The sequence below is a fragment of the Mesorhizobium sp. M8A.F.Ca.ET.207.01.1.1 genome (genome assembly GCF_004794715.1).
Taxonomy (GTDB): domain Bacteria; phylum Pseudomonadota; class Alphaproteobacteria; order Rhizobiales; family Rhizobiaceae; genus Mesorhizobium.
In genome coordinates this window covers 451623-506459 of record NZ_SRUS01000003.1, presented here as the reverse complement: position 1 = coordinate 506459, position 54837 = coordinate 451623, and the positions used below count along the sequence as shown (strand labels likewise).

The window sequence follows — 54837 nt, the reverse complement described above, 5'->3', positions numbered from 1 at the left end:
GTGCGCGAGGAAGTGGCGACCATCGCCAAGGTGGAAGCCGAGCCGAAGCTCGAAGGCCGCCAGATGATGATGGTGCTGGCGCCGCGCTAAGCAGACTCCGGTCGCTTCGCAACGCGTCGTCTGCATAGTTTCCATGGTTGTCGCGGATTCTCACCGCAAAACCGTGGACACTTTTGCGGAACCCGCTTGGATCACGATGACGTCAGGCCTCGTCATCGCGCCAAAATCCGCCTGAATTGTGCTACAGAGGCGTCCCGGCGATCGGCGGGACGCCATTCCTGGCTAGAGCTGCGATCGCCGGCCAGGCTCCTCGACGATCGGATCCCAATCTTGGACACAGAATACAAACACGGGCTGGGCAACTACCAGCAGATGCGCCGGCTGGTGCTTGCCGTGCTCGTGGTGGTGCTGTTTCTGGCATTGCTTTTCGGCCAGTCGACCTTCCCGCCGGACACGCCGGTCCATGAATCGATCGAGATGTTCGGCGTGCTCTTGATTTTCCTCGGCATCGTCGGGCGCCTGTGGGCGACGCTCTATATAGGCGGACGCAAGTCGTCCGAGGTAGTGACCGGCGGCCCCTACTCGATCACCCGTAATCCGCTCTACGTGTTCTCGACCGTCGCCGCCGCCGGCGTCGGCGCGCAGATCGGCTCGTTCTCCGGCATCATCCTTTTCGCGGTTCTGTGCGCCGGTGCCTTCCATATCGTCATCCTGCGCGAGGAGAAATTCCTCAAGGAGGCGCTCGGCGCACCCTATGCGGACTATCTGGCGCGCGTGCCGCGCTTCTTCCCCAAGCTTTCGCTCTACCAGGAAGGCGACACCGGCAGCTTCAAGCCGCGCCTGCTTTTGACCACACTGCTCGACGGGCTGGTGTTTCTCATTGCGCTGCCGGCTTTCGAACTGATCGACGGCGCGCAACTGTCGGGCGTGCTGCCGGTGTGGTTCAGGCTGCCCTGAGAGGGGACAGTGCGTCGCACGGCCTGAGGTGTTGCGCCCGCGCCATCTTTGATCTATAGCACCGCCGTTCCAAGAAAACCGCCCGGCAGGGCATGCCGTGGCGGTTTCATTTGCTTTTCGGGCTTTGGTCGGCCCGAAGCGAACAAGAAGCGCGATCGTGCGCCAACAATACGGAGTAGCAAAATGCCCAAGATGAAGACCAAATCGGCCGCCAAGAAGCGGTTCAAGATCACAGGTACGGGTAAAGTGCTGTCGGCTGCTGCCGGCAAGCGTCACGGCATGATCAAGCGTTCCAACAAGTTCATTCGAAATGCCCGCGGCACGATGGTTCTGGCTGAACCGGATGGCAAGAAGGTCATCAAGAATTTTCTTCCGAACGGCCTTTAAGTTTTAAGGAGATCATGACATGGCACGCGTAAAAAGAGGCGTCACCTCGCACGCCAAGCACAAGAAGGTCCTGAAAGCCGCGAAAGGCTTCTACGGACGTCGCAAGAACACCATCCGCATCGCCAAGCAGGCGGTGGAAAAGTCGCTGCAGTACGCTTATCGCGACCGCAAGAACCGCAAGCGCTCGTTCCGCGCGCTGTGGATCCAGCGCATCAACGCCGCGACCCACGAGCACGGCCTGACCTATGGCCGTTTCATCGACGGTTTGAACAAGGCCGGCATCGAGATCGATCGCAAGATCCTGTCCGACATGGCCATCCACGAGCCGCAGGCTTTCGCCGCCCTGGTCGCCAAGGCCAAGGTCGCGCTCGAATACCTGAAGAACACCACGCCGAACGCTTTTGAAAGCGCTGTCGCCTAGAGCATGATGCCAAAAAGTTTCTGACTTTTTGGACAACATCATGCTCCAGGGAAATTAGCGAGGAGCGCGATCTTTTCCGAAAAGTCTGCAACTTTTCGGGATCGGGCTCCGAGCCCAGCGCTTCCCAAGCATTCGCAATTCTGATTTGGGGAACCCGCGCTGGCACGGCTGGCGCGGGTTCTTTTGTCTCTGATGCCTGAACTTTCAACTTAGAAGTGACTTTCACTTTAAAGCTGACTTCCAACGTAGCGAGTTTGACCGTGAACGACGCAACTACCGGCTTGGATACGCTCGAAAATTCCCTGATGGCTGAGATCGCGTCGGCCGCCGATGAGCCGGCCATCGAGGCCGTGCGCATCGCTGCCTTCGGCAAGAAGGGCACCGTGTCCGAGATGCTGAAAACCCTTGGCGCCATGACCGCCGAGGAGCGCCAAGTCAAGGGCCCCGCCATCAACGGCCTCAAGAACCGCGTCACCGAGGCGCTGACGGCCCGCAAGGCTGATCTGAAGGATGTGGCGATCGCCGCCCGGCTGGCCGCCGAAAAGGTCGACGTGACGCTGCCGGTGCGGCAGTCGCCGGCCGAGCGCGGCCGCATCCATCCGATCAGCCAGGTCATCGACGAGATCGCGGCGATCTTCGGCGATCTCGGCTTCGCCATCGCCGAAGGTCCCGATATCGAGACCGACTACTATAATTTCACCGCGCTGAATTTCCCGGAAGGCCATCCGGCGCGCGAGATGCATGACACCTTCTTCTTCCAGCCGGACGAGAACGGCGAACGCAAGCTGTTGCGCACCCACACCTCGCCGGTGCAGATCCGCACCATGGAGAAGCAGAAGCCGCCGATCCGCATCGTCATTCCCGGCAAGACCTACCGCCAGGATTCCGACGCCACCCATTCGCCGATGTTCCATCAGGTCGAGGGGCTGGTGATCGACAAGTCGGCCAACGTCGCCAACATGAAGTGGGTGCTGGAAGAATTCTGCAAGGCCTTCTTCGAAGTGCCGCAGGTCAAGATGCGCTTCCGGCCGTCCTTCTTCCCGTTCACCGAGCCGAGCCTCGAGGTCGACATCCAGTGCGACCGCTCGCGGCCGGGCGAAGTGCGCTTCGGTGAAGGCACCGACTGGATGGAGATTCTCGGCTGCGGCATGGTGCATCCCAATGTGCTCAGGGCCGGCGGGCTCGACCCCGACGAATACCAGGGCTTTGCCTGGGGCATGGGCATCGACCGCATCGCCATGCTGAAATACGGCATGCCGGACCTGCGCGCCTTCTTCGACGCGGATGTGCGCTGGCTGTCGCATTACGGCTTCCGGCCGCTGGACATGCCGACGCTGTTCGGAGGCTTGAGCGCGTGACACCCCTGAAGACTCCTGCCGCCAGCCATTACGGAACAGCCCAATGAAATTCACCCTCTCCTGGCTCAAGGATCATCTTGAGACCGACGCCACGCTGGCCGAGATCGTCGAGCGGCTGACCTCGATCGGCCTCGAGGTTGAGCATGTCGACGACAAGGCAGGCCTGAAACCCTTCGTCATTGCCAAGGTGTTGACGGCAGTGCAGCATCCCGACGCCGACCGGCTGCGGGTGCTGACCGTCGATACTGGTGACGGCAAGCCGCCGGTGCAGGTCGTCTGTGGCGCGCCCAACGCTCGCGCCGGCCTGATCGGCGCCTTCGCCGCGCCCGGCACCTATGTGCCCGGCATCGACGTCACTTTGGCGGTCGGCAAGATCAGGGGCGTCGAAAGCCACGGCATGATGTGTTCCGAGCGCGAGCTGGAACTGTCCGACGAACATAATGGCATTATCGACCTCCCCGCGGATGCGCCGGTCGGTACCAGCTTTGCGTCCTATGCCCATCTCGACGATCCGGTCATCGAGATCAATCTGACGCCGAACCGGCCCGATGCCACCAGCGTCTTTGGCATCGCCCGGGATTTGGCGGCGAGCGGCCTCGGCCGCCTCGTCGGCGGCGCGATCATGCCGCATGTCGGCAGCGGCATGTGCCCGGTGAAGGTGACGATCGAGGCGCCGGAGCTTTGCCCGGGCTTCGCGCTCAGGCTGGTCAGGGGCGTCAAGAACGGGCCGTCGCCGAAATGGCTGCAGCAGCGGCTGATCGCCATCGGGCTGAGGCCGATCAGCGCGCTGGTCGACATCACCAATTACGTCACCTTCGACCGCGGCCGGCCGCTGCACGTCTTCGACGCCGCCAAGGTCGCCGGCAATCTGGTCGTGCGCCGCGCCAGGGATGGCGAAAAGGTCCAGGCGCTCGATGGGCGCGAGTACACGCTGACGCCGGAAATGTGCGTGATCGCCGACGATAATGGCGTCGAATCCATTGCCGGCATCATGGGCGGCGAGCATTCCGGCTGCGACGAGAACACGACGGACGTGCTGATCGAATCCGCTCTCTGGGACCCGATCACCACGGCCCGCACCGGCCGGACGCTCGGCATCATCACCGATGCACGCTATCGCTTCGAGCGCGGCGTCGACCCTGAATTCATGGTGCCGGGCGTCGAACTGGCGACCAAGCTGGTGATCGACTTCTGCGGCGGCACGCCCACGGAGACGGAGGTGGCCGGCTATGCCGGGCATCAGCCGAAGATCGTTTCCCTTCCGCTGTCGGAAGTGAAGCGGCTGACCGGCATCGAAGTGCCAAAGGCGGAGAGCCTCGACATCCTGTCGCGTCTCGGCTTCCACGCGCAGGGATCGGGCGACGTCGTCGACGTGACCGTGCCTTCCTGGCGCCCCGATGTCGACGGCAAGGCCGACCTGGTCGAGGAGGTGATGCGCATCCATGGCGTCGACAACATCGCGCCGCAGCCGCTCGGCGCGCATGACATGGTCAACGGCAAGATCCTGACGACGCTGCAGATCCGCACCCGTGCCGCCAAGCGTTCGCTTGCCGTGCGCGGCATGATGGAGGCCGTTACCTGGTCGTTCATTCCGGCCAGGCACGCCGAACTGTTCGGCGGCGGCCAGACGGCGCTGAAACTCGCCAACCCGATCGCCGCCGACATGTCCGACATGCGGCCCTCGCTGCTGCCGGGGCTGATTTCGGCTGCGCAGCGCAATGCCGACAAGGGCATCGGCGACGTGGCGCTGTTCGAGGTCTCGGGCACCTATGAGGGCGATGGCGCCGACCAGCAGCGGCGCGTCGCCGCCGGCGTGCGCCGCGGCACGGCCAAGCTCGACGGCTCAGGCCGCAACTGGGCCGGCAATTCCGGTCCGGTCGGGGTGTTCGACGCCAAGGCCGACGCGGTCGCCGCACTCGAAGCCTGCGGCGCGCCGGTCGAACGGCTGCAGATCGAGGCCGGCGGACCGGCCTGGTATCATCCCGGCCGTTCCGGCACCATCAAGCTCGGTCCGAAGACCGTGCTCGGCACGTTCGGTGAGTTCCATCCGAAGACGCTGGAAGGGCTCGATGTCTCCGGGCCGCTATGCGGCTTCGAAGTGTTCGTCGACGCCGTGCCCGAGCCGAAGGCAAAGCCGACCAAGACCAAGCCGAAGCTGGAACTCTCCGCCTTCCAGGGGGTGAAGCGCGATTTTGCTTTCGTCGTCGACAAGGTGGTCGAGGCGGGCACGCTTGTTCGTGCCGCACTGGCCGCCGACAAGAAGCTGATCACTGGCGTCTCGGTCTTCGATATCTTCGAGGGTGCGTCGCTCGGAGCCGACAAAAAATCGATTGCCGTCGAAGTGTCTATCCAGCCGGTCGAGAAGACACTGACCGACGAGGATTTCGAGGCGCTGGCCAAGCGCATCGTCGAGAATGTCGGCAAGCAAACGGGTGGCGTGCTGCGGGGATAAAGGATTGCGGGTAGATGGCGAATCGCCCTCCAAAGGGCGATGGACCATTTGCGTTATTCCGGGCTCCCGTTTGAGAAACAACGAAGTGCGTTTCTCGGCATCGTCGAGGCTGATCCGCTGCTTGTCGAAACGCTGGCACGAGTGCGCGCGTTTGCCTTGCCGGATTGGCTGGTGGTTTCCGGCGCGCTCTACAACAGCGTCTGGAACCATCTGACCGGCAAGTCGTCGGGCTACGGCATCAGGGATGTCGACCTCTTCTATTTCGACGACTCCGACCTGTCCTATGAGGCAGAGGACGCGGTGATCCGCCGGGCGGCTCGGTATTTCGAGGGACTGTCGCTACCGGTCGAAGTGCGCAACCAGGCCCGCGTGCATCTGTGGTATCCGCAGAAGTTCGGACAGCCCTGCCCGCGTTATACGAGTTCCAGTGAGTCCGTCAGCTATTTCGCCTCAAAGACACATGCGGTCGGGGTGCGCTACGGCGCCGATGGGCAATTGGAGCTGGTGGCGCCGTTCGAGCTCGACGATCTCTTCTCGTTTCGCATCACGCCGAACCGGGTGATGGACAACCAGCGGACGCATGAAGTGAAGGGCGCGCGGGCAAAGGAGAACTGGCCGGAGATTACGGTGGTGCCTTGGTGAGCGGCAGAAATTTGGATGTCGGTGCGAGGCGCCCCCCTCTGGCCTGCCGGCTATCTCCCCCACTTGGGGGGAGATCGGCAGTTTCAGGGCTCCGCCCTTCCTTCAACGTTGGCGATTTGCGAGAGCGCCGGTGACAGCCAAGTCCCCCCTGGTGGGGGAGATGTCCGGCAGGACAGAGGGGGGCGCCTCGCGCCAATGTTTCAAAGCTAGCCTATGCTGAAGGTCTATCCATTCACCAGCGCCAGCAGCTCCTCCGTATACCGCTTGCCCATCACCTTGTCCGGCGACAGCGCGTCCCCAATCGCCGCCACTTCCGCCACACTCAGCTCAATCCCAGCCGCCGCCGTGTTCTGCTCCAGGTGCCGGATTTTCCGCGCGCCGGGGATCGGCACGATGAAATCGCCCTGGTGCAGCACCCAGGCCAGCGCCAGCTGCGCCGAGGTCACGCCCTTCTCGGCGGCCATCTTCTCCAGCGTGGCGACAACCTTGGCATTGGCGGCCATGGCATCGGCCTGGAAGCGCGGCAGGACACGGCGCCAGTCATCGTCGCTCAAGGTCTCCGGCTTGGCGATGGTGCCGGTGAGCAGGCCGCGGCCGAGCGGGCTGTAGGGCACGAAGCCGATGCCCAACTCGCGGCAGACAGCGAAGACATCGTCTTCAGGGTCGCGGCTCCACAGCGAATATTCGCTCTGCACGGCCGCGATCGGGTGTACGGCGTGTGCCCGGCGGATGGTGGCGGCGCTCGCCTCCGACAGGCCCAGCGCCCGCACCTTGCCCTCACGCACCAGCTCTGCCATGGCGCCGACCGTATCCTCGATCGGCACGTTCGGATCCACACGGTGCTGGTAGTAGAGGTCGATGACATCGGTGCCAAGCCGCTTCAGCGACGCCTCGGCAACAGCCTTGACGTGCTCGGGACGGCTGTCGACACCGGCCATGCGATCCATGCCGGTGCCTTCCTCCAGGATCTTGAAGCCGAATTTGGTCGCGATCGTCACCTTGCCGCGAACCGATTTCAGCGCCTTGCCGAGCAGGATCTCGTTCTCGAAGGGGCCGTAGACCTCCGCCGTGTCGAAGAAGGTGACACCGATCTCGACGGCGCGGTGCAGAGTGGCGATCGCCTCGGCTTCCGGCTGGCCGCCATAGGCAAAGCTCATGCCCATGCAACCAAGGCCGACCGGGAAGACTTCGAGTTCAGTACCGAGTTTGCGGGTTTTCATCACGCGTCTCCTTGTTGTGATGCGGCAGAAATAATGCCTTGCGGTCCGTTCGATAATCGGCTCTTCTTAGTACGGGTCGTTCCAAGAAATAGATCAATGAACCGAGCGCATCTCTCACAGCTTGCGGTGCTGGCAACCGTTGCCCAATGCGGCAGTTTTCGCGGCGCGGCCAGGGAACTGGCGATCGCGCCTTCGGCGGTCAGCCACGCAGTCTCCAGCCTGGAAGCACGGCTTGGCGTGCGCCTTTTGGCGCGCAGCACGCGCAGCGTCGCTCCGACCGAGGAAGGCGCACGGCTGCTTGAACGTTTGCGGCCGGCGCTGTCCGAGATCGACCTGGCGCTGGAAACGGCCGTCGAGGCGCGCGACCGGCCTGCCGGCAATCTGAGGCTGACCGTCCCGCGCACGGCTGCGCATCTGACGCTGACGCCGCGGCTCGGCGCCTTTGCCGCCGCCTATCCCGAGATCGTGCTGGAGATCGTCATCGAGGACCGCTTCACCGACGTGGTCGAAGGCGGTTTCGACGCCGGCGTGCGGCTCGGCGAAAGCCTGCAGCGCGACATGATCGCGGTGCGCATCGGCCCCGATCTTCGCGGCGCCGTCGTCGGCGCGCCGTCCTATTTCGCGACGATGCCGAAACCTCGCCATCCGCGCGAGCTGGCGGACCATCGTTGCATCCGCTTCCGTTTCTCCAGCGGCGTCCTCTACCGCTGGGAATTCGAGAAGGACGCCGAGGAGATCGAAATTGCCGCGCAAGGACCGCTGATCCTCGACGAGGACCATCTGATCGCCCAGGCGGCGGTCGACGGCGCCGGGCTCGCCTTCGTCTTCGAGGACTATGTCCGCGCGCCGCTCGCCGACGGCCGGCTGATCCGCGTGCTGGAGGACTGGTGCCCGCCCTTTGAGGGATTCTTCGTCTATTACCCCAGCCGCCGTCAGATGCGGCCGGCGCTGAGGGCTTTCGTCGATTTCTTCAGGGTGAGCGGGTAGGCAACTCTGCCCCTTGGCGGCAAGGGGAAGAAAGCTGACCGCGCCAACGTTCGCCTCCCATGCAGACCATCACCAACACCACGACCCGCTATGGCTGGGCAACCATCGTCCTCCACTGGCTGATCGGGATCATCTTCATCGGCCAGTTCACACTCGGCTTCGTCATGGTCAGGACCCAGAGCCAGCGTACCGCCTTCGAGCTGATCCAGCTGCACAAATCACTGGGCTTTCTGCTGCTTGGGCTCATCATCCTGCGTATCGCCTGGCGGCTCGGCAACGCCGCACCGCCCTTGCCGCCTTCTGTCGGCGCCCTGGAGCGCCGCTCGGCGCCGTTGGCGCATCTGGCGCTCTATGTCTTCCAGCTGGCCCTGCCTCTGTCCGGCTGGGCGCTGGTTTCGGTCTCGACGCTGGAAATCCCCAGCATGCCGTTCAACCTGTTCGTCATGCCCAACCTGCCGCTGCCCGAATCCGACGCCGCCGAAAGTTTTTGGGCGTCGGCGCACTGGTATCTCGCCTATGCCGGCATCGCGCTGGTTGCGCTGCATGTCTGCGCGGCCCTGCGCCACCATTTCCTGCTGCGCGACAGCGTGCTGACACGCATGATCACGCCTTCGTCAACCGGGGAATAGAACGGGCCTTGATCTCGTTGGTGCGGTGAGGACGCGAGAGAGCGTTGCCTCCGAACAAGGAACAATCCAATGCGTGCGCGAATCCTCGGATTGGCGGCTGCCGCCGCCTGTCTTGCCATGCCCGTCAATGCGGCAGTCGTACTCGGCGATGCCACCGGCAGCTATACGATCAGCCAGGCTGGTTCCGCGATCCGCTTCACCATCGGCAAGGCCGGCGGCGGCGGCTTCGATGGCGCCTTTGCCCGTTTCAAGGGCACGATCCGCATCGACAACAATGATGTCGGGCGCTCGAAAGTCGACCTCACCATCTATCCCGAAAGTGTCGGCACCGGCCAGGGCCGCATCGATGCCTTCCTGCGCTCCGATGCGGTGTTCGATGCGACCAACAGTCCCGAAATCCAGTTCCGCTCGACAAGCGTGAGCCGGACCGGTGACACGACGGCGCTCGTCACCGGCCGGCTGACGGCGCGCGGCAAGACGTTTCCGGAAAAATTCACCGCCGAACTCGACGGGTTGAAGGGTGGCACGATCAAATTCCATGTCACCGGCAAGGTGCTGCGCTCGCGCTACGGCATGGATGTCGGCACGCCGCTCTATTCCAACGTCGTCGATTTCGACATGACGCTGACTGGGAGAAGGGGCTAGGCGCGACCTGGTTCCTCGCCACAGCTTCGTGGGGCGGGGAACAGAGCACCCGCATTGGCTTTTCCGGCGATTTCGGGCAAACCTCCTTGCCTGTAACCGACAAGGAGAAGCGCGATGTTCCGATGGGGTGTGTTGTCGACGGCAAAGATCGGCCGCGAGCAGTTGTTGCCAGCAATCGTCGAGGCGGAGAACGGCGTGCTGTCGGCGATCGCCAGCCGCGACCTGTCGAAGGCCAAGGCATTGGGCGACCGCTTCGGCGCGCGCCATGCCTTCGGCTCCTATGAGGAGCTGCTCGCTTCCGACCAAGTCGACGGCGTCTATATCCCCTTGCCGACGTCGCAGCATGTCGAATGGACGGCCAAGGCCATCGAGGCCGGCAAGCATGTGCTGGTCGAAAAACCGCTGGCGCTCGACGCCAAGAACATCGCGCCCCTGATCAAGCTGCGCGACCAGAAGAAGGTGCTGGTCTGCGAAGCCTTCATGGTCATCTACCATCCGCAATGGATCAAGGTGCGCGATCTCATCGCCAGCGGCGCCATCGGCCGGCTGCGCCATGTGCAGGGTGCGTTCTCCTACTACAATGTCGATCCCAACAACATGCGCAACAAGCTCGATCTCGGCGGTGGTGCACTGCCCGACATCGGCGTCTACCCGACCGTGTCGACGCGCTTTTCGACCGGCAAGGAGCCGCTGCGCGTACAGGCGACGATCGAGCGCGACAAGACATTCGGCACCGACATCTATTCCTCGATCCGTGCCGATTTCGGCGATTTCGAACTGTCCTTCTACCTGTCGACCCAGATGGCGGCACGCCAGGTGATGGTGTTCCATGGCGAGAAGGGTTTCATCGAAGTATTCTCGCCCTTCAATGCCGGGCTGTACGACCATCACCGCGTCGAACTGCACAACCAGAATCACACCGAGGCGCAGGTGTTCCGCTTTCCTGGGACGCAGCAATACAGGCTGGAGGTCGAGACCTTCGCGCGGGCGGCGCAAGGCGGCAAGGAGCGGGTTTTCACGCTGGAAGAATCCGTTCTCAACCAGAAAGTCATCGACGCCATCTTCCGCGCCGGCGACACGGGCGGCTGGGAGACCGTCTGAGACCCGCATTAAATAGCCGGCTAATCCTGGGAGGAAAAATGGCTGACGACGCGGATGTGATCATTGTCGGCGCCGGCCTTGCCGGGCTTGTTGCCGCCGCCGAGCTTGCCGAGGCCGGCAAGAAAATCATCATCGTCGACCAGGAGCCGGAGCAATCGCTGGGCGGCCAGGCGTTCTGGTCGTTCGGCGGGCTTTTCCTGGTCGATTCGCAGGAGCAGCGGCGCATGCGCATCCGCGACTCCCATGATCTGGCGCTCGAGGACTGGATGGGCACCGCCGCTTTCGACCGGCCGGAGGATTTCTGGCCGCGCAAATGGGCGGAGGCCTATGTCGGCTTTGCCGCCGGCGAGAAGCGCTCCTGGCTCCTGCAGCGCGGCCTGAAATTCTTTCCTGTCGTCGGCTGGGCCGAACGCGGCGGCGGCAATGCCATCGGCCATGGCAATTCGGTGCCGCGCTTCCACATCACCTGGGGTACCGGTCCCGGCGTGCTAGAGCCGTTCGTCCAGCGCGTGCGCGAGGCGCAAAAGCGCGGATTGATCGACTTCAGGTTCCGCCATCGGGTCAATGAGCTGACGCGGACGGGTGCGGCCGTGACCGGCGTGCGTGGCGACATCCTGCAGCCGAGCACTGTCGAGCGTGGCCACAAGAGTTCGCGCGATGTGTCAGGCGACTTCGAACTGCATGCCCAGGCGGTGATCGTCGCCTCCGGCGGCATTGGCGCCAACCATCAGCTTGTCCGCGAGAATTGGCCCAAGCGGCTGGGCACGGCACCGAAGCGCATGATCACCGGCGTGCCCGACCATGTCGATGGCCGCATGCTGGCCATATCGGAACAGGCCGGCGGCTCGATCATCAACCGCGACCGTATGTGGCACTATGTCGAGGGCATCAAGAACTGGGCGCCGATCTGGACCGATCATGCCATCCGCATCCTGCCCGGACCGTCCTCGCTGTGGCTCGATGCCCGGGGAAAACGCCTGCCGGTGCCGCTTTATCCCGGTTTCGACACGCTGGGCACGCTCAGCCACATCATGAGTACCGGCTTCGATTATTCCTGGTTCATCCTGACCAGGAAAATCATCCAGAAGGAATTCGCGCTGTCGGGCTCGGAACAGAACCCCGATCTGACGGGAAAAAGTTGGCGCCAGGTGCTCGGCCGCGCCACGTCGGGCATCCCCGGTCCCGTCAAGGCGTTCATGGAAAAGGGCGAGGATTTCATCGTCGAGGCCGATCTTTCGAAGCTGGTGGCGCGCATGAACGCGCTGGCCGGCGGCGAACCGCTGCTCGATGTAGCAGGGGTCGAGCGCGAGATCCGCGCCCGCGACATGCAGCTCGACAACCCGTTCTCCAAGGACATGCAGATCACCGCGCTGCGCGGCGCGCGCGCCTATCTTGGCGACCGGCTGATCCGCACGGCAAAGCCGCACAAGATGCTCGACCCGGCGAACGGACCGCTGATCGCGGTGCGCCTCAACATCCTGACCCGCAAGACGCTGGGCGGCCTGCAGACCGATCTCGACAGCCGCGTGCTGGGTCCCGACGGCCAGCCGGTACCGGGCCTCTATGCCGTCGGTGAAGCCGCCGGTTTCGGCGGCGGCGGCGTGCACGGCTACGCGGCGCTCGAAGGCACGTTCCTGGGTGGCTGCATCTTCTCGGGCCGCAGCGCGGGCCGGGCAGCGGCACGTTCGGTGGGGTGAGATGGCGGCGTCTTGCAGGCCTTTGGCCAGGCATGGCAAGGCCGACGACATCGGCCGTGCAACCGACGAACCGCAGCGGTGGTTGAACGCGACCCGTGTCGCCGCTCCATGCTTGGCCGGGTGAACGTTAAACGCAGTCAAGTTGTGTTAAGTTGGGTAAAATCCCGCCGCCCGCCCGCATTTGTGCCTTAGGGGCCGGCATGAATGACGGACGGAATGGAATGAACAAGGTCCTCCTCATCGACGACGATGTCGAGTTGACGACGCTGCTGCAGGAATACCTGGTCGAAGAAGGGTATGACGTAGCGACAGGCACGGACGGCGGCACGGCGATTGCCGCCGCCGCGCGCAACGCGGCGGACCTGATCGTGCTCGATATCATGATGCCCCGAATGAACGGGATCGAGGTCCTGCAAAGGATCAGGAAGCTGAGCCAGGTTCCGGTGCTGCTGCTCACGGCAAGAGGCGATGACATTGACCGGATATCGGGCCTTAACCTCGGTGCCGACGACTATGTGACAAAACCCTGTTCGCCGGGAGAGCTCGCGGCCCGAGTGCGCGCGATCCTTCGTCGTGCGAACCAGCCCGCGGTCGGCGCGTCCACTGACACGCTGAGAGCCGGACGGCTGGTGATCCATCCGGGCAACAGAACCGCCGAATGGGACGGGCAGCTGCTAGAGCTTACCGGTACGGAGTTCAGCCTGCTCGAAGTTCTCGCTCGCCATGCCGGTCAGTTGGTGCCGAAGCAAGACATCTCGAAACGGGCTTTTGGAAAGCCGCTAGCCCCGTTCGATCGCCGCATCGACGTCCATATCAGCAGCGTGCGTCAGAAGCTCGGCCTCAGGGACGATGGACAGTCATGGATAAGGTCTGTTCGCGGCCAAGGCTATCAACTTCTTTTGGACTGACATGCCCCGGCTGTTCAAGAAGTTCTTCGCGATAACCTGGCTGACGCTTGCCGCGTCCGTCGCGATCATAGTCCTAACGCTCGACTTCTTTCAGACGCTTCCTTCCGCTTCGAAACTGGAACGCCAGAAGCAGGAAGTCGTCCTCGACCTGACTGAAAACCTCCTTGTCAAGGACGGTGAAGATGCCGCTCGGCGCTTTGCCCGTGCAAGCGAGGACACGGTGCCGGTCGGCCTCACGATCTCCGAGATCGCGGGATCCGGCGCATGCACAGATAGGAGCACGGCGGAGACAAGAACCGTCCTGAAGGACGGGAGTTGCTACCGGATCTCCGTGCCTCGGCAATACAGCGTCATTCTCGACAAGCTTGGTCCGTTCGTACCAGGGCTCGGTATTCTGATTTCGAGCGCGTCCGCATCGGACACAAGATGGCAGGCCGGAAGGACGAGGTCTCCGCGCTCGCGCATGATTTCGATTCTAGCGCCGCGCGGTTGCAGGAGCTGCAGGAGGCACAGCAGAGACTTTTCCACGACGTGTCCCATGAGCTGCGCTCCCCGCTGTCACGTCTGCAAGCCGTTGGGGGTGTCCTTCGGCAGAGTCCGGGCAAACTCGATGCCATGCTGGATCGCATGGACCGGGAGATCGAACGGCTCGATGCGCTGGTCGGCGAAGTGCTGACGCTCGCCAGGCTGACGGCCGGTTCCCGCCTCCCTCTGTCGACACAGAGGCTGGACGTCATCGATCTCCTGAACGAAATCCTGAGCGACGCGGCGTTCGAAGCCCAGGCACGCCAGGTTTCGATCACCACCAATGTCGACGACAGCTTTCTTGCCGAGGTCGAAGGCGAGCTGATCTGCCGGGCGCTGGAAAACGTCATTCGCAACGCTGTCAAATACACCGCCGAACATTCGCAAATCATCGTGCAATGCGAGACCACGGAACACCTCCTCAAGGTGTGCGTCGTGGATCAGGGGCCGGGCGTCAGGCGAGACGAACTCGAACGAATCTTCCAGCCATTCTCCCGCGGCAACGACGCGGCACCCAGAGGCGGGTACGGTCTTGGCCTTGCGATCGCGAGACAGGCAATCGAGCGCCATGGCGGGCGCGTATACGCGTCGCTGCCGGACGTCGGCGGCTTGGCCATCATGCTGGAGATTCCTCGGCAGCCGGCCAACGATCGAGGTTGATGGCAAGGTTTACCCAACTTTACACTGCCTTTACCGCCATTAACGCTGGCATCGCTAAAGCTGGACCGTGACCCCGGTTCTTCAAATGCGAGAGAGTGGACTGATGTCGGTGACCACGACGGTGTTTCAGCAGGGCAAGAGGATGCGGTTCCTCTGGCTGGCCGTGCCATTACTTTTGACGCCGGTCCTATTGTCGCAGAGCGCCTGGCCGCCGGAGACTCTTCCTCGCCAAGGCATGGAGCTTATTGGCTCCGCATTTATCATAATATGTGTCGCCGGTCGGTGCTGGGCATCGCTGTATATAGGCGGACGCAAGAACCGGGAACTCATAACGAACGGCCCTTATAACCACACCCGCAATCCGCTGTACTTCTTTTCTTCCCTGGGGCTTGCCGGCATCGGCCTGATTTTCGGGTCAGTGGCGATTGCGGCCTTCTACTTCCTGTTTGGGTATCTGGTATTCGCTTATGTCTCAGGCCGCGAATCGATTGCTCTTGACGGGCTTTTTGGCGATGCCTACCGGGAATATTGCCATGAGGTGCCCGCCTTCCTCCCTCGCTTCGGACGAAGCGTTGGCGACGTCGCGCATCAATTGCCCAGGACGTTCAACCCGGTTGCGCTGAAGCGTACCGCTATCGACAGTTCCTGCTTTCTCCTTGCAATCCCCGGGTCCGAACTCATCGAGTCGTTGCAATCCGCAAAGCTCCTCAAACCAATACTGCACCTCTTTTGATGGCTGGGCTGCCGGCCCGATGAAACAAGTTTCCTCCGGCCCGCGTACGGTTCTGAGGCGAAACGCCCCGCTGGCCGCACCATCACGCTGGCGCTTCCGGCGACGTATGCGCCGGCTGAAGATCCGTGCCGATCGTGGGTTTTACCCAACTTTACACTGCCTTTACCGCGATTAACGCTGGGGCCGCTAGAGCTGAACCCATGATGCCGGTTCAGACGATTTGACAATGATCCTGAAGCTTCGACGACTTGAAATGCGGCCGCGAGCAGCGCTCTGCGCGGCCCTGTGGTTGTCCGCGTGCACGAGTGTGCCCTTGCCCCAGGGCACGTCCCTCAGTTCCTACGCCGGAATGAGCCCATCCACGGGCATCCTCGCAAAAGCGAGATTGCGTGTGGATCCGGCGCCGTTGCTCGCCGCACAGACCGTGCGCATTGTACCGACCGCGACGCAGATCGGCAGCAGTGGCTTCGATCCCAAAGACCTGGCGCTCGTCGCCAACGCGGTCGACCGGGCGCTCTGCACCGACCTTAGCGACCGCTTCCAGGTCGTGGCCCCGAGCCTGCCAGCGGACCTCATCGTCCACGCTACCGTCACCGACATCGTTGCGACCAATCGTACGGCGGCGGCGGGTTCCGTCGTTGCGTCGCTCGGCGCCTCGGTGGCGGGGCTCGGCGTTCCAGTCCCCCGGCTTCCGATCGGCCTCGGCGGCCTGGCCATCGAGGCCGAGGCCGTCGACAAGGACAGTTCCCAGAAGGCAGCCATGCTCTGGTCGCGCGGTGCAAACATAATCACGACCAAGGCTCGGGTGTCCACGGTGGGGGATGCGTATTCCCTCTCTTCGGCCTTCGCCGCTGACTTCAGCCGCATGCTGCTCAAGGGCAAGGACCCGTTCAAGGGAATGCCGGCGATACCATCGATGCAAAGACTCCGGGCCTCGCTCGGCGGTCATCCGAAATACGATGCCTGCAAGGCGTTCGGAACGGCTCCCGGCATTCCGGGAATGGTCGCCGCCCGCTTCGGCCTGCCGCCCACCTGGACCGACAAGGGCGCCGCGGTCTCCCGCTAGCGATAGCGGATATTTGTCGCGAGAAGCGGCGCTCTGCCGCACTTCGAGCAATCTAGAGCCGTTCCAGGAAAAGCGTGTAACGGCTTTCCGTCCGGAATTGCGTAAAAACAAAGAGTTAGAAGAAGCACGTCCAAGATTGACAGCGGTGGCGGTCGCAATCATGGATCATGGGATCGAGATCGGAACTGCTGCGAACCCTCGTTTCCGCTTCCAGCGAAGAATCGGCCGCGTCGGCGTTCATAGTTCTGTACCGAAATGGCGCGCCCGAAGAGATTCGAACTCCTGACCCCCAGATTCGTAGTCTGGTGCTCTATCCAGCTGAGCTACGGGCGCGCATCAGGCCATGTTTTCGACGGCCCCGCGATCCGATCCGAAAGACCGGCCGCGAATGTGTGCAGTTCCCTAACGACTGAATTTGCGAAAAGCAAGCCGATCCGGCAAAAGTTTTGTCGCAAGCCTGTCATCCAGCGATGCCGGCGCCGATCCCGGCACTTCGAGCCGTGGGATCAGCCTGAATCCAGACGGCGGACAATCGGGCAAGGTCAGGGAAGAGCGGCGGGTCCGGAAGGCGAGTAATCCTCAGCAAACGGCCGGACGCCGTCAGGCCGGGCGGCGCAGGCTGCCACGGGCCTGGTCGAGGCGCACCGGCTGGTCGGGGATGGTGACGGCGAATGTCGTGCGCCCGCCAATCGACTCGACCAATTCCACAGTGCCGCCATGCGCGCGGATCAGTTCATGCGCGATGGCCAGGCCAAGACCGGTGCCGCCGCTGCGCGCGGAGCCGCGGAAGGCCGCGAACAGGTTTTCGCGCGCCTTCGGCGGCAGGCCGGGGCCGGTGTCGGTGACGGCGATGCGGCTGACACTGCCCATGCGCTCGGCCGAGACCGCCAGCCGGCGCACCACGGCGCTTTCGGTATCGGCCGCCATCGCCTGCACCGCGTTACGGCAAAGGTTGGTGAGCACCCGGAACAACTGGTCGGAATCGGCGTCCACCTCGAACGCCGTCTCGACGGCGTTGATGAACTCGATGCCCTCCTCGATCGCCAGCAGGCCGTGCACGTCCTCGACAAGCTGGCGCAGCCGCACCCTGCGGCGCGAGGGCGGCGGCTCCTGCGTGCGGCCGTAATGAAGCACGCCCTCCGAATAGGCGACGGCGCGGTCGAGCGCGCGCACCAGTTTCGGCGCGAAGGCCTGCACGGTCGGATCCTTGACCTGGCGCAGGCGGTCCGACAGCAGCTGGGCCGAGGCCAGAATATTGCGCATATCGTGATTGATCTTCGATACGGCGAGGCCGAGGTCGGCCAGATGCTTCTGCTCGGCCAGCATCTTTTGCAGCCGCTCCTGCATCTGCGACAGTTCGCGTTCGGCCACGCCGATCTCGTCGGCGCGATCGGCGGGGTGAATGATCCGCCCAGGATCGTCGGGGGCCTGGGAAAAGGACAGCATCGAACGCGTCATGGTGCGGATCGGGCCGATCATGATCAGGTCGATCGCGGCATAAACCAGCATGGCCGTGAACAGCGAGATCAGGAGCGAGACGAAGGCGACGTTGCGCGAATAGATGAGCATGGCCTTGCGCAGGGAGTAGTCCGGCATGATCAGCTCGAACTCCTTGTCGCTGTCGCCGACCGGTCCAAAAACCCGCAGCATCCTGTCGCCGCCGAAAAACAGCGTGTCCAGCGCGCCGGTCATGCCCTTGACCATGCCGACGCTGGCGAGATCGATGTGTTCGTCGACCTGTGGCGGCATGTCGGCCACCACCAGAAGCCGCGAGACACCGCCGTCGCGCACCGCGATCGCCTTGGCGCCGATGGCCATCAGCACGTCGTTCTGGGCCGTGCGCGACAGCGAGGTCGACTCGCCCTGCACCAGCACGATCGACACGGCGGCGGCCGTGCTCAACCTCTCCTTGAGCCAGCTCAACCTATAGCTGGCGATCCAGGGCAGGAAGATCAGCACTTCGGCCAGCAGCACGAAAACGATGGTGAGCAGCAGCAGCTTCGTCGACAAACCGCGCGACAGGGGTACCGTGCGGACGGCGGCTGATGCCGTTCCGGTCCCTTCCCCTGCTTGGCTGGCTTCGCTCATGCGACTCGATCTTCACAATCACTTGATCAGCCAAGATTAGGCGATTACGGCTTTTTTGCCAATTTCTCCCTTGGTCGGAAAAATAGATGCTCCAAAAGAGGTGCGTCTTTAGCGCGCCGACGCCGGATTGACTTCCAAAACCCTTCTTTCTATAAGCCCGCTCACGCTCGGGCCATTCGTCCCGGCGCGGTTTCGATCGCGCCAAAACCGGCCCGGCAAAGCTCCTGTTACAAAGTGACAGAATCAAGAAGGGCCGCACCCCGCGGTATTAAAACAAATGAAGCGTACCTACCAACCGTCCAAACTCGTCCGCAAACGCCGGCACGGCTTCCGTGCTCGCATGGCCACCAAGGGTGGTCGTGGCGTCGTCGCAGCTCGCCGCAACCGCGGCCGCAAGCGGCTCAGCGCCTAAGCGAGACGAGATCGTTGCCCGCAACCGGCAAGCCAGTGGGGCAAAATCCCAAGCGGCTTCTGAAACGCGCGGAATTCCTGGCCGTCCGTCGTGGTGAAAAGCGACGCGGACGGTTTTTCCTCGTCGAGGTCCTCGACCGCGGCGACGGCGGGGTGCCGCGCGTCGGCTACACCGTTACCAAGAAGGTCGGCAACGCTGTTGTGCGCAACCGCGTCAGGCGGCGGCTGAAAGAGGCCGTCCGCGTCCATGCCGCAGATGACATGGTGCCCGGCAATGATTATGTCATCGTCGGGCGCGATGATGCGCTGCGCGCCCCCTTCGGCCAGTTGAAGGCCGAACTCTCCCGCCGGATTCGCGGAACACGATAGGCCAAGGGCTCTCGATGGAAAACAACCGGAACTTCTTCATCACCATCGCCCTGTCGGTGCTGATCCTGGCGCTGTGGCAGTATTTTTATGTCCTGCCGCGCAGCGAGCAGCAACGCGAGGCGGCTCGCATCGAGCAGCAGCGCGTCGAGGACCAGAAGAAGGCGGCCGATGCCGCCAATCCGGGCGCATCGACGCCGGCGCCGGGCACCACGGCCCCGGGTGCCATTCCCAACGCCCCCGGCGGTGACATCGTCACCGCGGCCGGCCGCGACCAGGCGCTGGCGGCTTCCAGGCGCGTCAAGATCGACACGCCGAGCCTCGAGGGCTCGATCAATTTGACCGGCGCGCGCCTCGACGACCTCAAGCTCAAGCACTACACCGAGACCGTCGACAAGAATTCGCCCGAGATCGAACTGCTCAACCCGCAAGCGCTGCCCACCGGCTATTTCGCCGAGATCGGCTTTGTCGGCAACGACAAGACCGGTGCGGTGCCGGGCGCCGAAACGGTGTGGAGCGTGGACGGCAATCCGACGCTGACCCCGTCGACGCCGGTGACGCTCACCTACACCAACGACAAGGGCCTGACCTTCAAGCGCACCTTCTCCGTCGACGGCAATTACATGTTCACGGTGTCGGACACGGTGCAGAATGCCGGATCGAGCGCGGTTTCGCTGTTCAACTACGGCCGCGTCACGCGCTACGACAAGCCGGCCGTCGCCAGCACCTATGTGCTGCATGAAGGCCTGATCGGCTTCACCGGCACGGAAGGCCTGCAGGAACACAAATACGCGTCGGTCGAGAAGGACAAGCAGTACCAGCCCGGCAAGTCGACCGACGGCTGGCTCGGCATCACCGACAAATATTGGGCCGTCACGCTGGTGCCGACCGAGAAGCAGCCGTTCCAGCCGCGCTATGCCTATTTCGAGGATGGCCGCCACCGCTACCAGTCCGACTTCCTGACCGACCCGATCAATGTCGAGGCCGGCCAGTCGGCGACCGTCGAGACCGAGGTCTTCGCCGGCGCCAAGGAAGTCGCCAAGATCAACGCCTATGCCGAAGAACGCCACATCAAGCGGTTCGACCTCTTGATCGACTGGGGCTGGTTCCACTTCATCACCAAGCCGATGTTCTGGCTGATCGACACGCTCTACAAATTCCTCGGCAATTTCGGCCTGGCGATCCTGGCCACCACCGTCATCGTCAAGGCCATCTTCTTCCCGCTCGCCAACAAGTCCTACGCGTCGATGGCGAACATGAAGAAGGTGCAGCCGAAGATGCTCGAGATCCGCGAGAAATACGCGGACGACAAGATGAAGCAGCAGCAGGCTATGATGGAGCTGTACAAGACCGAAAAGATCAATCCGCTCGCCGGCTGCTGGCCGGTGGCGCTGCAGATCCCGGTCTTCTTCTCGCTCTACAAGGTGCTCTATATCACAATCGAGATGCGGCACGCGCCGTTCTTCGGCTGGATCCAGGATCTGGCAGCGCCCGATCCGACCTCGCTGTTCAACCTGTTCGGCCTCGTTCCGGTCACCCTGCCGCACATGCTGATGATCGGCGTCTGGCCACTGATCATGGGCGTCACCATGTTCCTGCAGATGCGCATGAACCCGACGCCGCCGGATCCGACGCAGGCCGCGATCTTCACCTGGATGCCCGTCATCTTCACCTTCATGATGGCCGGGTTCCCGGCGGGTCTGGTCATCTACTGGGCCTGGAACAACACGCTGTCGATCCTGCAGCAGGGCGTGATCATGAAGCGCCAGGGCGCCAAGATCGAGCTGTGGGACAATCTGGTGGCGCTGTTCCGCAAGAAACCTTCGCCGGCCGAATAGCCGGCCCCTTCCCTCCTCAAAAGGCCCGGCTTGTCCGGGCCTTTTTGTTTGCACCAGGTATCGCTTCACGATCCCGTGATCGGCGAAACTGCAATCACGCGCGGGGCGTGACTGCGTGTGCGTTTCAAAGGCTATCAATCCCGATCAGCCCTCACCCGGAGGAAGACCACATGCGCTTGCCCACATTCAGGACCATCGCCCTATCAGCCCTCATCGCCGGCATGGCGATTGCCGCGCCGGCCTATGCCAAGAACCCGAATGTCGGCGGCGCGCCGATGTACGCCACCAAGACCATCGTCGAGAACGCGGTCAAGTCGAAGGACCACACGACGCTGGTCGCCGCCGTCAAGGCCGCCGGCCTGGTCGAGACGCTGCAGAGCGTCGGCCCGTTCACCGTTTTTGCCCCGACCAACGAAGCCTTCGCGGCGCTGCCGGCCGGCACGGTCGACACGCTGCTCAAGCCCGAGAACAAGGACAAGCTCACCAAGGTGCTGACCGCGCATGTCGTGGCCGGCAAGATTTCGGGCGCCGAGATGATGAAGAAAGTCAAGGCGATGGGTGGCAAATACGAGATGAAGACCGTCTCGGGCGACACGCTCACCGCCGAAGTCAAGAAGGGCAAGCTCTACATCATGGACGAGTCCGGCGGCGAGTCGAAGGTGACGATCGCCGACGTCAACCAGTCGAACGGCGTCATTCACGTCGTCAACAAGGTTCTGTTGCCGAAGTAGCGGCTTCCGGCGAAAAGGGGGCGTCGGCGGATCGTTGGGGCTTTCCCGGTCCGCCATCCCCGCCTCATGACGAGGTGCCATGTTTCTTGCGAAGCCGTATCGGCGAGGCCGGGGTCCTGTCGTCCCTCACAGGGCCCCGGTTTCTTTTGGTGAGAGCGCTTTGCCTCGGCGTTCGAAGCCCGACCGCTTCCGCCACATCACTCCATGACGGCGCTGTGGTCGACCTTGGCCGGCGTCCCCGGCTTGCGTAGCAGGAGCACCAGCGGGATCGCCGCCAGCGACAGGATCATCATCAGCTTGAAGTCATTCATGTAGCTGATAACAGTCGCCTGCAGCGTCACCACGCCGTCGAGCGCGGCGCGGCCGGCGGCGGTATAAGGGTTCATCGCCTGGAAGATCGCCGGATCGCTGAACGCCTGGTTGAAGGGCGTCACATAGGTGGCGATGTTGGCGTGGTTGATCTGCACATTCTGCGTCAGAAGCGCGGTGACCACCGATATTCCGACGCTGGAGCCGATGTTGCGCGACAGATTGTAAAGACCGGTGCCTTCCGCGCGCCGCTCCGGCGCCAGCGTGGCGAAGGTGATGGTGGTCAGCGGCACGAACAGGAAGCCCAAGCCCGCACCTTGGATGAAGCCGGTGGAAATGATGGTCCACTGCGAAACGTCAGGCGTCCAGCCGGTCATGTCGTACATCGCCCAGGCGGTGATCAGCAGGCCGATGAGCAGCAGCCAGCGCGTGTCGACCTTGCCGATCAGCCTGCCGACCAGGAACATGCAGGCCATCGTGCCAAGCCCGCGCGGCCCCATGACGATGCCGGCCGTCACCACGGGATAGCCCATCAGCGTCTGCAGGTAAGGCGTCATCAGCGCCAGCGAGGCGAGATAGGTGATGCCGATGATGAAGATGAAGATCATGCCGACGGCGAAATTCCGGTCGAGGAACAGCCTCGGATTGACGAAGGTGTTGCGGGCGGTGAAGGTGTGGACGAGGAAGATGTAGAAGGCCGACGCGCAGATCAGCGCCTCGACGATAATCTCGGATGACGAGAACCAGTTGAGCTGCTCGCCGCGATCGAGAAACATCTGCAAGGCGGCGATGGTGATGCTGAGCATGCCGAAACCCAGCCAATCCAGCCTTGCCTTGAAATCCAGCTTGGTTTCCAGGACGTACAGCGACACGCCGGCGAAGGCCAGCGCGCCGATCGGCACGTTGATGTAGAACACCCAGCGCCAGCTGACATTCTCGGTCAGCCAGCCGCCGATGACAGGCCCCAGCACTGGCCCGACCATCACCGAGACGCCGAACAGCGCCATGGCGGAGCCGCGCTCTTCCACACTGTAGATATCGAGCAGGATGCTCTGCGACAGCGGCACCAGCGCCGCGCCGAACAGGCCCTGCAGCAGGCGGAAGCCGACGATCTGCGGCAGCGACTGCGCGAAACCGCACAGCACCGAGGCGACGACGAAGCCGGTGATCGAGGTCAACAGGATGCGCTTGCGGCCGAAGCGGTTGGCAAGGTAGCCGGAAGGCGGCGTCATCACCGCCGCCGCCACGATGTAGGAGGTCAGCACCCAGTTGATCTGGTCGGCGCTGGCCGAGACGCTGCCCTGGATATAGGGCAGCGCGACATTGGCGATGGTCGTGTCCAGCGCCTGCATGATGACGGCCAGGATCACGCAGGCGGTGATGGCGCCGCGATTGGCGACCACCGGCGTGGCACCTGTCGCGGACGCGCTGGTCATGACTTTTGTCCGAACAGGCCGATGAGATTGGTGACGAAGTCCGGCAGGCCGCGTGCATGGCCCGTGTCGACGTCGACCACGGCGCTCATGCCGCCGCGCAGCGGTGGTTTGCCGTCGATGTCAGCGATGGTGACGCGCATCGGGATGCGCTGCACGACCTTGACCCAGTTGCCGGTGGTGTTCTGCGCCGGCAGCAGCGAGAAGCTCGACGACGAGGCGGGACTGATCGAGGCAACGTTGCCGTGCCAGACGGCACCGGGATAGGTGTCGACGCTGATCGTCGCCGTCTGCCCGGGACGCACATAGGTCAGCTCGGTTTCCTTCGGTTCCGCCGCGATCCACAGATCGGTCGACGAGACCAGGCTGAACGCCGGCTGCGAAGCCGGCAGGTACTTGCCGACCTGCAGCGCGTCGACATTGGTGACGATGCCGTCGAACGGTGCCTTGACAACGGAATCGGCGAGGTTGCGCTGCGCGTCGTCGACGCCCGACTGGGCCTGGAGGTAGAAGGGGTTCTTCTCCACCGGCTGGTTGGCGTCGCCGCCAAGCTGGGCGAGCGTGGCCTGCGCCTGCGCCTTGGCGACGGACACTTTCTGGCGCGCGGCGACGAGATCGTGCTGGGCGCTGTCGAAAGACGCCTTCGAGGCGGTGGAGGTCTTGAGCAGATCCTGCTGCCGCTGGAAAGTGGCTTCGTAATAGGGAATGTCGGCCTGCGCCTGCTCGATCTGCGACAGCGACTGCTGGTAGCTCGCCTCCAGGGTCAGCACCTGGTTGCGGACGGTGCCGAGCTGGGCCTGGGCGGCGGCGAGAGCGGTCTCGAAGGAGGCCGGCCGCAGGCGAAACAGCACGTCGCCCTTCTTGACCGCCTGGTTCTCATGCACGTCGATCTCCTGCACCGTGCCGGAGACGTCGGTGGAGACGCCGAGCGACTGAGCCTGGATATAGGCATTGTCGGTCGTCATCAGCTGACCGCCGGTGACATAATAATAGCCGCCGAAGACAAGCGCGACGGGAAGCAGGGCAAAAAGGACGGGCCGCGTCAGGCTGCGCTTCGGTTTGACCGGAACAGGAGGGGCGACGGCGGCAGGGGCCTGCCGTGGCGGCGGCTCCTTGGCCGGAGCCTCCAGCGCCGCCGGCTCCAGGGCGACCGGCGCTTCCAGTTCGTCATTTTCGATGACGGCGCTGGCCCGCCGCTGTTCGCGCTCACTGTCGAGCTGGATAATCTGGTCGGTCCGACCCGCCGGTGTTTCGTCTCCGGCAGGCTTCTTGGGGGATGTCGATTCAGCCATGTACTTTCTCCCGGTCGACGGCTGGCTGCGTGCAAGCCGCGAGCAGATTGGATTTGATCAAGCTTAGGGTTTGCAGCAGATGCTGCTGTGTTTCGGACGAAAGGCCGGCGAAGGCCTCGTCTCGTGTTTTCTGGCCGTTGCCGCGCATGATCTCGAGCAGCGGACGGGCCCGCGGTTTCAGGTAAAGCAGCCATGCCCTGCGGTCGACGGGATCGGGCCGGCGCTCGATGAAGCCGCGCGCCTCCATCTTGTCGAGCAGCCGGGCGAGCGTGATCGGCACGATCTCGATGAGGTCGGCGAGCTTGTTCTGGTGGATGCCTTCATGCAGCGAAAGGAAGGCCAGCACCTGCCATTGGGCGCGGGTCAGCCCCGATGCGCGTGACCGCTGCTCGAACCGCTTGCGAAGCAGGCGCGCGACGTCGTGCAGCACGAAGCTGATATTGGGGGAAGAGGGCATGGGAGGAGGTCGGGGTCGGGTGGCAACTTTTCGTGAGCATGCTTATTATCATCATGCACATAATCCTGCTGGACGCCCCGCGCAAGACCGATTAAGCCCCGGGGAAGAAAAAACGCATGGGCCACGGCATGCAAAAGCCGCGTGGTGATGTGGATTTGCCGGCAAGGATTTTGGCGATGGATTGGATCAGGATCGCGGCTCTCACGGCTCTCGTTCGGTGCCCCGGCGCCGCTGCCGCGAAGGATGCGGTCAGCTGCGGCGGCGCCGCCATGCTGGGCGGCGCGCAGCTCAACTGCAGCCATGTCGAACCCAAGGCACCGCCGCAGTTCTGCACGTTTAGTTGGGATCTTCACACGATGGCGGGAGATCAGAAGGTCGTCGAAGGCAGCTTCATGCTGCCGCCCGGAGCGTCGAACGTTCAGGTCTATCAGGGCAGTGGTTTCGACAGCGCGCTGTCCAACCCGATCGTGATCTGCCGCGGCAACAAATGAGCGTGGCGGGCAAGGAAGGCTCGCTCGTCAGCCGATTGGTGCTATAGGGCGGATCACGTTATTTTGACCAGGCGCGCGGATTGCGGATCCGCGTGGCTATCACTTCCTGGACGGACTTCGACATGGACGGACCCAACCCCAGCATCAAGCACCCGATCCCGATGCACACGCGCGTCGGCTTCCTGAAGCCTCTGGTGACAGAGCCGAACATCGAGATCGGCGACTTCACCTATTATGACGACCCGGACGGGCCGGACAAATTCGCCGAAAAATGCGTGCTGCATCACTATCCCTTCATCGGCGACAAGCTCATCATCGGCAAGTTCTGCGCCATCGCCGAGGGCGCGCGCTTCATCATGAACGGCGCCAATCACGCCATGTCCGGCTTCTCGACCTATCCGTTCAACATTTTCGGCCATGGCTGGGAAAAGGGTTTCGACCCCCAGACATGGTCGAAGGAACTGCGCGGCGACACGATGGTCGGCAACGATGTCTGGATCGGCATGGAGGCCGTGATCCTGCCCGGCGTGGAAATCGGCCATGGCGCCATCATCGCCGCCAAATCGGTGGTGACGCACGATGTGCCGCCCTATGCGATCGTTGCCGGCAACGCCGCGAAAGTGGTGAAGATGCGTTTCGACGACAGGACGATCCGACGGCTGCTGGCGGTGGCATGGTGGGACTGGCCGGTGGACAAGATCGGCCGCAATCTCGACGCCATCAGGAGCGCCGATATCTCTCTACTGGAGGCAGCAGCTTGAACGTTCCCAACAGCACCGCGATCCAAACCGACCTGTTCACGCGCGGATGGATCTTCATCCGCGGCGTGCCGGCCATGAAGTTCCTGCCGCCGGAAGGGCCGCCGGAGATAGCCTTTGCCGGCCGCTCCAATGTCGGCAAGTCGTCGCTGATCAACGCCCTGGTCAACCAGAAGGGGCTGGCGCGCACCTCCAACACGCCGGGGCGCACGCAGGAACTCAACTATTTCGTGCCGGACGGATTTTCAGGCGAGGGCACCGACCTGCCGCCGATGGCGCTGGTCGACATGCCGGGCTACGGCTACGCCACCGCGCCCAAGGAGAAAGTCGACGAGTGGACCAAGCTGGTCTTCGACTATCTCAAGGGCCGCGTCACGCTGAAGCGGGTCTATGTGCTGATCGATGCCCGCCACGGCATCAAGGCCAAGGACGACGAGGTGCTGTCGCTGCTCGACAAGGCGGCGGTATCCTACCAGATCGTGCTGACCAAGACCGACAAGATCAAGGCCGCCGGCGTGCCGCGGCTGATCGAGGAGACGCTGCAAAAGATCAAGAAGCGTCCGGCGGCGTTCCCGTTCGTGCTGGCGACATCATCGGAAAAGGGCGAGGGCCTTGAGGAATTGCAGGCTGCCATCGTGCTCGCGGCGAATGGCGGCTAGTCGTCGTGCGCGCATACGTTGACCGCGCCCTGGCAATCCGTCAACATCGCAGTGCCGTTCGAGGGCAACCGGATGCGTATCGTTTTTCGTTGTGATCCCGCGCTTGCCGAAATGCTCCCCCGGCCGGTTCCCGCGCGTGGCGTGCTGCCTGACTGGCTCCGCAAGATGCCTCCGAAAGCCTATTCGGAAATCCATGGGCGAGAGATCAGGACAGTAAAACAGTGTCCGCCCTTCGTTGATGCGATGACACATGGCTTCATGATCCTGCTGCCATGCGATGTGACAGTTGAGAACGGGGCCTTTGAATGGCGGTGGGACATCGCCGAGCCGTCAACGAAGGGCCACCCGCGTTCGCCGCTCAGCTTCCATGTCGCCGAACAGCTCTCCGGCGCACCGTTGTCGAATGGCCTGGCGGCGATAAAATTCAACAGTTTCTGGACGATCGAGTTGGAGGAAGGCTGGTCCCTCTTCGCCACCCATCCGGTCAACCGCGATGATCTTCCTTTCCGCCTGGTGACTGGTGTCGTCGATTCGGATCACTTCCAGGACGCCGGCATCAATTTCCCGGCGATTTGGACCGACCAGGGTTTCTCCGGCGTGCTGGCGAAGGGCACGCCGGTTGCGCAATGCTTTCCCGTGCCGCGCGCCGCGCCCGAACTCGTTTTCGAAAGCTTCGATGTCACACGCAAAGCCTCCTATGAAAAAACCGTCGCCGAGGTTCTTGCCGAACCCGGCGTCTACCGTAAGCAGTTTCGCGTGAAACGCGCCCGCTAGAGCTCCGATTCGAGTGCCGCCGCTCCAAATGCGACCCGACCTAATTTTTGTTTTTACCAAGCAAGCCCTTCAACGCTTCGCGATCGATCCAAAGCTTGCCGTGCGGCGCTGACGTCAGGGCCATCGCGATGGTGCCAAAGGTTGTGGCGCGCTGCCCGTAGGCCGTTCGATAGGCCTCGATCGCGGCGTCCATATCGCCCGCTTCCTGAAGCGCTACCCCCAGATTGACTGCCGCCTCGGCGTCGTCGGGGCGTATCTCCAGCGCTTTGCGATAGGCGGCCGCTGCCCCCACATGATCATGCAGATCCTGCCTGACAAGGGCGAGGTCGAACCATGCCGACGCGGGCGCGCTTCCCTTTACGGCCCGCTCCAGCAAGGGTGCCGCATCGGCGGGCATTCCGTCCTCGAACAGCATGCGGCCCAGGCGTGCTGCCGCCTCCGCCGAAAAGGGATCGGCAAGTGTCAGCTGTCGCCATACCTCGAGCGCATGGGCCCGGTCGCCTGCCTCATCGAGCGTGCGCCCCTGCTCGATGAGCACAGCGGCGCCAGGCGCCAATTCCGCCGCGCGCGCGAGATGGAACAGTGCTTGGTCAAAATCCCGCGCCGCCCGCGCCAAGCGGCCGGCGAGCAATTGGGCGGATGCGTTGTCAGCCCGGATCGCCAGACTTGCCTGAATATGGGCGCGGGCTTCCGATATCTCTCCCTTGGCGAAAAGAACGGCAGCCATAAGGTGGTTGAGGGCAGGGTCGTCAGCCGCCTCGCGAAGAGCCTCCCCGCAAAGCAGCCGTGCCTGCTCGTGGCGACCGGCGTTGAAGTCCGCCACGATGCGTCGCATCTGATTCTGGAGCTTCGGAACGCCCATCCCGATCTGCCCTCACGCTCGCGAACGAGAACCATTCCCGCCGAATGATCGGTTCTACCCAGATCCAGACGTTGACGCTCCGCGCCTTGAGGTCAAGCCGCCCTCCGCAAAAAATCGGCCACTGGACGGCCGTTTCGGAGATTCCTGTCAGGGCGAGTGTGAGCTGTTTTCTTCCTCTGCCAGCCTTTCGGTGCCGTAGGCCTTGAGGAACATGCCGACGCCCGACCGGACAATGTGATCGATCTCGTCCTGGGTCGGTGCCTTGGTGCGGTAGGCGAAGATGCACTGCCGGAAAAGACCGGCCAGGCACAGTTCGGTGAACTGATAGGCGGCGAGGTCGACATCGTCGATCTCGAGCAGGCCGCGCTCGATGGCGGCGTTGAGGAAGACCACCACCTTGTCATGGCCGCGCTTGGGCCCGCGTTCGTAAAAACGCGCGCCCATGTCCGGAATTCTGTCGGAGGCGCCGATAACCGTGCGCTGCGCCTGGATGACCCTGGCCGAGGTGATCTTCATCGACAGGACCTTGCCGAACTTGACCAGCGTCTGGCGCAAATCGTCGGCGCGGTCGAGCATGTCGTACATGTTCTTGAAGATGGTGCCGCGCTCTTCCTCGATCAGCGCCTCGAACAACTCTTCCTTGTTGGCGAAGTAGACATAGATGGTGCCCTTGGAGACACCGGCCTCGCGCGTGATGTCGTTCATCGAGGCGGCCTCGAAGCCCTTTTCGATGAAGACGCGGCGGGCACCGTCGATGATCTGGCTGCGCTTGACCGGATCCTGTCCGGCTGCCGGGCGGCCACGGCGCAGACCATCCAGCAGATCCTCGCACTGGTCGGCTTCGGCGTTGCGCACAGTCTCAACCATAAAAATCACACCCCGAAAATAATTCGAACCAACCGGTTCGATTGCCCCTTGATATGGTCCTCTTTACGCGCTATGTCAACGCCCAGATCGAACCGAACGGTTCAGTATTATAACTTTAGAGAGATGTCATGTCCTCGAATACGTCCGTCACCGCCGAAGTCCGCCCTTTCCCCAACGCCAAGGTTGCCCCGGCGACGGAAGCGCCCGATGTGCATGTCCAGCCAGTCGTCGCACCGCCGCCGGAGGCTGAAGCTCCGGCCAAGAAGAAGCGCTCGGTGCGCTCTTTCCTTCTGCCGATCATCGGCCTTGCCCTTTTGAGCGGCGGCGCCTGGTACGGCTATGATTACTGGACCACGGGCCGCTTCATGATCTCCACGGACGATGCTTATGTCCAGGCCGACATGGCGTTCGTCTCGCCAAAAATTTCCGGCTATGTCGATCAGCTCCTGGTCAGCGAGAACCAGCAGGTCAAGGCCGGCGATCCGCTGCTGACGATCGATGCCGGCGACTACAAGATCGCCGTTGCCCAGGCCGAGGCGCAGATCGCCACGCTGGCCAAGACGCTCGACCGCATCGACGCGCAGACCAAGGCCGCGCAGGCCTCCCTGCAGCAGGCGCAGGCGCAGAAGGTCGCCGACCAGGCCGCCGCCGACAATGCCGGCCGCGCCCAGCAGCGCGCCGCGCAACTGGTCAAGACGCATGTCGGCACGCAGGCACAGCTGGACGACGCCCAGACCGCGCTCGACCAGGCCAAGGCCGCTCTCGTCGGCGCCGACGCGCAGATCGCCGCTGCGCAGGCCAATATCGGCGTGCTCGAGGCACAGCGTGCCGAATCGGCGAGCACGCTTGCCTCCTTGCAGCTCGGCCGCGACAAGGCCGCGCGCGATCTCTCTTTCACCGTGCTCAAGGCGCCGTATGACGGCGTCGTCGGCAACCGCTCCGTCGAACAGGGCGATCTGGTCAGCCCCGGCCAGAAGCTCGCCGTGGTCGTGCCGATGGACAAGCTCTACATCGTCGCCAACTTCAAGGAGACGCAGCTTGCCCGGCTGGTTCCCGGCGAAAAGGTCAACATCTCGGTGGACGCCATCGACGGCCACCCCATCCAGGGAACCGTCTCCTCGCTGGCGCCGGCGTCGGGCGCGGTGTTCTCGCTGCTGCCGCCGGAAAACGCCACCGGCAACTTCACCAAGGTGGTGCAGCGCGTGCCGGTCCGCATCGACGTGCCGGCCGATGCGCTGAAAACCGCCAAGCTGCGCGCGGGCTTGAGCGTCGTCGTCGCCGTCGACAGCCGCACGGCGCCTGCCGCGACCAGTAACTAATCGCTTTTCGGAGGGCGGCTTGGTGGCTGATTGAAGCACCTGGCCGCCCGGCCTGCCTCAAGGAGGCTTAGGACATGGCAACCGCAACCATCACCGCAGGATCGCCACCGGCCATGCCGGCGGTTCCCGACACGATTTCGACGCGACGCGTCATTGCCTTCCTGGCGATGGTGTTCGGCATGTTCATGGCGATCCTGGACATCCAGATCGTCTCAGCCTCGCTGGCCGAAATCCAGGCCGGCCTCAGCGCCAGTTCCGACGAGATCCCGTGGGTGCAGACAGCCTATCTGATCGCCGAGGTGGTCATGATCCCGCTGTCGGGCTTCCTCAGCCGGATGCTGTCGACGCGCGTGCTGTTCACCGTCGCGGCCGCGGGCTTCACCGCGGCCAGCGCGCTGGCCGCGACCGCCACCAACATCGACCAGATGATCGTCTACCGCGCCGTGCAGGGCTTCATCGGCGGCGGCATGATCCCGAGCGTCTTCGCTGCCGCCTTCACCATCTTCCCGCCGTCGCGCCGCGCCATCGTCTCGCCGATGATCGGCTTGGTGGCGACGCTGGCGCCGACCATCGGCCCGACCGTCGGCGGCTATATCAGCCACGCCTTTTCATGGCACTGGCTGTTCCTGGTCAATGTCGTGCCCGGCATTCTGGTGGCGACCGCGGCCTGGTCGCTGATCGATTTCGACAAGCCCAATCTCAAGCTGTTCTCGAAGTTCGACTGGTGGGGCCTCGCCGGCATGGCCGCCTTCCTCGGCTGCATGGAGTACGTGCTGGAAGAGGGTCCGAACAACGACTGGCTGCAAGACCAGGCCGTGTTCATCTGCGCCATCATCATGACCATCGGCGCGGTGATCTTCTTCTGGCGTGTCTTCACCGCCGAGGAACCGATCGTCGACCTCAAGGCGTTCAGCAACATCAACTTCGCCTTCGGCTCGCTGTTTTCCTTCGTCATCGGCATCGGCCTCTATGGCCTGACCTATCTCTATCCGGTCTTCCTGGGGCGCATCCGCGGCTACGATTCGATGATGATCGGCGAAGCGCTGTTCGTCAGCGGCCTAGCCATGTTCTTCACCGCGCCCATCTCCGGCATCCTGTCGAGCAAGATGGATTTGCGGCTGATGATGATGATCGGCTTCTTCGGCTTCGCTACCGGCACATGGTGGATGACCCACCTGACCGCCGACTGGGATTTTTATGAGTTGCTCATCCCGCAGATCCTGCGCGGCTGTTCGATGATGCTGTGCATGGTGCCGATCAACAACATCGCGCTCGGCACCTTGCCGCCGGACCGTTTGAAGAATGCATCCGGCCTGTTCAACCTCACCCGCAATCTCGGTGGTGCGGTCGGCCTTGCCCTCATCAACACCGTGCTGATCGACCGCAATGCCTTCCACTACGCAAGGCTCGGCGAGCACGTGCAGTGGGGCAGCGCGGCGGCCCAGCAGAAGCTGCAGAACATGACGCTCAACTTCGAGCAGACATCAGGCCTGGACGCTACCAGTGCGGCGATCTCCAAATTGTCGGGCATGGTCCATCAACAGGCGGCGCTGCTGTCTTTCATGGACGTGTTCTACATGCTCACGGTGCTGTTCGCGACGCTTGGCCTGTTCACCATGCTGATCAGGAAGCCGGCCGCGCCCGGTGGTGGCGGAGGCGGCGGGCACTGAAACAAAAGAACCATACGCGGCAGCGGTTTCAGGAAGCTCCTCCAGTCCACGCCTGAAACGCTGACAGCGCAAAAAACTCCGGGCCGCAAAGCCCGGAGTTTTTTATTGCCCTTGCTAGAGCAATTCCAGGAAAAGTGTGTAGCGGTTTTCCGTCCGGAATTGCGTAAAAACAAATAGTTAGAGCAGTTCAGCGATTCTACCAATCGCTGAACTGCTCTAGCGTCAGGCGGTGGCGGGCTTGAAGGTCAGCGCGACGCCGTTGATGCAGTGGCGCAGGCCGGTCGGCGCCGGGCCATCGTCGAAGACGTGGCCGAGATGGCCGCCGCAGCGGCGGCAATGCACTTCGGTGCGGGTCATGCCCAGCGACCGGTCCTCGGTCTTGCCGATGCCATTGGCGATCTCTTGCCAGAAGCTCGGCCAGCCGGTGCCGGAATCGAATTTCGTCTCCGAGGGATAGACCGGCAGGTCGCAGCCGGCGCAGGCGAAGATGCCCTTGCGGTGTTCGTTGAGCAGCGGGCTGGTGCCTGGATACTCGGTGCCCTCCTTGCGCAGCACGTCGAAGGCGGCCGGCGACAGGATGGCCTTCCATTCGTCGTCGGTCTTGGTGACCTCGAATTTCTCGGCGGCCTGCGCGGCCTGCGGGCTGCCCATGCGAAGCACCGTTGCCGCGGCACCGACGACGCCGATCGCGGCGGCACCGCTCAAAAGAAAGTCGCGACGGTTCATGACCAGTTCCTCCTGTCGTCCGTTTTGCCAAACTATACCCGCCACGCAAAAGTCAAAAGCCGGTGACGGTTGCCCTCAAACGACACTCCACGCCGTTCACGGGTGACCGTGGAACGGCGCGGAGCAGGCGTGCCGATAGCGGATCACGGGAGCGAGACGACGCGATCGACAGAGAGCTCTTGCCTGCTGTTTCGTCCGCGGCAAGCGCCTTGTTACATTTTCGGTCCCATCACATTTTCGGGAGCAGAACCTTGTCGATGACATGAATGACGCCGTTGGATTGTTCGACGTCGGCTATCGTCACATTGGCGATATTGCCGTTCTCGTCGGTGACGGTGACCTTGCCGCCATCGGCCTTGAGCGACAGCTCGCAGCCGCCGACCGTCTTGACCTTGTGCGTCCCGCCGTCGGCCTTGGCCATTGCGGCCACATCCGCCCCCATCGCCTTGGCGCCGATGACGTGGCAGGCCAGGATCTTGGTGAGCTTGTCCTTATTCTCGGGTTTGAGCAGCGTGTCGACCGTGCCGGCTGGCAGTGCCGCGAAGGCTTCGTTGGTCGGCGCGAAGACGGTGAACGGGCCGGCGCCTTGCAGCGTCTCGACTAGGCCGGCGGCCTTGACGGCGGCGACCAGCGTCGTGTGATCCTTGGAATTGACGGCGTTGTCGACGATGGTCTTGTTGGCAAACATGGCGGCGCCGCCGACCATCGGGTTTTCAGCATAAGCAGCCGTGGCAAGCGCGGAGACAGCGATCGTACCGGCGAGCAAAAGGGTGGCGAATCTACGCATGATATCTGGACTCCTCGGGTTTCTCTTCCCATTTTTGGGGACGCGAGGAGATACGGAACACAGATGCGTGAGTTTCAGACTATTTCCTGGTTTTTAGATTTATCTGCATTGCGGGATAAATTTTTCGAGCACGGCGGTTTGCCGGCTTACGGGCCTATTAGACATATGTGATGGAGATAGACTGGGTAATTTCTACCTTGTCACAATCCGAAGGGTCGATCAGATGCCCTTCAGATCGCCCGCGGCAACAACGGGGCCGGTCGGCTGGCCGGTCGGCGAGCCTCCGGCAGGCTCGAGGCTGACGGCCAGCACGGCGCCCTGCGCGAGTTTCTGCTGCGTGGCGGGCGAGACCCCAATGTGCGCCGTCGCACCGGCCGGGATGACGCCCATCGAGACCGGCGCGTTCTTGCCCTCGATCATCCACAGTTCGAAGTCCTTGCCGGAGGCGAGCGCGCCGGAAACATGCGAAAGGCTGACTTCATGCCGTTCGGAATCATAGACGGCGAGATATTTGACGTCGCTGCCGTCGGCGGCCAGCGAGGCGACCAGTCGCGCCTGCGGCTGTTCGGCCGGCCGATTGACATAGGGAACGGCGACATAGAGCGCCAGCGCGGCAACAGCCGCCACGGCGAGGCCACGCCAGAAGGCGAGGCTGGACCACAGGCCGGCGCGCGGCTCGGCGGGTGCGGCGGCGGTGGATGAAAACAGCCGGCGGTCGATCGCCGGCTTCACCGAAGCCGGCGGTTCGATCTCCGGATAGCCCGCGCCCAACGGCGAGAGGTGAACTTCCCAACCATCGACGAGCCGCGCGAACTCTGTCTCGCTGTCGATGCGCCTGGATGCGATCTGCCGCTCTTCCGCCGGCAGAACACCAAGAACGTATTCGGCGGCGAACAGGTCGTCGCCTCCACGTTCCGGTCCATTGTCCTCTGCCAGCGTCATCTTTCCAGGCATTCCCTGAGCTTCATCAGGCTGCGGCGCAGCCAGGTACGCATCGTGTTCAACGGCACGCCGTGACGTTCCGCCAGTTCGGCATAGCTTTCGCCCTTGAGATAAGCGCCGCGGACGGCCGCCGCCCGGTCCTTTTCCAGTTCATCGAGACAGTGGTGGATGCGTTCGGTCTCATCGCCCGCCACCGCCATCGCTTCTGGTCCCGGCGCCGGATCGGCCACGTCGAGCGCGGTATCGATATCGACTGCAGGCCTGCGCCGCGCTCGGATGCGATCGATCGCATGGTTGCGCGCGATCGCCACCAGCCAGGAGATCGGGCTCAGATCGGAGACGGCAAAACGATCCGCCTTCGTCCATATCTTGACGAAGACTTCCTGCAACGCCTCTTCCGCGTCTCCCCGGTCGTTCAATACACGAAGGCACACGCCGAAAAGTTTCGCACTGGTCTGCCGGTACAGCAGGTCGAACGCAGCCCGATCCTTCATCGAAGTCCGAACGATCAGCTTGGTGATGTCCTGCGGCGTCATGCGGGTCCAAATTAGGCAATTGCGATGTATTTGCAACGCGGAAATATTCCGCGCGCCTAAAGTTCCGGCGTCCGCACACCTGCCTCGAGGCTGTGTCCCAGTTTGAATTCAAAGATTGGCAATCGCATTTGAGGCGATGACCCCGACATGCTACACTTTAGCGAAAGCAAGGGAGATTTGGCATGAGATTGGTAGTCGCCAAACCTGAGGATGTCGCGACTGCCTTTGCCGATGCTTGGAATAGACATGACATGGACGACTTCGCGGCGCTGTTCGCCGACGACGCTAATTTTGTCAATGTCGTGGGCATGTGGTGGAAGAACCACACCGAGATCGAAAGGGCGCACCGCGCAACTCATGAAACCATGTTTCGCGACAGCCGATTAGAAGGTGCCGTCTCGTCAGTTGTTGAATTATCTTCCGGCATTGCATCGGTGCATTATACATGGATCCTGACTGGTGCATCCGCTCCGGACGGCTCATCCGCCGGAACGCGAAAAGGCATTCTGCTTCTGGTTGTTGTGAAGGAAGAACAGTCGGGCTGGCGGATAAAGGTTGCCCAGAATACCGACATTGTTCCGGGGGCGGTTGCTCCCCCTCCAACTCCATGAGATAGGCGTCTTACAAAAACTCGCCGCTCAAATTCCAAACTGAGACATTATGGCCTGGATTGCCAACGGAATCGCTGCTGACTAGCTTGGCGGCAACGGGGGAGCGCGCATGTCGGTCGAACGAATCCTTTGGGAAGAAGACGCGACCGGCCTCGCCGCTCTGGTGCGCAAGGGCGACGTGTCGGCGATCGAATTGACCGAAGCGGCAATCGCCCGCGCCGAGGCCACTCGCCCCGAAATCAATGCCACGGCCGAAACGCTCTATGACGCCGCGCGGGCGCGGGCGAAGAGCATCGACCGCTCCTTGCCGCTAGCCGGCGTCCCCTTTGCCATCAAGGATCTCGGCATCGCCGCCAAGGGCGTGCCCTCGCATGGCGGCAGCCGCATTCCCGCATGGGTGCCCGATTTCAATTCGGTGATGACCGACCGCTATCTCGCCGCCGGGCTGATCCCGATCGTCACCTCGACCTCGCCCGAGCACGGGCTGCGGCTGATGACGGAATCCAAAGCCTTCGGCATCACCCGCAATCCCTGGAATACCGGCCACACCACCGGCGGCTCATCGGGCGGTTCGGCAGCCCTGGTCGCCGCCGGCGTCGTGCCGGCGGCGCATGCGTCGGATGGCGGCGGCTCGATCCGCGTGCCTTCGGCCTGCAGCGGCCTTGTCGGTCTCAAGACCTCGCGCGGCCGTGTCCCGCTGTCGCCGCTGGTAAGCGAAAGCTGGTACGGCATGGTCGTCGATCACGCCGTCACCCGCTCGGTGCGCGACTGCGCGCTGCTGCTCGACCTCACCCATGGTCCAGATGTGCTGGCGCCTTATGCCGCGCGGCCGCCAAAGGGTCCGTTCGCGGCCGCTGCCGCGCGCGATCCCGGCAAGCTCAAGCTGGCCGTCTACCGCAAGTCGCCGCTCGGCCTGCCGATTTCGGCCGAGACGCTCAAGGCGCTCGACATTGCCGTGGCGCTCGCCCGTGAGGGCGGCCATACCGTCGAGGACATCGAGCTGCCCTTCATCGGCCGCGATTTCTTCGCCGATTTCTGCACGACGGTCGCCTCCGCCGTTGCCGGCTCGTTGCGGGGTGAAGCGCTGCGCGTCGGCCGCTCCGTGACGGGCGACATCGAGCGCGCCACGCGAGTGCTCGGCCGGTTGGGCGAAATGGTCTCGGCCGGCGAGGTCTATGCCGGCCTGCAGCGGCTGCATGCCGCCTCGCGCCGCCTGATCGAGGACACTGCGCGCTATGATGCGGTGCTGATGCCCGTCATCGCGCACCCGCCGCTTGCCTGCGGCGCCATGGATCCCAAAGGCGCCGACGAGTTGATCGAAACCCTGGTCGACAAGCTGCATCTCACGGCGCTGCTCAGGATCAAACCACTGTTCGGCCAGTTGATGGACAAGAGCCTCTGGTTCACGCACTGGCCCGCAATCCACAATGTCAGCGGCCAGCCGTCGATTGCGCTACCGGTCCATGTCACGGACGCCGGCCTGCCGCTCGGCATCCAGGCCGCCGGCCGCCCGGGCGACGAGGAAACGCTTTTGTCGCTCGCCGCGCAGATGGAGAAGATCTCGGGCTGGCTGAAGCGGCGGGCGCCGCTGATGGTGCCGTCACAATGACGACACCGTGAACGGCTCGAATATGACAGCAATGCCATTTGCGGCTCGCGTCAATTCCCGCTAAGACGCCGCCGTCCTTACCTGATGCATGTCGCCCAAATGTGCCCAGCGGTTTGGGGACAACGGCATGCATAAAACCAAAAGCCAGGGAACCACGCCGATGACGGACGTCGCCGCCACCGCCGAAATGCAGGCCGCACTCTTGTCGCGCGCGCTGCCCTATATGCAGCGCTACGAGCACAAGACGGTCGTGGTGAAATATGGCGGCCATGCCATGGGCGACATCGAGCTCGGCAAGGCCTTCGCCCGCGACATCGCGCTGTTGAAGCAGTCCGGCGTCAATCCGATCGTCGTCCATGGCGGCGGCCCGCAGATCGGCGCCATGCTGAACAAGATGGGGATCGAATCCAAGTTCGAGGGCGGCCTGCGCGTCACCGACCAGAAGACGGTCGAGATCGTCGAGATGGTGCTGGCCGGGTCGATCAACAAGGAGATCGTCGCACTGATCAACGCCGAGGGCGAATGGGCGATCGGCCTGTGCGGCAAGGACGGCAACATGGTGTTCGCCGAAAAGGCGCGCAAGACCATGATCGACCCCGATTCCAACATCGAGCGCGTGCTCGATCTCGGTTTCGTCGGCGAGCCGGTCGAGGTCGACCGCACGCTGCTCGACCTGCTGGCCCGCTCCGAAATGATCCCTGTTCTGGCGCCGGTGGCGCCCGGCCGCGACGGTCACACCTACAACATCAACGCCGACACTTTCGCCGGCGCCATCGCCGGCGCATGCAAGGCCTCGCGCCTGCTGTTCCTCACCGACGTGCCCGGCGTGCTCGACAAGAACAAGAAGCTGATCGACGAGCTGACGGTCACCGAGGCGAAGGCGCTGATCAAGGACGGCACGGTCTCGGGCGGCATGATCCCCAAGGTCGAGACCTGCATCGAGGCGATCGAGCGCGGCGTCGAGGGCGTCGTCATCCTCAATGGCAAGACGCCGCATTCGGTGCTGCTCGAACTCTTCACCGAACACGGCGCCGGTACACTGATCGTGCCTTGACATTTTGCGCTTCGGAGCCCGGCATCCTCAGTCCGGCAGAGCGGCGACGGCCACGATCTCGATGACGAGATCGGATTGCGCGAGCGCGGCGACCCCGATCACTTCCGAGGGCGGCGGATTGTTGTAGCTGCAGTGCTTCGGGCAGTGCTCGGCGAAGAATTCGTCCATCACGTCCAGCCGGAAATTTGGGGAGCTCAGCGCGCCTCCGTCGGGAAACGGCCCTTTGACGTACTGGGTGATCTTGACGAGATATTCGAGCGAGCTACCGAGCTCCTCCAGATCCGATTTGATGTTCGTCAGAATGGAACGCCATTGCGTCGCCGCGTCGCCGACGGCGCCCCCCTTGCCGCTCGACGGGTCATAATTCTCGGCCGTGCCTGTATTGCCGGCAAGGAAGACATACCCCTTGGCTCCGGTCACGACGGTGCCTTTCCCCCAAGGCATAGGCCGGCCACCTTTCATCTTCTTATGCGTGACAAGTTTCATCGCTTCCTCCTGCTGGTCACCATCGTCCGATCGCCAGAAATTAGCGCGAGGTCCGCTGGCGGCCAGGGCGAGACGGGTCAGGCCGGCGGTGAGACGCCAAAGGCATGCTGCTCGGCGGCAGGCGCCGTTACTGGTCTCTTCGCCGGGCGCTGAAAGGTCATCGACTCTTCCTCCGCATCCTGCGGCGCGCCCCAGAATTCGGCGAGCGTCGGGCCGCCTTTCACCCGGTTGTCGGTCACCAAGAAACCCCACACCTCGCGGAACCAGACGCGGCGGCCCATTTTGGTGTACCAGCGCATCGAATGCCGCTGCTCGGGATCCGGGTGGAACAGGATGCGCGCCAGCGCCTTCGGCCGCGACTGCACGGCGAGTTCGATCAGCTTGACCGAGAAGAACAGCATCCATGGCTTGAGCCGCGTCATGTGCAGCACCTGGTGTTTGTAGTCCCACAGGCGGGCGTCCTTCTGGATGACCCTGCGATCCCGCGCGATGCGGAAGAACGGCGTCCACCGATGCGGCGTCACATAGAGCGCCTGGATCTGGTCCGGGTCATAGGCGATGAGCTGGCGGAAACCACGCCAGAGATCACGAAAACCTTCATCCTCGAAACCGGCCACCCAGGTCGCCATCGACAGGATGCCGTGCTTTCGCAGCAGCCGTATCGCCTCGCGGTCGGACGAGGTGCTGCCGCCCTTGCGGATCAGTCGCAGCGTCTGCTCGTCGGTGTTTTCCATGCCGAGCAGCCAGCGGATAACACCGGCCTTGCGGTAGAGGTGCAGCATGTCGGCGTCGCGCACGATATCGTCGGCGCGTGTCGAGCCGACGATCAGCACCGGCACGTTCTCGGCGATCATCGCATCCAGGAAAGCGCGCCAGGCCTTCTTCGAGACGGTCGGGTTCTCGTCGGCGAGGTTGATCAGCTCGACGCCGTGCTCGCGGTGCAGCCAGGCGATCTCCTGCGCGAATTTCTTGGGATCGCGATGCCGCCAGCGGGTCCAGAAGCCGCGCTGGCCGCAATAATTGCACAGATGCGGGCAGCCGCGCGAAAACTGCATGACCACCGCGCGCTTGCCGCCCCAGTAACTGTATCTGCTGACGTCAATCAGTTCCCAGCCGACGCGGTAGGCGTCGAGGTCGGCGATGGTCATCGCCGCTTGCGTGGCAAAAGGACGGGTGAGATTGTCGCGGTAGGCGATGCCGGCAACGCTTGCCGGCGGCTGGCGCATCTCCACCGCCTCGACCAGCGCCACCACGGTCGCCTCGCCCTCGCCGCGCACGATGAAGTCGAAGACGTCGGTCTCAGTCAGGATGTCGCGCCAGTGATAGGTCGGGAAGACGCCACCATAGATGACGATCGTCGCAGGTTCGCGCGCCTTGATCATCGCGGCGATCAACAAGGCGGCCGGATGCGCCGAAGTGGACCCGGAATGACCGATCAGGACGAAGCCGGGACAGTCCTTCAGGGCTTCCGCAACGACCGAGGCGAGCGGCATCGGCCCGAACTCGGCATCGACGAGCCGCACGTCGTGGCCGGCGTCGACCAGCGGGCCGCCGATGGCCAGCAGGCCGAGTGGCGGCAGGTGATCGTCGGGCACGCGGCTGCCGATGGCGGTGTGCGGCGGATTGATCAGGACGATTTTCATAGCGGACCTCCAGGACGTTGGTCCGCATGCTGGCCGGCGATCGTGCCGCCCGGTTGGCCCGTTTCAGCAGTTTGCTCGCAGCTTTTCCGCAGAAAAGAGTGAGCGCTGTCAGCGCCTGAGATGCGCGAGCGGCACGTGGCCGGGTCCCTTGATGTTCTGCAGCACCAGCTGGGTGTGGACGTCGCGCACGCCCTCGAGCCGCATCAGCCGATGCATGACGAAGGCGTTGAGCTCGTCGACCGATGGCACCATGACATGCAGCAGAAAATCGTGGTCGCCGGTCATCGTCCAGCACGACGACACCTCGTCCATGCGCTGCACGGCGGCAATGAAGCTTTCGGGAGAGCCGTCGCTGTGGCTGACGAGGCGCACCTGGATGAACACCTCGACCATCAGGCCGACCGCGCGGCGGCTGATCACGGCGGCAAATCCCTTGATGATGCCGGCTTCCTGCAGCGCTTCGAAGCGCCGCGCGCAGGGCGTGGTGGAGAGGCCGATCTCCTGCGCCAGCTCGGAGACAGGTTTGCGCCCGTCGCGTTGCAGGACATCGAGCATCCTGATCTCGAAATCATCGAACTGAGGCATTTTCACTCTCCTGATGCCGACTGTGAGTGAATATTATCTCGAATATGCCGCTCCATCTAGGATCAAAACCAATTTGCCTCGGTAAGTCGGGCTACACTTTCGGCACCGCAGCCATCGATGCTTTGCGAGGGAGAAGACATATGACGACGATGAGCGTTGCCGAATATGCCCGCGACTGCGCGGCGCAAGGGTTGCGCGGCGACTATTCGGTCTGCCGCGCCGATTTCACCGTGGCACAGGGCTATGACTACAGCGCCGAGGAGCAGGCGGTGTGGCGCACGCTGTGCGACCGCCAGACCAGGCTGACGCGCAAGCTCGCCCACCATTCCTATCTCGACGGCGTGGAGAAGCTCGGCCTGCTCGACGCCATTCCCGATTTCGCCGACGTCAGCGCCAGGCTGCGCAAGCTGACCGGCTGGGAGATCGTCGCCGTGCCCGGCCTCATTCCGGCGGCCCCGTTCTTCGATCACCTCGCCAATCGCCGCTTCCCGGTCACCAACTGGCTGCGCACCAGGCAGGAACTCGACTATATCGTCGAGCCGGACATGTTCCATGATTTCTTCGGCCATGTGCCGGTGCTGTCGCAGCCGGTGTTCGCCGATTTCATGCAGATGTATGGCAGGAAGGCCGGCGACATCATCGCGCTCGGCGGCGACGAGATGATCACCCGGCTCTACTGGTATACGGCCGAGTATGGCCTGATGCGGGAAGCCGGCCAGCCGCTGAAAGCCTTCGGCGCCGGGCTGATGTCGTCGTTCACCGAATTGCAATTCGCGGTGGAGGGCAAGGACGCCCATCATGTGCCGTTCGACCTGGAAACGGTGATGCGCACCGGCTACGAGATCGACAAGTTCCAGCGCGCCTATTTCGTGCTGCCGTCCTTCGACGCCTTGCGCGACGCCTTCCAGAGCGCGGATTTCGAGGCGATCGTCGCACGCCGCAAGAGCCAGCCGGCGCTCGACCCGGCGACGGTCTAGTCCGTTTCGGTTTTGGGAATACGACATAAAAACAAAGACCTAAAGCGCGTCGCATGACTCCGTTTCGACGCGACGCGCTTCAGATGCTTTGATCCAGACAGACTATTGCAGGGCGGCGGGGTTCATCCACATGAACTCCCAGACGTTGCCGTCGGGGTCTTCGATGTGGCGGTTGAACATGAAGCCGAGATCCTGCGCTGGATTGGGATCAGCGCGTCCGCCTGCCGCCACGCCCTTCTCGATCATGGCGTTGACGTCGTCCTTGCTGTCGGCGGTGAGCGCGATCAGCATCTGGCTTTCACGCCTGGGGTCGCCGATCTGCCGCTCGGTGAACTGGCTGTAGTACTGATGCGAAAGCAACATGACGCCAATGGAGTCCGAGAACATGATCGAGCTGGCCTGGTCGCTCGAGAACTGCGGATTGAGCGTGCCCCCGATCGCGAGATAAAAATTGGTGGCTGCCTGCAGATCGCGCACCGGCAGATTTATGAAGATCATCTTGGTCATCGGTCTAAAGCCTCGCCTTCGTTGACAGGTACTAGTCAGTCCAGTACCGTTTGACGACTATCACGAGAGAACGGTACCGTCTAGTACCGGTCAAAGGGGTGCCATGGAAATCAAGGGGGAGACCAGATCGGCACGCAAGGATCGTGAAATCATCCAGGCGGCCACGGCGGCGTTCATCGCCAAGGGCTATGATGGAACCAGCATGGAGGAAATCGCCAACAGGGCGGGAGCTTCCAAGCAGACCGTGTACAAGCATTTCACCGACAAGGAGACGCTTTTCGGTGAAGTCGTTCTATCAACCGCTGGCCAGGTCAACGACATCATCGAGTCCGTGACGACACTGCTTTCCGAGGCGAAATTCATGGAGGGCGGCCTGCAGCAGCTTGCTCGGCGCCTGATAACGATGCTCATGGACGACGAGTTGTTGAAGCTGCGCCGCCTGATCATCGCCAACGCGGATCGAATGCCGCAGCTTGGCCGCGGCTGGTACGAAAAAGGCTTTGAGCGCATGCTTGCCTCGACGGCGTCCTGCTTTCAAAAGCTCACCGATCGGGGGCTGATGCAAACCAGTGATCCCCGTCTGGCGGCCAGCCATCTTTTTGGGATGATCCTTTGGATCCCCATGAATGAAGCCATGTTCACGGGGAGCAACCCGCGTTCCAAAGCCGAACTTGAACGGCACGCGGATGCCTCGGTCGAGGCGTTTCTTGTCGCCTATGGGGTCCAACCGAAATAGTCTCGTCCTCTGCCGACATTGGTTCACGGTCGGGAGCAACGATGCCCACCATGTGCCTTTCGACCTCGAGACGGTAATGCCCGCCGCCGGACATCCCGCCATCTCCTACAAGGCGTAGATGGTCCGGTTGAACTTCGTCTCCATCACCACATGGGAAGCGGTTTTGACGACGCCGCTGATTTCGTTCACGGCATTCACCTCCCGGTTCAGCTTCTCGAGCGTCTCGGCGGCAAGGTGGATGATCAGGTCCCACTCGCCGGTGATGGCGTAGACCGCCTGGATCGAAGGCATCGCCTTGATCTTTCTGGAGACGTCCGGATAGCTCTTGTTGTTCAGGGCGGCGAGCGTGAAACAGTGGACGGCGTTCTGGGCCACCTCCTTGGTCAGCCGCACGCTATAGCCTTCGATAATGCCGCCGGCCTCCAGCTTCTGGATCCGCTCCTGCAGCGCTGTCCGCGATACGCCGAGCTGACGTGCCAGTGACGCGACCGGCTCACGCGCATTCTTCTGCATCAGCGCGAGCAGCTGACGATCCTTCTCGGTCAATTCCACAAACAAATCCTCTCGCTCGATCCGCGCTGTAACCGCCGCGATCCTATCGGCTGAACCGCCCCCGCGACAATCCGGAAGACCGGCCTTAGCGAACGGAACAAGGCGAACATATCCGGCACTTTGCCGTCTCAAGGCACGCAATGACTGCGCGATCGCCATTATCCCGCATTTCGCCGGGTGGAACCCTTCTTTTTGCGACCTGACTGTCTGGGGTCACAAACGCCGGTCCATCAGGGGGAACGAGCTTCGGCTGTGGTGGGCACAAACCGATCCGCGTTGAACCTGTGGCCGAAAGCGCTGAGGTCCGACGTTACGCATCCTATCAGTTTCAACCACAAGGGAGGGATAACTTTGAAAAAGCTGCTCGATTTAGCCGTTCTTGCCGCCGCGACATTCGCGATCACAACGGCGGCCATGGCCGGGGAAACCCTGGACCGCGTCACGTCGAAAAAGGCGATGGTCATCGCCACCAACGCGGCCTGGCCACCGCAGAGCTTTCTCAACGACAGCAACGAACTCGCCGGCTTCGACATCGATGTCTCGCGCGAGATCGGCAAGCGGCTCGGTGTCGAGGTCTCGTTCGAAACGCCCGACTGGGCGACGCTGACCGGCGGACGCTGGCAGGGACGCTACGACCTCGGCGTCGGATCGGTCACGCCGACCAAAGCCCGTTCCAAGGTGATCGACTTTGTCGGCATCTATTATTACAGCCCCTATGTCTACGTCCTGCACAAGGACAGCGGCGCGAAGTCGGTCGCCGATCTCAACGGCAAGATCATCGGCGTCGAGACGGCCACCACCTCGGAGGATTTCATCCGCCGCAAGCTCGAAATCGACGCACCCGGCCTGGCTCCCATCCAATACAAGCTGGAACCGGGCGAGGTCCGCACCTACGCGGATTCCATGCTTCCCTTCGATGACCTGCGGCTTGGCGACGGCGTGCGCCTGAATGCCGTGATCGCACCGGAGCAGACGGCGCAGAACGCCATCAAGAACGGCTATCCCGTGAAGATCCTCGAAGGCGAGTACGCCTTCCGCGAGCCGCTCGTCGTCATCGCCGAGAAGAAGGATCCGGAGTGGACCGCGAAGGTCGCGGGCATCATCACCGGGATGAAGACGGACGGCACGCTCGCCGCGCTGACCACGAAGTGGTACGGCAAGGACTACAGCGCCAAGTAAAGTCATTCCGCCGGCTGCCCCTCGGCAGCCGGCGGCATCACCCACCAAATACATGCCCCTCACCGCAAAGTCGTCGATGGCCTATCCGGATACCTACTACGCCCGCACCCTGACCGACCGGAAGACGAGGCCTCCGCTGCAAGGCGAGGCGCAATGTGACGTGGCCGTCGTCGGCGCCGGATTGGCCGGGCTGACGACGGCGCTGCAGCTGGCGCGCGCCGGACTGCATGTCGCCGTGCTGGAAGCCCAGCTCGTCGGTTTCGGCGCTTCGGGCCGCAATGGCGGTTTCGTCACGCCCGGCTTCGCCACCGGCGGCGACAATATCGCCGCACGTGTCGGCGGGGAGGCCGCGCGCGACCTGCACCGGCTGTCGATCGAAGGCGTCGAATTCGTGCGCGACACCATCGAGACGCTCGCAATATCGGCCGCCCAGCCGCGTGCCGGCCTGCTCAGCGTCTTGCGCTACGACGACGGCGATGCGCTGAAGGCCTATGCCGAACAGATGGCCCGCGACCATGGCTATGAACTTCAGTATCTCGAGAGAGAAGACGTCCGATCGGTGCTGAAGTCCGCTCGCTACCACCAGGGCCTGCGTGACCCGAACGCCTTTCACATCCATCCGCTCAACTATCTGCGTTGCCTTGCCGACGAGATCGAGCGGCTTGGCGGCGAGATTCATGAAAGCTCCGAAGTCGTGCAGTGCGACCTCTCGGGGCCGCAAAAGATGCTTCGCACCAGACAGGGCACGCTTCGGGCGCCCCGGATCGTGCTCGCGACCGGCGGCTATACCGGCCCGGTATTCGGCCAACTCTACCGGGCGTTCCTGCCCATCGCGACCTATGTCATGGTTTCCGAGGCGGCCCCCCGCCTCATCGCGCAAGCGGTCGCCACGACGGACGCCGTCGGCGACAACAGGCGGGCCGGCGACTATTATCGCCTGGTCGAGAATGGCCGCCGCCTCCTGTGGGGCGGGCGCATCACCACGCGCGCCGCTTCCGCCGACGCGTTGGCGCGCGAATTGCGCCGCGAGATGGTCGGCACCTACCCGCAGCTTGCCGGCCTCAAGACCGAACTGGCGTGGTCGGGGCTGATGTCCTATGCCCGGCATCTGATGCCCCAGATCGGCGAGCTGCAGCCAGGCGTCTGGTACTGCACCGCTTTCGGCGGCCATGGGCTCAACACCACGGCGATTGCCGGAAAAATTGTCGCCGAGGGCATTCTGGGCGCCTCGGACCGGTACCGGCAGTTCGCGCCCTTCGGACTGAGCTGGGCCGGCGGCGCCGCCGGCCTGGCCGCCGCGCAGCTTACCTATTGGAAACTGCAGGCGCAGGACTGGTGGCGGGAACGCAACGCCATCGCCAAGGACAAGGTGACGGCATGATCGGCAGGCTGATGCTCTCCCATCCAGGGCTCGCCCGCCGCGCCGCGGCCGCGCTTTTTCCGGCGCTGCTGGCCGCAGCCCTCTACGCCATGGGCATCAAGTCGAGCTGGATCGGCTCATTGATGCCGCTTGCGTCCGACTGGCTGCAGGCCAACCCAGCCTTGTCGCGCGCCCTCTCGGCCGTGTTGATCGCGCTGCTGGTGCTGATGAATTGCAAGCTGCTTCTGCTCCTGCCCCGACGCCAGCAGATCGTCGGCGTCTGGATCGAGCTGTTCGTGCTCCTGATGCTGTTCTTCTATTCCTTCGACCTCTCCTTGGCCTTCATCGCCAGGAAAGTCGGCTTCCTGATCACCCAGGGCGTCACCACGACGCTTTACATTTCGGCGATTTCGATCCTGATCGCGACCTTGATCGCGCTGGTCGGCGCCATCGCCAAGTTGACCGGAAACGGCATCGTCTACGGGCTGGCCACCTTCTACACATCGCTGTTTCGCGGCCTGCCGTTGCTGATGCAGATCTACATCATCTATCTCGGGCTGCCGCAGATCGGTTACGTGATCGGCGCGGTGCCGGCGGGTATCGTCGCGCTGTCGCTGTGTTACGGCGCCTACATGACCGAGATCTTCCGCGCCGGCATCGAAAGCATCCCGCGTGGTCAAAGCGAAGGCGCCACGGCGCTCGGCCTGAGCCCCGGCCAGACCATGGCGCTCGTCATCCTGCCGCAGGCCATGCGCGTCATCATCCCGCCGACCGGCAACCAGTTCATCGCCATGCTGAAGGATTCCTCGCTGGTCTCCGTCGTCGGCGTCTGGGAGATCATGTATCTCGCCCGCACGATGGGCCAGACGGAGTTCCGCCATATCGAGATGCTGATTACCGCCTCGATGATTTACTGGATTCTGTCGATCGCGCTGGAATTCGGCCAAGCCTATCTCGAACGGCGCTTCGGCCGATCAGGACGCTAGGTGGTCTGACCCTCTAGATCAGCGCGGCTGCGGCGCCTCGGCCTTCAGCCGCATGAGCTGGTCGCGCTGCAGGTCGAGCGCGGCGGTGACGAAGCGCCGAATGGTGGCAAGCTCCGCGTCACTGAACGTGGCAATGAGCTTCTCCCCTTCCCGCGCGATGGCGCCGTAATAGCGTGCCGACAGCTCCCGTGTTGACTCCGTTGCCTCGATGACCACCTTGCGCCTGTCCTCGAGGCTGCGCGTGCGCGTCAAGAGGCCGCGCGCCTCCAGCCGGTCGATCAGCGCGGTCACCGCGGCCGGCGTCAACCCGGTCGCGGTCGCGATCGCGCCGGCCGATTGCGGGCCGCCGTGGAGCAGTCCGATACAATGGCGCTCGGCCATGTTGAGGCCGAGTCTCATCCCCACCGCCTCGTCATAGGCCTGCGTCGCGTCCTGCCACTGCATGATGGCAAGACCGATGGCTGTCGTCAGTTCGGCTCGATTCCCGCTTGACGAATTTACTTCGATCATCTAACTATCAATCCGTCTAACATTTAGACCATTATAGCAATATGCGGCTACGCCCCCGACAAGGCAAGAGCCGCTCCCGGGCAAGGATATGAAAAATGAGTTTGATTCAACAGCGTACGCCTCTCTCGCACGAGGAAGAATTCAAATACGCCAAGCTGGCCATGGAATGGTATGGCTGGGGCTCTCCGATCGGTCTCGGTATCCTGCTGGTGTCGCTGGCCGCCGCCGCCGTGCTGGTCCGGATCGCCGTCTACGGCTTTTGAGCCTCTGCCGGCGCCATCCTTGGCGCCGGCCCTGCCGGTCGTGGCTTGGCAGGACGACGGCTTCGTGGAGGTCGTTCAGGCCATGACGACCTTGCTCAGATGGTCGCCCAGCCGGCAGGCGAGCGCGGTGATCGTCGTCGTCGGGTTGGCTTGGCCCGACGTGCAGAACACGGAAGAGCCGCCGACATAGAGATTGTCCATGCCATGCACCTTGCAATTGGCGTCCACCACGCTCCTGGTGACATCCGTGCCCATGCGCGTGCCCCCCATATGATGATGGCCCGCCGTCTCTTCGTTGGTCGGATAATCCTCGCCGTTCGAGATCCAGTCGGCAATACGGACCCGGCCCAGGTTTTTCTGGGCAAGCGTCGTGCCGAACAGCCTCAGGCCTTCGAGAAGGGTGCGTTGTTCCAGTTTCGATTTCTTCCAGTGCAGTTCGATGCGCGGCACGCCGGCATGGTCGACCTCGGTCTTCGACAACTCGATCTGGTTCGAAGCCAGCGGCGCCTGTTCCCAGGCGACATAAAGCTGAGCGGCGCAACGCAGGTTCTGGTCGAGCTTGCCAGATACCCATTCCGCCATGTGCGGCGCCGTGCAGGCTAGGTCGGCGATGAGGCTCTTGACGCCCGGATAGGGCGTCTCGATCAGCCGGATGCCGAAATTCATGATCTTGAGACGTTCCATCGCGGCAGGCATCGGCGAGAAGAAGGCCTCCTTGACGGCATCGACCTCGAACGCACCATAGTCGGCCAGGATGGCGTTGCCGCCCTCGAAGGTCGGATGCTCCATCCAGTAGCGGCCAAGCGCCGTCGCGTTCGGCACGACGCCGCCGTTGGAGCGCTGGTTCGACCACAAAAGCAGCCGTGAATTCTCCAGCCCGCCGGTGCAGACGATGAAATAGTCGGCGCTGAACAAGCCGGCGTCCTGTCCGTTGGACCACAGCTTGGCGCCGGTCACGCGTTTGCCGTCGCCGGCAAGCTCGGTGGCGTAGGTGTTGAGCACGACGGCGATGTTTTTGCTCTTGTCGAGTTCGTCGGCGAATTTTTCGGCAAACCGCACCGCCGGGCTCTTGATCAACTGCACCCAGCGAATGTCGTCCGAGATCGGCACATCAGGCCGGAAATCGGGAAGATCGAGGATAGCGCGCACTTCCGAAAGGTAGGGTTCGATGTCGGCGCGGCGGATCGGCCAGCCGGTGTCGGGCGCCCAGGCCTTGGGCTCGAAATCCAGTTTGTCGAGCACGCGGCACCAACCGGCCCAGTGATTGGAGCTGCCGCCCATGAACCGCAGCCGGGTGATGTCGAGATCGAAATAGAAATCGCCGACGGTGGTGCCGCGGTAGAAGTCTTGCGAGTCGTCGCTGAATTCCCGCGGACCGGCTTCCAGCACCACGACCGGAATGCCGGCAGCGCCAAGTTTTCTGGCGATCGTTGTGCCGGCCGGACCGGAACCAAAGATGCAGACCCTTGCCACAAAGTTGGCGGCGCGATACGCCTCGTAGCTGTCGAAGATCATGCCAGGTCGCTCCGCTTCAGGATCCAGCCATTGACCTCGACGATCTCGTCAGGATCGGCCCGGGATAAACCGGCATGGGTGGTGTCGGCATCAGGCAGCTTGCGGAACAACGACAGGGCAGGCAGGGCGATCAGCGCCCGCACGAGCGTGCGGCGCGACATTTTTTTTATGAGGAAACTCATGGCAGGTCTCTCGGCTAGGGCTTCGATGCGCGCATGACATTCCCCGAACGGCACACACATCGTCACGGAAGCCAGTATCGTGCCAAGCATGGCATCAAGGCGGGGAAAGTGCCGACAAGCGGCACAACCGGATGCAAACAGGGTTAGAAATTTTTTAACGGGCCAGGTGTGCCGGCCCGGCCTGCTCATGCCGCTTCGGAAATATCGGTATCGAGGATCGTCAGGTTGCGGCCCGCATGCTTGGCTTGGTAGAGGCGCCGGTCCGCGGCGCGCATCAGCTCCGATACGTTGACATCCTCGCCGCAGACAGTGCCGCCGATGCTGACGGTCAACGGAATGGTCCGTTCATCGACCGGCCGGAAGCGGATCAGTTCGACCTCGCGGCGGATCCGCTCGGCAACGCGCTTGGCCTCCTGTTCCGTGGCTCCGGTCAGAAACGCGCCGAACTCCTCGCCGCCGATGCGGCCGAGCACGTCGCCGCTGCGCACGCCGCGCTCGATGGCGCTGGCGATCAACAGCAGCGCGTCATCACCGGTCAGGTGGCCGAAATTGTCGTTGATCGTCTTGAAGTGGTCGGCGTCGATGATCAGCAGGGCGCCGCGGTCGGACTTGCGCCGGGAGCCGTCCAGCGCGGCAAAGAAGCTTTCCCGGTTGAGCATGCCGGTCATGTCGTCGCGGCTCGCCTTTTCCGCCAGGCGGCGGTGCGCGGCGGCGAGTTGGGCATGAGCACGGGCAAGCTCGCGATGCGCGTTTTTCAGCCTGTCGCTCTGCCAGAACGTGCTGGCGCATGCGGCCCAGGCAAGGACCAGCGGACAGAGCGTCGAGGTCAGCCAGATCGTGCGCGTTATGGGGAATCCCATGGCTGGGACGACAATCAACGTCAGCATGAGAGAGGCGGCGACGGAGGCGAAAGCGATGGCGGCGGATTTGAGAATAATGCTGTTCATCGCGAACTCCCCTCAGGACTTGTCTCTGTGCCAGCAAGCCCTGAAGGCCACCTTTCCCGGACGGTTAAAATTTGAACCGTGAGGCCATTTCTGCAACCTCAACGGGCAGAAGTTGTGGATAAAGTCCCTTTCGGAATCCCTGTTTCATGCCATAAGGAGCGCATGACGACGCTTCCCGATCCCGCCCGCTTCGCCCATGTCACCGACTGGGTGTTCGACCTCGACAACACGCTCTATCCGCACCACTCGAATCTGTTCTCGCAGATCGACGTCAAGATGACCGCCTATGTCGGGGAGCTGCTGGCGCTGCCGCGCGAGGAGGCGCGCAAGCTGCAGAAGGAGCTCTATCTCGAATACGGCACGACGCTGAACGGGCTGATGACGCGCCACGGCATCGATCCCGACGACTTCCTCGAGAAGGTCCATGACATCGACTATTCGTGGCTGGTGCCCGATCCCGTTCTCGGCACCGCCATCCGGCAGCTTCCCGGTCGCAAGTTCATCTTCACCAATGGCGACCGCAGGCACGCCGAGCGCACCGCGCGCCAGCTCGGCATCCTCGACCATTTCGACGACATCTTCGATATTGTCGCCGCCGACCTCAACCCCAAGCCGGCGCGCCAGACCTACGAGAAGTTCGCCGAGCTGCACGCCGTCACCGGCCACAATGCGGTGATGTTCGAGGATCTCGCCCGCAACCTGGCCGTGCCGAAGTCGTTGGGCATGACCACGGTTCTCGTGGTACCGCGCAATTTCGAACCGACCTTCTCCGAAATCTGGGAACGCGACCCGGCCAACGAGGATGACGTCGATTTCGTCACCGACGATCTCGCCACGTTCCTCACGACCATAGTCGCAAGGGAGTAGGGAATTGAGGAATTGAGGGAATGAGGAATTGAGGAATTGAGGAATTGAGGAATTGAGGAATTGAGGAATTGAGGAATTGAGGAATTGAGGAATTGAGGAGGGACGCAAGACCATGCCCCTTATTTCGTCAATTCTTCATTTCCCCAGTTCCTCATTTCGTTTCCCAAATTCCCCCAATTCCTATTCCCCCAGCTTGTAGAAGCGGCTGACGATGGCCCAGGCTTCGTCGGCTGTGTCGACGAAATCGATGATGTCCTGGTCGCCCGGGCTGATGGTGCCTTGCTCGGCGAGGAAGTCGAGGTCGATCGCCCGCTTCCAGAAGGACTTGCCGAACAGGATCACCGGCACGCGCTCCATGCGCCCGGTCTGAATCAGCGTCAGCGTCTCGAAGAACTCGTCCATCGTGCCGAAGCCGCCGGGAAACACCGCCACGGCCTTGGCGCGCATGACGAAGTGCATCTTGCGGATGGCGAAATAGTGGAAGTTGAAACAGAGCTCCGGCGTCACATAGGGATTCGGTGCCTGCTCGTGCGGCAGCACGATGTTGAGCCCGATCGACGGCGCGCCGACATCGTCGGCGCCGCGGTTTCCCGCTTCCATCACGCCGGGTCCGCCGCCGGTCACCACGACATATTCGCGATAGTATGACGTGGCTGACTGCCGCGAGCAGAGGCGGGCGAATTTGCGGGCCTCCTCGTAGTATTTGCTGTTTTCCTCGAGGTTCTTCTTCTGCGTCTCGTTCTTGGCCGCCCAGGCTTCGCCACCGGGCTCCGGCAGGCGCGCGCCGCCGAACAGGATCACCGTCGAACGGATGCCGCGCTCGGCCAGGATCATTTCCGGCTTCAGCAGTTCCAGTTGCAGCCTGACCGCGCGCAGTTCGCGCCGGGTCATGAAGTCGGGATCGTTCCAGGCCAGGCGGTAGGTTTCGGCGCGCGTCTGCGGCGTGTCCGGCACGCTTTTCGACCGCTCCAGATCCTCATCCGAATGCGGCAGCGGCGTCCATCCCGCCTTTTCCATGGGAGTCATCGAATCCACCCGTCCATTCCTTTACTTGCGTCGTCCCGTGACGCAGTCGCGATTGACCCCCATTGAGCCTTAACATAGGGTCCGCGCGACTTTTAAACAGGTTAAGGCGCAGCCCCTTAACAGCTTGGTAATGGAGCAAATTCATGTCGAAGCCCGATCTGGCGAGCCTCGAAAAGACCATCGACAAGGCCTTCGAGGAACGCGACGCCATTTCGACCGCGACCCGCGGCGAGGTGCGCGACGCCATCCAGTCGGCGCTCGACCTGCTCGACCGCGGCACCGCCCGCGTCGCCGAGCGGCAGACCGACGGCAAATGGCACGTCAACCAGTGGCTGAAGAAGGCCGTGCTGCTCTCCTTCCGGCTCAATCCGATGGAGATCATCAAGGGTGGCCCCGGCGAGGCCGTGTGGTGGGACAAGGTGGCGTCCAAGTTCGACGGCTGGAGCGCCGTCGATTTCGAAAAGGCGGGCTTCCGCGCCGTGCCGTCGTCGATCGTGCGCCGTTCGGCCTATGTGGCGCCAGGCGCCGTCTTGATGCCGTCCTTCGTCAATGTCGGCGCCTATGTCGATAGCGGCACAATGGTCGATACCTGGGCTTCTGTCGGCTCCTGCGCCCAGATCGGCAAGAATGTCCACCTTTCGGGCGGCGTCGGCATCGGCGGCGTGCTGGAGCCGATGCAGGCCGGTCCCACCATCATTGAGGACAATTGCTTCATCGGGGCGCGTTCCGAAGTGGTCGAGGGCTGCATCGTGCGCGAGGGCTCGGTGCTCGGCATGGGCGTCTTCATCGGCCAGTCGACCAAGATCGTCGACCGCGCCACCGGCGAGGTCTTCTATGGCGAGGTGCCGCCGAATTCCGTCGTCGTCGCTGGATCGATGCCGGGCAAGCCGTTTCCAAACAACGAACCGGGCCCAGGTCTCTATTGCGCCGTCATCGTCAAGCGGGTCGACGCCAAGACCCGGTCCAAGACCTCGATCAACGAATTGCTGCGCGATTGATCTTTGCCCCGGTCAGGCGCACCTTCCGCCGGCGCGACGATCGGTCGCGCTGGTTCAACATGGAGGGGGTGACATGGACTGGAAGTATCTGCTCACAAGCTTTGATGGCCGCATCAACCGAGCCAAGTTCTGGGCCGGCATCGGCGTATTCATCGTGATCGGCATTATCGCTTTCATTCTCGATGCGATCCTCGGCACGCGTTTCACCACCGCCAGCGGTGCCCAGATCGGCATCATCGGCATCCTCTTCGCGTTGGCATCGATCTATTTCGCGATTGCCCTCTATGCCAAACGCTGGCACGACCGCAACAAGTCGGGCTGGTGGACGCTGATCGGCCTCGTACCCATCATCGGCGGCATCTGGCTGCTGGTCGAACTCGGCATCCTCGAAGGCACCAAGGGTGCCAACCAATATGGATCGGACCCGCTTGCCTGAAAGATCGGATCTCAACTGGCTTTTCTTCAAGACATCGGGCCGCGTCAGCCGCGCGGCCTATTTTCTCGGCGGATTGCTCGTCGCCATCATCCAGGCGTTCCCGC

The 54837-nt window shown here is 63.0% G+C and carries 59 protein-coding genes, 1 tRNA gene and 1 pseudogene (2 of these 61 running past the window's edge); 39 read left to right on the top strand and 22 right to left on the bottom strand.

The features are described from left to right. From infC to EN850_RS11195, 7 genes are all read left to right on the top strand, one after another. Positions 1–90, top strand: partial view of a translation initiation factor IF-3 gene (gene infC, locus EN850_RS11225; protein WP_010912915.1) — the 3' end only. It extends 447 nt beyond the left edge of the window; 90 of the gene's 537 nt are visible here — the last part of the coding sequence; its start codon lies off the left edge, out of view; its stop codon occupies positions 88–90. 240 nt (positions 91–330) lie between these two features. Beyond that, entirely contained in the window at positions 331–957 is a 627-nt protein-coding gene (locus EN850_RS11220) for an isoprenylcysteine carboxylmethyltransferase family protein (RefSeq protein ID WP_127873321.1), read from the top strand. A 183-nt stretch (positions 958–1140) separates the two neighbouring features. After that, entirely contained in the window at positions 1141–1344 is a 204-nt protein-coding gene (gene rpmI, locus EN850_RS11215) for a 50S ribosomal protein L35 (protein ID WP_006201248.1), read from the top strand. Positions 1345–1363: 19 nt separating this feature from the next. Then, complete coding sequence (gene rplT, locus EN850_RS11210; protein ID WP_006201247.1) at positions 1364–1765, top strand: 50S ribosomal protein L20; 402 nt, start codon at positions 1364–1366, stop codon at positions 1763–1765. 305 nt (positions 1766–2070) lie between these two features. After that, a complete protein-coding gene (pheS, locus tag EN850_RS11205; RefSeq protein ID WP_245464460.1) occupies positions 2071–3123 on the top strand; it encodes a phenylalanine--tRNA ligase subunit alpha in 1053 nt (350 codons plus the stop codon). 43 nt (positions 3124–3166) lie between these two features. Further along, entirely contained in the window at positions 3167–5575 is a 2409-nt protein-coding gene (pheT, locus tag EN850_RS11200; protein ID WP_136091245.1) for a phenylalanine--tRNA ligase subunit beta, read from the top strand. A 39-nt stretch (positions 5576–5614) separates the two neighbouring features. Further along, entirely contained in the window at positions 5615–6217 is a 603-nt protein-coding gene (locus EN850_RS11195; protein ID WP_135932723.1) for a nucleotidyltransferase family protein, read from the top strand. Positions 6218–6441: 224 nt separating this feature from the next. Here EN850_RS11195 and EN850_RS11185 read toward each other — a convergent pair whose 3' ends face one another. Then, positions 6442–7437, bottom strand: coding sequence for an aldo/keto reductase (locus tag EN850_RS11185; protein ID WP_136091244.1), 996 nt, complete (start codon positions 7435–7437; stop codon positions 6442–6444). Positions 7438–7533: 96 nt separating this feature from the next. Between EN850_RS11185 and EN850_RS11180 the strand changes: the two genes are divergently transcribed. From EN850_RS11180 to EN850_RS11140, 9 genes and pseudogenes are all read left to right on the top strand, one after another. Beyond that, positions 7534–8424 (top strand): LysR family transcriptional regulator, encoded by an 891-nt coding sequence (locus EN850_RS11180; protein WP_136091243.1) that lies wholly within the window; start codon positions 7534–7536, stop codon positions 8422–8424. A gap of 59 nt (positions 8425–8483) precedes the next feature. Next, a complete protein-coding gene (locus EN850_RS11175) occupies positions 8484–9053 on the top strand; it encodes a cytochrome b (RefSeq protein ID WP_127278795.1) in 570 nt (189 codons plus the stop codon). Between the two features lie 69 nt (positions 9054–9122). Beyond that, positions 9123–9698, top strand: a complete 576-nt coding sequence (locus EN850_RS11170) for a YceI family protein (protein WP_127278794.1) — start codon at positions 9123–9125, stop codon at positions 9696–9698. Positions 9699–9812: 114 nt separating this feature from the next. Continuing rightward, complete coding sequence (locus EN850_RS11165) at positions 9813–10799, top strand: Gfo/Idh/MocA family oxidoreductase (protein ID WP_136091242.1); 987 nt, start codon at positions 9813–9815, stop codon at positions 10797–10799. A 38-nt stretch (positions 10800–10837) separates the two neighbouring features. Then, a complete protein-coding gene (locus EN850_RS11160) occupies positions 10838–12496 on the top strand; it encodes an FAD-binding dehydrogenase (RefSeq protein ID WP_135930132.1) in 1659 nt (552 codons plus the stop codon). A 221-nt stretch (positions 12497–12717) separates the two neighbouring features. Beyond that, the gene (locus EN850_RS11155) at positions 12718–13404 is read left to right on the top strand and encodes a response regulator (protein ID WP_135930269.1); all 687 of its coding nucleotides are present in this window, start codon (positions 12718–12720) and stop codon (positions 13402–13404) included. A gap of 1 nt (position 13405) precedes the next feature. Beyond that, positions 13406–14589, top strand: a pseudogene (locus tag EN850_RS11150) (ATP-binding protein). Positions 14590–14692: 103 nt separating this feature from the next. Then, positions 14693–15322: an isoprenylcysteine carboxylmethyltransferase family protein gene (locus EN850_RS11145; RefSeq protein WP_189521927.1), complete on the top strand. Its 630-nt coding sequence runs from the start codon at positions 14693–14695 to the stop codon at positions 15320–15322. 226 nt (positions 15323–15548) lie between these two features. Beyond that, positions 15549–16388 (top strand): DUF3313 domain-containing protein, encoded by an 840-nt coding sequence (locus EN850_RS11140; RefSeq protein ID WP_136091241.1) that lies wholly within the window; start codon positions 15549–15551, stop codon positions 16386–16388. 256 nt (positions 16389–16644) lie between these two features. Here EN850_RS11140 and EN850_RS11135 read toward each other — a convergent pair. Together EN850_RS11135 and EN850_RS11130 are read right to left on the bottom strand one after the other, a co-directional pair. Further along, positions 16645–16721, bottom strand: a tRNA-Arg gene (locus EN850_RS11135). 267 nt (positions 16722–16988) lie between these two features. Then, positions 16989–18476 carry a HAMP domain-containing sensor histidine kinase gene (locus EN850_RS11130; protein ID WP_127873310.1) on the bottom strand — a complete coding sequence of 496 codons (1488 nt, stop codon included), beginning with the start codon at positions 18474–18476 and terminating at the stop codon, positions 16989–16991. A gap of 277 nt (positions 18477–18753) precedes the next feature. Here EN850_RS11130 and rpmH point away from each other — a divergent pair, with 277 nt between their 5' ends. The 4 genes from rpmH (at position 18754) to EN850_RS11110 (ending at position 21822) form a co-directional block, all read left to right on the top strand. Further along, complete coding sequence (gene rpmH, locus EN850_RS11125) at positions 18754–18888, top strand: 50S ribosomal protein L34 (protein WP_008833937.1); 135 nt, start codon at positions 18754–18756, stop codon at positions 18886–18888. A 14-nt stretch (positions 18889–18902) separates the two neighbouring features. Beyond that, positions 18903–19256 carry a ribonuclease P protein component gene (gene rnpA, locus EN850_RS11120; RefSeq protein WP_127278550.1) on the top strand — a complete coding sequence of 118 codons (354 nt, stop codon included), beginning with the start codon at positions 18903–18905 and terminating at the stop codon, positions 19254–19256. A gap of 14 nt (positions 19257–19270) precedes the next feature. Then, a complete protein-coding gene (yidC, locus tag EN850_RS11115) occupies positions 19271–21091 on the top strand; it encodes a membrane protein insertase YidC (RefSeq protein WP_136091240.1) in 1821 nt (606 codons plus the stop codon). Between the two features lie 170 nt (positions 21092–21261). Continuing rightward, complete coding sequence (locus EN850_RS11110) at positions 21262–21822, top strand: fasciclin domain-containing protein (protein ID WP_135862556.1); 561 nt, start codon at positions 21262–21264, stop codon at positions 21820–21822. A 197-nt stretch (positions 21823–22019) separates the two neighbouring features. Here the strand turns inward: EN850_RS11110 and EN850_RS11105 are convergent, their stop codons facing one another. The 3 genes from EN850_RS11105 to EN850_RS11095 are packed head-to-tail and all read right to left on the bottom strand — an operon-like array spanning position 22020 to position 25313. After that, positions 22020–23567, bottom strand: coding sequence for a DHA2 family efflux MFS transporter permease subunit (locus EN850_RS11105; protein ID WP_136091239.1), 1548 nt, complete (start codon positions 23565–23567; stop codon positions 22020–22022). Then, positions 23564–24856 carry an HlyD family secretion protein gene (locus tag EN850_RS11100; RefSeq protein ID WP_136091238.1) on the bottom strand — a complete coding sequence of 431 codons (1293 nt, stop codon included), beginning with the start codon at positions 24854–24856 and terminating at the stop codon, positions 23564–23566. Before EN850_RS11100 ends, EN850_RS11105 begins: the two co-directional genes overlap by 4 nt. After that, a complete protein-coding gene (locus EN850_RS11095) occupies positions 24849–25313 on the bottom strand; it encodes a MarR family transcriptional regulator (protein WP_136091237.1) in 465 nt (154 codons plus the stop codon). Before EN850_RS11095 ends, EN850_RS11100 begins: the two co-directional genes overlap by 8 nt. A 116-nt stretch (positions 25314–25429) precedes the next feature. On the opposite strand from EN850_RS11095, the gene EN850_RS11090 reads away from it, so the two are divergent. The 4 genes from EN850_RS11090 to EN850_RS11075 all read left to right on the top strand — a co-directional run bounded on the left by EN850_RS11090 (position 25430) and on the right by EN850_RS11075 (position 27995). Further along, positions 25430–25804, top strand: a complete 375-nt coding sequence (locus EN850_RS11090) for a hypothetical protein (RefSeq protein ID WP_246689177.1) — start codon at positions 25430–25432, stop codon at positions 25802–25804. 122 nt (positions 25805–25926) lie between these two features. After that, positions 25927–26565, top strand: a complete 639-nt coding sequence (locus EN850_RS11085) for a CatB-related O-acetyltransferase (RefSeq protein WP_189343552.1) — start codon at positions 25927–25929, stop codon at positions 26563–26565. Beyond that, positions 26562–27221 carry a ribosome biogenesis GTP-binding protein YihA/YsxC gene (gene yihA / locus EN850_RS11080; protein ID WP_127278556.1) on the top strand — a complete coding sequence of 220 codons (660 nt, stop codon included), beginning with the start codon at positions 26562–26564 and terminating at the stop codon, positions 27219–27221. Before EN850_RS11085 ends, yihA begins: the two co-directional genes overlap by 4 nt. Positions 27222–27293: 72 nt before the next feature. Further along, positions 27294–27995, top strand: coding sequence for a hypothetical protein (locus tag EN850_RS11075; RefSeq protein WP_135917043.1), 702 nt, complete (start codon positions 27294–27296; stop codon positions 27993–27995). 40 nt (positions 27996–28035) lie between these two features. Here EN850_RS11075 and EN850_RS11070 read toward each other — a convergent pair whose 3' ends face one another. Next, positions 28036–28857 carry a tetratricopeptide repeat protein gene (locus tag EN850_RS11070; RefSeq protein WP_245520802.1) on the bottom strand — a complete coding sequence of 274 codons (822 nt, stop codon included), beginning with the start codon at positions 28855–28857 and terminating at the stop codon, positions 28036–28038. A gap of 147 nt (positions 28858–29004) precedes the next feature. Then, the gene (locus tag EN850_RS11065; protein ID WP_135862562.1) at positions 29005–29724 is read right to left on the bottom strand and encodes a TetR/AcrR family transcriptional regulator; all 720 of its coding nucleotides are present in this window, start codon (positions 29722–29724) and stop codon (positions 29005–29007) included. A 128-nt stretch (positions 29725–29852) separates the two neighbouring features. Between EN850_RS11065 and EN850_RS11060 the strand changes: the two genes are divergently transcribed. Together EN850_RS11060 and EN850_RS11055 are read left to right on the top strand one after the other, a co-directional pair. Further along, complete coding sequence (locus tag EN850_RS11060) at positions 29853–31043, top strand: HlyD family secretion protein (protein ID WP_136091236.1); 1191 nt, start codon at positions 29853–29855, stop codon at positions 31041–31043. A 113-nt stretch (positions 31044–31156) separates the two neighbouring features. Further along, positions 31157–32713, top strand: a complete 1557-nt coding sequence (locus EN850_RS11055) for a DHA2 family efflux MFS transporter permease subunit (protein ID WP_245520811.1) — start codon at positions 31157–31159, stop codon at positions 32711–32713. Positions 32714–32935: 222 nt separating this feature from the next. Here the strand turns inward: EN850_RS11055 and msrB are convergent, their stop codons facing one another. From msrB to EN850_RS11035, 4 genes are all read right to left on the bottom strand, one after another. Further along, positions 32936–33439: a peptide-methionine (R)-S-oxide reductase MsrB gene (gene msrB / locus EN850_RS11050; RefSeq protein WP_135921709.1), complete on the bottom strand. Its 504-nt coding sequence runs from the start codon at positions 33437–33439 to the stop codon at positions 32936–32938. Between the two features lie 229 nt (positions 33440–33668). Further along, the gene (locus tag EN850_RS11045; protein ID WP_135917045.1) at positions 33669–34226 is read right to left on the bottom strand and encodes a fasciclin domain-containing protein; all 558 of its coding nucleotides are present in this window, start codon (positions 34224–34226) and stop codon (positions 33669–33671) included. Between the two features lie 219 nt (positions 34227–34445). Beyond that, positions 34446–35168, bottom strand: a complete 723-nt coding sequence (locus EN850_RS11040; protein ID WP_127280229.1) for an anti-sigma factor — start codon at positions 35166–35168, stop codon at positions 34446–34448. Continuing rightward, positions 35165–35704, bottom strand: coding sequence for a sigma-70 family RNA polymerase sigma factor (locus EN850_RS11035; RefSeq protein WP_136091235.1), 540 nt, complete (start codon positions 35702–35704; stop codon positions 35165–35167). The genes EN850_RS11040 and EN850_RS11035 overlap by 4 nt, the downstream gene beginning before the upstream one ends. Positions 35705–35886: 182 nt before the next feature. Between EN850_RS11035 and EN850_RS11030 the strand changes: the two genes are divergently transcribed. The 3 genes from EN850_RS11030 (at position 35887) to argB (ending at position 38978) form a co-directional block, all read left to right on the top strand. Beyond that, positions 35887–36315 carry an SgcJ/EcaC family oxidoreductase gene (locus EN850_RS11030; RefSeq protein ID WP_135917047.1) on the top strand — a complete coding sequence of 143 codons (429 nt, stop codon included), beginning with the start codon at positions 35887–35889 and terminating at the stop codon, positions 36313–36315. A 109-nt stretch (positions 36316–36424) separates the two neighbouring features. Continuing rightward, positions 36425–37924 carry an amidase gene (locus tag EN850_RS11025; RefSeq protein WP_136091234.1) on the top strand — a complete coding sequence of 500 codons (1500 nt, stop codon included), beginning with the start codon at positions 36425–36427 and terminating at the stop codon, positions 37922–37924. A 160-nt stretch (positions 37925–38084) separates the two neighbouring features. Then, the gene (gene argB, locus EN850_RS11020; protein WP_127276050.1) at positions 38085–38978 is read left to right on the top strand and encodes an acetylglutamate kinase; all 894 of its coding nucleotides are present in this window, start codon (positions 38085–38087) and stop codon (positions 38976–38978) included. A 27-nt stretch (positions 38979–39005) separates the two neighbouring features. Here argB and EN850_RS11015 read toward each other — a convergent pair whose 3' ends face one another. From EN850_RS11015 to EN850_RS11005, 3 genes are all read right to left on the bottom strand, one after another. Beyond that, positions 39006–39464, bottom strand: coding sequence for a RidA family protein (locus EN850_RS11015; protein ID WP_127276034.1), 459 nt, complete (start codon positions 39462–39464; stop codon positions 39006–39008). Positions 39465–39541: 77 nt separating this feature from the next. Then, entirely contained in the window at positions 39542–41107 is a 1566-nt protein-coding gene (gene bchE / locus EN850_RS11010; RefSeq protein WP_136091233.1) for a magnesium-protoporphyrin IX monomethyl ester anaerobic oxidative cyclase, read from the bottom strand. A 108-nt stretch (positions 41108–41215) separates the two neighbouring features. Beyond that, positions 41216–41692, bottom strand: a complete 477-nt coding sequence (locus EN850_RS11005) for an Lrp/AsnC family transcriptional regulator (RefSeq protein WP_127276036.1) — start codon at positions 41690–41692, stop codon at positions 41216–41218. A gap of 140 nt (positions 41693–41832) precedes the next feature. Between EN850_RS11005 and phhA the strand changes: the two genes are divergently transcribed. Continuing rightward, complete coding sequence (phhA, locus tag EN850_RS11000; protein WP_127276037.1) at positions 41833–42669, top strand: phenylalanine 4-monooxygenase; 837 nt, start codon at positions 41833–41835, stop codon at positions 42667–42669. 102 nt (positions 42670–42771) lie between these two features. Here phhA and EN850_RS10995 read toward each other — a convergent pair whose 3' ends face one another. Further along, on the bottom strand, positions 42772–43176 hold the full coding sequence (locus EN850_RS10995; protein WP_135862569.1) for a VOC family protein: 405 nt from the start codon (positions 43174–43176) through the stop codon (positions 42772–42774). A 103-nt stretch (positions 43177–43279) separates the two neighbouring features. Between EN850_RS10995 and EN850_RS10990 the strand changes: the two genes are divergently transcribed. After that, positions 43280–43912, top strand: coding sequence for a TetR/AcrR family transcriptional regulator (locus tag EN850_RS10990; protein WP_136091232.1), 633 nt, complete (start codon positions 43280–43282; stop codon positions 43910–43912). A gap of 105 nt (positions 43913–44017) precedes the next feature. Here the strand turns inward: EN850_RS10990 and EN850_RS10985 are convergent, their stop codons facing one another. Continuing rightward, positions 44018–44623 (bottom strand): Lrp/AsnC family transcriptional regulator, encoded by a 606-nt coding sequence (locus EN850_RS10985; protein ID WP_245511988.1) that lies wholly within the window; start codon positions 44621–44623, stop codon positions 44018–44020. 255 nt (positions 44624–44878) lie between these two features. On the opposite strand from EN850_RS10985, the gene EN850_RS10980 reads away from it, so the two are divergent. The 3 genes from EN850_RS10980 (at position 44879) to EN850_RS10970 (ending at position 47989) form a co-directional block, all read left to right on the top strand. Next, the gene (locus EN850_RS10980) at positions 44879–45643 is read left to right on the top strand and encodes a transporter substrate-binding domain-containing protein (protein ID WP_245464268.1); all 765 of its coding nucleotides are present in this window, start codon (positions 44879–44881) and stop codon (positions 45641–45643) included. A gap of 76 nt (positions 45644–45719) precedes the next feature. Continuing rightward, on the top strand, positions 45720–47024 hold the full coding sequence (locus tag EN850_RS10975; protein ID WP_127276052.1) for an FAD-binding oxidoreductase: 1305 nt from the start codon (positions 45720–45722) through the stop codon (positions 47022–47024). Next, on the top strand, positions 47021–47989 hold the full coding sequence (locus tag EN850_RS10970) for an amino acid ABC transporter permease (RefSeq protein ID WP_136091231.1): 969 nt from the start codon (positions 47021–47023) through the stop codon (positions 47987–47989). Before EN850_RS10975 ends, EN850_RS10970 begins: the two co-directional genes overlap by 4 nt. Positions 47990–48007: 18 nt before the next feature. On the opposite strand, the gene EN850_RS10965 is transcribed toward EN850_RS10970, so the two are convergent. Beyond that, the gene (locus tag EN850_RS10965) at positions 48008–48499 is read right to left on the bottom strand and encodes a MarR family transcriptional regulator (protein ID WP_127873301.1); all 492 of its coding nucleotides are present in this window, start codon (positions 48497–48499) and stop codon (positions 48008–48010) included. A gap of 95 nt (positions 48500–48594) precedes the next feature. Between EN850_RS10965 and EN850_RS36320 the strand changes: the two genes are divergently transcribed. After that, entirely contained in the window at positions 48595–48762 is a 168-nt protein-coding gene (locus EN850_RS36320; protein ID WP_167531521.1) for a hypothetical protein, read from the top strand. A gap of 75 nt (positions 48763–48837) precedes the next feature. On the opposite strand, the gene EN850_RS10960 is transcribed toward EN850_RS36320, so the two are convergent. Genes EN850_RS10960 through EN850_RS10950 form a run of 3 tightly spaced genes read right to left on the bottom strand, consistent with a single transcriptional unit; the run spans position 48838 to position 51406 of the window. After that, positions 48838–50277, bottom strand: coding sequence for a GMC family oxidoreductase (locus tag EN850_RS10960; RefSeq protein ID WP_136091230.1), 1440 nt, complete (start codon positions 50275–50277; stop codon positions 48838–48840). After that, positions 50274–50648 (bottom strand): hypothetical protein, encoded by a 375-nt coding sequence (locus tag EN850_RS37090; RefSeq protein WP_246689176.1) that lies wholly within the window; start codon positions 50646–50648, stop codon positions 50274–50276. The genes EN850_RS10960 and EN850_RS37090 overlap by 4 nt, the downstream gene beginning before the upstream one ends. Next, complete coding sequence (locus EN850_RS10950) at positions 50645–51406, bottom strand: GGDEF domain-containing protein (protein WP_127276044.1); 762 nt, start codon at positions 51404–51406, stop codon at positions 50645–50647. The genes EN850_RS37090 and EN850_RS10950 overlap by 4 nt, the downstream gene beginning before the upstream one ends. Positions 51407–51568: 162 nt before the next feature. On the opposite strand from EN850_RS10950, the gene EN850_RS10945 reads away from it, so the two are divergent. Beyond that, positions 51569–52273 carry a pyrimidine 5'-nucleotidase gene (locus tag EN850_RS10945; RefSeq protein WP_135862578.1) on the top strand — a complete coding sequence of 235 codons (705 nt, stop codon included), beginning with the start codon at positions 51569–51571 and terminating at the stop codon, positions 52271–52273. A gap of 180 nt (positions 52274–52453) precedes the next feature. On the opposite strand, the gene EN850_RS10940 is transcribed toward EN850_RS10945, so the two are convergent. Then, positions 52454–53299 (bottom strand): LOG family protein, encoded by an 846-nt coding sequence (locus EN850_RS10940; protein ID WP_136091349.1) that lies wholly within the window; start codon positions 53297–53299, stop codon positions 52454–52456. A 143-nt stretch (positions 53300–53442) separates the two neighbouring features. Between EN850_RS10940 and dapD the strand changes: the two genes are divergently transcribed. The 3 genes from dapD to EN850_RS10925 form a co-directional block, all read left to right on the top strand. Next, positions 53443–54297: a 2,3,4,5-tetrahydropyridine-2,6-dicarboxylate N-succinyltransferase gene (gene dapD / locus EN850_RS10935; RefSeq protein WP_127276047.1), complete on the top strand. Its 855-nt coding sequence runs from the start codon at positions 53443–53445 to the stop codon at positions 54295–54297. Between the two features lie 73 nt (positions 54298–54370). Further along, positions 54371–54733: a DUF805 domain-containing protein gene (locus EN850_RS10930; protein ID WP_127873295.1), complete on the top strand. Its 363-nt coding sequence runs from the start codon at positions 54371–54373 to the stop codon at positions 54731–54733. Beyond that, on the top strand, positions 54726–54837 hold the 5' end (the start) of the coding sequence (locus EN850_RS10925) for a DUF805 domain-containing protein (protein ID WP_245458575.1). The gene runs 272 nt beyond the window's last position; 112 of the gene's 384 nt are visible here — the first part of the coding sequence; it begins with the start codon at positions 54726–54728; its stop codon lies off the right edge, out of view. Before EN850_RS10930 ends, EN850_RS10925 begins: the two co-directional genes overlap by 8 nt.

Bases quoted from the DNA above. Each gene is read 5' to 3' on its own strand.
- rpmI (WP_006201248.1), top strand. From the start codon at position 1,141: ATGCCCAAGATGAAGACCAAATCGGCCGCCAAGAAGCGGTTCAAGATC.
- rplT (WP_006201247.1), top strand. From the start codon at position 1,364: ATGGCACGCGTAAAAAGAGGCGTCACCTCGCACGCCAAGCACAAGAAG.
- pheS (WP_245464460.1), top strand. From the start codon at position 2,071: ATGGCTGAGATCGCGTCGGCCGCCGATGAGCCGGCCATCGAGGCCGTG.
- pheT (WP_136091245.1), top strand. From the start codon at position 3,167: ATGAAATTCACCCTCTCCTGGCTCAAGGATCATCTTGAGACCGACGCC.
- EN850_RS11195 (WP_135932723.1), top strand. From the start codon at position 5,615: ATGGACCATTTGCGTTATTCCGGGCTCCCGTTTGAGAAACAACGAAGT.
- EN850_RS11185 (WP_136091244.1), bottom strand. From the start codon at position 7,437: ATGAAAACCCGCAAACTCGGTACTGAACTCGAAGTCTTCCCGGTCGGC.
- EN850_RS11180 (WP_136091243.1), top strand. From the start codon at position 7,534: ATGAACCGAGCGCATCTCTCACAGCTTGCGGTGCTGGCAACCGTTGCC.
- EN850_RS11175 (WP_127278795.1), top strand. From the start codon at position 8,484: ATGCAGACCATCACCAACACCACGACCCGCTATGGCTGGGCAACCATC.
- EN850_RS11170 (WP_127278794.1), top strand. From the start codon at position 9,123: ATGCGTGCGCGAATCCTCGGATTGGCGGCTGCCGCCGCCTGTCTTGCC.
- EN850_RS11165 (WP_136091242.1), top strand. From the start codon at position 9,813: ATGTTCCGATGGGGTGTGTTGTCGACGGCAAAGATCGGCCGCGAGCAG.
- EN850_RS11160 (WP_135930132.1), top strand. From the start codon at position 10,838: ATGGCTGACGACGCGGATGTGATCATTGTCGGCGCCGGCCTTGCCGGG.
- EN850_RS11155 (WP_135930269.1), top strand. From the start codon at position 12,718: ATGAACAAGGTCCTCCTCATCGACGACGATGTCGAGTTGACGACGCTG.
- EN850_RS11145 (WP_189521927.1), top strand. From the start codon at position 14,693: ATGTCGGTGACCACGACGGTGTTTCAGCAGGGCAAGAGGATGCGGTTC.
- EN850_RS11140 (WP_136091241.1), top strand. From the start codon at position 15,549: ATGATCCTGAAGCTTCGACGACTTGAAATGCGGCCGCGAGCAGCGCTC.
- EN850_RS11130 (WP_127873310.1), bottom strand. From the start codon at position 18,476: ATGAGCGAAGCCAGCCAAGCAGGGGAAGGGACCGGAACGGCATCAGCC.
- rpmH (WP_008833937.1), top strand. From the start codon at position 18,754: ATGAAGCGTACCTACCAACCGTCCAAACTCGTCCGCAAACGCCGGCAC.
- yidC (WP_136091240.1), top strand. From the start codon at position 19,271: ATGGAAAACAACCGGAACTTCTTCATCACCATCGCCCTGTCGGTGCTG.
- EN850_RS11110 (WP_135862556.1), top strand. From the start codon at position 21,262: ATGCGCTTGCCCACATTCAGGACCATCGCCCTATCAGCCCTCATCGCC.
- EN850_RS11105 (WP_136091239.1), bottom strand. From the start codon at position 23,567: ATGACCAGCGCGTCCGCGACAGGTGCCACGCCGGTGGTCGCCAATCGC.
- EN850_RS11100 (WP_136091238.1), bottom strand. From the start codon at position 24,856: ATGGCTGAATCGACATCCCCCAAGAAGCCTGCCGGAGACGAAACACCG.
- EN850_RS11095 (WP_136091237.1), bottom strand. From the start codon at position 25,313: ATGCCCTCTTCCCCCAATATCAGCTTCGTGCTGCACGACGTCGCGCGC.
- EN850_RS11090 (WP_246689177.1), top strand. From the start codon at position 25,430: ATGGGCCACGGCATGCAAAAGCCGCGTGGTGATGTGGATTTGCCGGCA.
- EN850_RS11085 (WP_189343552.1), top strand. From the start codon at position 25,927: ATGGACGGACCCAACCCCAGCATCAAGCACCCGATCCCGATGCACACG.
- EN850_RS11075 (WP_135917043.1), top strand. From the start codon at position 27,294: ATGCGTATCGTTTTTCGTTGTGATCCCGCGCTTGCCGAAATGCTCCCC.
- EN850_RS11070 (WP_245520802.1), bottom strand. From the start codon at position 28,857: ATGGGCGTTCCGAAGCTCCAGAATCAGATGCGACGCATCGTGGCGGAC.
- EN850_RS11065 (WP_135862562.1), bottom strand. From the start codon at position 29,724: ATGGTTGAGACTGTGCGCAACGCCGAAGCCGACCAGTGCGAGGATCTG.
- EN850_RS11060 (WP_136091236.1), top strand. From the start codon at position 29,853: ATGTCCTCGAATACGTCCGTCACCGCCGAAGTCCGCCCTTTCCCCAAC.
- EN850_RS11055 (WP_245520811.1), top strand. From the start codon at position 31,157: ATGCCGGCGGTTCCCGACACGATTTCGACGCGACGCGTCATTGCCTTC.
- msrB (WP_135921709.1), bottom strand. From the start codon at position 33,439: ATGAACCGTCGCGACTTTCTTTTGAGCGGTGCCGCCGCGATCGGCGTC.
- EN850_RS11045 (WP_135917045.1), bottom strand. From the start codon at position 34,226: ATGCGTAGATTCGCCACCCTTTTGCTCGCCGGTACGATCGCTGTCTCC.
- EN850_RS11040 (WP_127280229.1), bottom strand. From the start codon at position 35,168: ATGACGCTGGCAGAGGACAATGGACCGGAACGTGGAGGCGACGACCTG.
- EN850_RS11035 (WP_136091235.1), bottom strand. From the start codon at position 35,704: ATGACGCCGCAGGACATCACCAAGCTGATCGTTCGGACTTCGATGAAG.
- EN850_RS11030 (WP_135917047.1), top strand. From the start codon at position 35,887: ATGAGATTGGTAGTCGCCAAACCTGAGGATGTCGCGACTGCCTTTGCC.
- EN850_RS11025 (WP_136091234.1), top strand. From the start codon at position 36,425: ATGTCGGTCGAACGAATCCTTTGGGAAGAAGACGCGACCGGCCTCGCC.
- argB (WP_127276050.1), top strand. From the start codon at position 38,085: ATGACGGACGTCGCCGCCACCGCCGAAATGCAGGCCGCACTCTTGTCG.
- EN850_RS11015 (WP_127276034.1), bottom strand. From the start codon at position 39,464: ATGAAACTTGTCACGCATAAGAAGATGAAAGGTGGCCGGCCTATGCCT.
- bchE (WP_136091233.1), bottom strand. From the start codon at position 41,107: ATGAAAATCGTCCTGATCAATCCGCCGCACACCGCCATCGGCAGCCGC.
- EN850_RS11005 (WP_127276036.1), bottom strand. From the start codon at position 41,692: ATGCCTCAGTTCGATGATTTCGAGATCAGGATGCTCGATGTCCTGCAA.
- phhA (WP_127276037.1), top strand. From the start codon at position 41,833: ATGACGACGATGAGCGTTGCCGAATATGCCCGCGACTGCGCGGCGCAA.
- EN850_RS10995 (WP_135862569.1), bottom strand. From the start codon at position 43,176: ATGACCAAGATGATCTTCATAAATCTGCCGGTGCGCGATCTGCAGGCA.
- EN850_RS10990 (WP_136091232.1), top strand. From the start codon at position 43,280: ATGGAAATCAAGGGGGAGACCAGATCGGCACGCAAGGATCGTGAAATC.
- EN850_RS10985 (WP_245511988.1), bottom strand. From the start codon at position 44,623: ATGGCGATCGCGCAGTCATTGCGTGCCTTGAGACGGCAAAGTGCCGGA.
- EN850_RS10980 (WP_245464268.1), top strand. From the start codon at position 44,879: ATGGCCGGGGAAACCCTGGACCGCGTCACGTCGAAAAAGGCGATGGTC.
- EN850_RS10975 (WP_127276052.1), top strand. From the start codon at position 45,720: ATGGCCTATCCGGATACCTACTACGCCCGCACCCTGACCGACCGGAAG.
- EN850_RS10970 (WP_136091231.1), top strand. From the start codon at position 47,021: ATGATCGGCAGGCTGATGCTCTCCCATCCAGGGCTCGCCCGCCGCGCC.
- EN850_RS10965 (WP_127873301.1), bottom strand. From the start codon at position 48,499: ATGATCGAAGTAAATTCGTCAAGCGGGAATCGAGCCGAACTGACGACA.
- EN850_RS36320 (WP_167531521.1), top strand. From the start codon at position 48,595: ATGAGTTTGATTCAACAGCGTACGCCTCTCTCGCACGAGGAAGAATTC.
- EN850_RS10960 (WP_136091230.1), bottom strand. From the start codon at position 50,277: ATGATCTTCGACAGCTACGAGGCGTATCGCGCCGCCAACTTTGTGGCA.
- EN850_RS37090 (WP_246689176.1), bottom strand. From the start codon at position 50,648: ATGAGCAGGCCGGGCCGGCACACCTGGCCCGTTAAAAAATTTCTAACC.
- EN850_RS10950 (WP_127276044.1), bottom strand. From the start codon at position 51,406: ATGAACAGCATTATTCTCAAATCCGCCGCCATCGCTTTCGCCTCCGTC.
- EN850_RS10945 (WP_135862578.1), top strand. From the start codon at position 51,569: ATGACGACGCTTCCCGATCCCGCCCGCTTCGCCCATGTCACCGACTGG.
- EN850_RS10940 (WP_136091349.1), bottom strand. From the start codon at position 53,299: ATGACTCCCATGGAAAAGGCGGGATGGACGCCGCTGCCGCATTCGGAT.
- dapD (WP_127276047.1), top strand. From the start codon at position 53,443: ATGTCGAAGCCCGATCTGGCGAGCCTCGAAAAGACCATCGACAAGGCC.
- EN850_RS10930 (WP_127873295.1), top strand. From the start codon at position 54,371: ATGGACTGGAAGTATCTGCTCACAAGCTTTGATGGCCGCATCAACCGA.